At 69.8% G+C, this 48,609-nt stretch carries 39 protein-coding genes and 2 tRNA genes; 26 read left to right on the top strand and 15 right to left on the bottom strand.

Translation table 11 applies throughout. From position 1 onward, the window contains the following. Positions 1 to 36: 36 nt before the first annotated feature. Complete coding sequence (locus tag P3G67_RS17355; RefSeq protein ID WP_276094277.1) at positions 37 to 2,727, bottom strand: transglycosylase domain-containing protein; 2,691 nt, start codon at positions 2,725 to 2,727, stop codon at positions 37 to 39. A gap of 403 nt (positions 2,728 to 3,130) precedes the next feature. Between P3G67_RS17355 and P3G67_RS17350 the strand changes: the two genes are divergently transcribed. The 3 genes from P3G67_RS17350 to P3G67_RS17340 all read left to right on the top strand — a co-directional run bounded on the left by P3G67_RS17350 (position 3,131) and on the right by P3G67_RS17340 (position 6,333). Then, complete coding sequence (locus P3G67_RS17350; protein ID WP_276094276.1) at positions 3,131 to 3,754, top strand: PadR family transcriptional regulator; 624 nt, start codon at positions 3,131 to 3,133, stop codon at positions 3,752 to 3,754. A gap of 50 nt (positions 3,755 to 3,804) precedes the next feature. Next, positions 3,805 to 4,887: an inositol-3-phosphate synthase gene (locus P3G67_RS17345; RefSeq protein WP_269855411.1), complete on the top strand. Its 1,083-nt coding sequence runs from the start codon at positions 3,805 to 3,807 to the stop codon at positions 4,885 to 4,887. Between the two features lie 174 nt (positions 4,888 to 5,061). Further along, positions 5,062 to 6,333: an MFS transporter gene (locus P3G67_RS17340; RefSeq protein ID WP_276094275.1), complete on the top strand. Its 1,272-nt coding sequence runs from the start codon at positions 5,062 to 5,064 to the stop codon at positions 6,331 to 6,333. A gap of 129 nt (positions 6,334 to 6,462) precedes the next feature. On the opposite strand, the gene P3G67_RS17335 is transcribed toward P3G67_RS17340, so the two are convergent. Next, positions 6,463 to 7,941, bottom strand: a complete 1,479-nt coding sequence (locus tag P3G67_RS17335; RefSeq protein ID WP_276094274.1) for a CCA tRNA nucleotidyltransferase — start codon at positions 7,939 to 7,941, stop codon at positions 6,463 to 6,465. A 156-nt stretch (positions 7,942 to 8,097) separates the two neighbouring features. On the opposite strand from P3G67_RS17335, the gene P3G67_RS17330 reads away from it, so the two are divergent. The 7 genes from P3G67_RS17330 (at position 8,098) to trxA (ending at position 17,627) form a co-directional block, all read left to right on the top strand. Beyond that, positions 8,098 to 10,422, top strand: coding sequence for a DUF6049 family protein (locus P3G67_RS17330; RefSeq protein ID WP_276094273.1), 2,325 nt, complete (start codon positions 8,098 to 8,100; stop codon positions 10,420 to 10,422). A gap of 43 nt (positions 10,423 to 10,465) precedes the next feature. Beyond that, positions 10,466 to 12,646 carry a murein biosynthesis integral membrane protein MurJ gene (gene murJ / locus P3G67_RS17325; protein ID WP_276094272.1) on the top strand — a complete coding sequence of 727 codons (2,181 nt, stop codon included), beginning with the start codon at positions 10,466 to 10,468 and terminating at the stop codon, positions 12,644 to 12,646. A gap of 148 nt (positions 12,647 to 12,794) precedes the next feature. Further along, positions 12,795 to 14,519, top strand: coding sequence for a protein kinase family protein (locus P3G67_RS17320; RefSeq protein WP_276094271.1), 1,725 nt, complete (start codon positions 12,795 to 12,797; stop codon positions 14,517 to 14,519). Between the two features lie 8 nt (positions 14,520 to 14,527). Further along, entirely contained in the window at positions 14,528 to 15,223 is a 696-nt protein-coding gene (gene sigM / locus P3G67_RS17315) for an RNA polymerase sigma factor SigM (RefSeq protein ID WP_276094270.1), read from the top strand. Continuing rightward, positions 15,220 to 16,104 (top strand): anti-sigma factor family protein, encoded by an 885-nt coding sequence (locus tag P3G67_RS17310; RefSeq protein ID WP_276094269.1) that lies wholly within the window; start codon positions 15,220 to 15,222, stop codon positions 16,102 to 16,104. The genes sigM and P3G67_RS17310 overlap by 4 nt, the downstream gene beginning before the upstream one ends. Before the next feature lie 171 nt (positions 16,105 to 16,275). Then, positions 16,276 to 17,253, top strand: coding sequence for a thioredoxin-disulfide reductase (gene trxB, locus P3G67_RS17305; RefSeq protein WP_276094268.1), 978 nt, complete (start codon positions 16,276 to 16,278; stop codon positions 17,251 to 17,253). A 50-nt stretch (positions 17,254 to 17,303) separates the two neighbouring features. Further along, positions 17,304 to 17,627 carry a thioredoxin gene (gene trxA / locus P3G67_RS17300; protein WP_269855402.1) on the top strand — a complete coding sequence of 108 codons (324 nt, stop codon included), beginning with the start codon at positions 17,304 to 17,306 and terminating at the stop codon, positions 17,625 to 17,627. Positions 17,628 to 17,699: 72 nt separating this feature from the next. Here trxA and P3G67_RS17295 read toward each other — a convergent pair whose 3' ends face one another. From P3G67_RS17295 to rpmH, 10 genes are all read right to left on the bottom strand, one after another. Further along, entirely contained in the window at positions 17,700 to 18,317 is a 618-nt protein-coding gene (locus tag P3G67_RS17295) for a GNAT family N-acetyltransferase (protein WP_276094267.1), read from the bottom strand. A 4-nt stretch (positions 18,318 to 18,321) separates the two neighbouring features. Further along, entirely contained in the window at positions 18,322 to 18,570 is a 249-nt protein-coding gene (locus P3G67_RS17290; RefSeq protein WP_276094266.1) for a hypothetical protein, read from the bottom strand. 136 nt (positions 18,571 to 18,706) lie between these two features. Further along, entirely contained in the window at positions 18,707 to 19,834 is a 1,128-nt protein-coding gene (locus P3G67_RS17285; RefSeq protein ID WP_276094265.1) for a ParB/RepB/Spo0J family partition protein, read from the bottom strand. Then, complete coding sequence (locus P3G67_RS17280) at positions 19,831 to 20,922, bottom strand: ParA family protein (protein WP_269855398.1); 1,092 nt, start codon at positions 20,920 to 20,922, stop codon at positions 19,831 to 19,833. The genes P3G67_RS17285 and P3G67_RS17280 overlap by 4 nt, the downstream gene beginning before the upstream one ends. A 236-nt stretch (positions 20,923 to 21,158) precedes the next feature. After that, positions 21,159 to 21,890, bottom strand: coding sequence for a 16S rRNA (guanine(527)-N(7))-methyltransferase RsmG (gene rsmG / locus P3G67_RS17275; protein ID WP_269855397.1), 732 nt, complete (start codon positions 21,888 to 21,890; stop codon positions 21,159 to 21,161). 140 nt (positions 21,891 to 22,030) lie between these two features. Next, positions 22,031 to 22,540 (bottom strand): Jag family protein, encoded by a 510-nt coding sequence (locus tag P3G67_RS17270; RefSeq protein ID WP_269855396.1) that lies wholly within the window; start codon positions 22,538 to 22,540, stop codon positions 22,031 to 22,033. A 54-nt stretch (positions 22,541 to 22,594) separates the two neighbouring features. Then, complete coding sequence (yidC, locus tag P3G67_RS17265; RefSeq protein WP_269855395.1) at positions 22,595 to 23,704, bottom strand: membrane protein insertase YidC; 1,110 nt, start codon at positions 23,702 to 23,704, stop codon at positions 22,595 to 22,597. A gap of 3 nt (positions 23,705 to 23,707) precedes the next feature. Next, positions 23,708 to 24,037, bottom strand: coding sequence for a membrane protein insertion efficiency factor YidD (yidD, locus tag P3G67_RS17260; protein ID WP_276094264.1), 330 nt, complete (start codon positions 24,035 to 24,037; stop codon positions 23,708 to 23,710). Then, a complete protein-coding gene (gene rnpA / locus P3G67_RS17255) occupies positions 24,034 to 24,411 on the bottom strand; it encodes a ribonuclease P protein component (protein WP_269855393.1) in 378 nt (125 codons plus the stop codon). Before rnpA ends, yidD begins: the two co-directional genes overlap by 4 nt. A 16-nt stretch (positions 24,412 to 24,427) precedes the next feature. Further along, positions 24,428 to 24,565 carry a 50S ribosomal protein L34 gene (gene rpmH, locus P3G67_RS17250; RefSeq protein ID WP_003975051.1) on the bottom strand — a complete coding sequence of 46 codons (138 nt, stop codon included), beginning with the start codon at positions 24,563 to 24,565 and terminating at the stop codon, positions 24,428 to 24,430. 482 nt (positions 24,566 to 25,047) lie between these two features. Here rpmH and dnaA point away from each other — a divergent pair, with 482 nt between their 5' ends. The 11 genes from dnaA (at position 25,048) to P3G67_RS17195 (ending at position 39,150) form a co-directional block, all read left to right on the top strand. Beyond that, entirely contained in the window at positions 25,048 to 26,829 is a 1,782-nt protein-coding gene (gene dnaA, locus P3G67_RS17245; protein WP_276094263.1) for a chromosomal replication initiator protein DnaA, read from the top strand. 813 nt (positions 26,830 to 27,642) lie between these two features. After that, positions 27,643 to 28,773: a DNA polymerase III subunit beta gene (dnaN, locus tag P3G67_RS17240; protein ID WP_269855391.1), complete on the top strand. Its 1,131-nt coding sequence runs from the start codon at positions 27,643 to 27,645 to the stop codon at positions 28,771 to 28,773. A gap of 341 nt (positions 28,774 to 29,114) precedes the next feature. After that, complete coding sequence (gnd, locus tag P3G67_RS17235) at positions 29,115 to 30,002, top strand: phosphogluconate dehydrogenase (NAD(+)-dependent, decarboxylating) (RefSeq protein WP_269855390.1); 888 nt, start codon at positions 29,115 to 29,117, stop codon at positions 30,000 to 30,002. Between the two features lie 52 nt (positions 30,003 to 30,054). Beyond that, positions 30,055 to 31,188 (top strand): DNA replication/repair protein RecF, encoded by a 1,134-nt coding sequence (gene recF, locus P3G67_RS17230; RefSeq protein ID WP_276094262.1) that lies wholly within the window; start codon positions 30,055 to 30,057, stop codon positions 31,186 to 31,188. Then, positions 31,185 to 31,706 (top strand): DUF721 domain-containing protein, encoded by a 522-nt coding sequence (locus P3G67_RS17225; protein WP_276094261.1) that lies wholly within the window; start codon positions 31,185 to 31,187, stop codon positions 31,704 to 31,706. The genes recF and P3G67_RS17225 overlap by 4 nt, the downstream gene beginning before the upstream one ends. Positions 31,707 to 32,000: 294 nt before the next feature. Then, positions 32,001 to 34,034 (top strand): DNA topoisomerase (ATP-hydrolyzing) subunit B, encoded by a 2,034-nt coding sequence (gene gyrB / locus P3G67_RS17220; RefSeq protein WP_269855387.1) that lies wholly within the window; start codon positions 32,001 to 32,003, stop codon positions 34,032 to 34,034. A gap of 49 nt (positions 34,035 to 34,083) precedes the next feature. Further along, entirely contained in the window at positions 34,084 to 36,702 is a 2,619-nt protein-coding gene (gene gyrA / locus P3G67_RS17215) for a DNA gyrase subunit A (protein WP_269855386.1), read from the top strand. A gap of 3 nt (positions 36,703 to 36,705) precedes the next feature. Next, positions 36,706 to 37,344, top strand: a complete 639-nt coding sequence (locus tag P3G67_RS17210; protein ID WP_276094260.1) for a DUF3566 domain-containing protein — start codon at positions 36,706 to 36,708, stop codon at positions 37,342 to 37,344. 61 nt (positions 37,345 to 37,405) lie between these two features. After that, positions 37,406 to 37,482, top strand: a tRNA-Ile gene (locus P3G67_RS17205). A 156-nt stretch (positions 37,483 to 37,638) separates the two neighbouring features. Then, positions 37,639 to 37,779: a DLW-39 family protein gene (locus P3G67_RS17200; protein WP_255926153.1), complete on the top strand. Its 141-nt coding sequence runs from the start codon at positions 37,639 to 37,641 to the stop codon at positions 37,777 to 37,779. A gap of 126 nt (positions 37,780 to 37,905) precedes the next feature. After that, positions 37,906 to 39,150 (top strand): hypothetical protein, encoded by a 1,245-nt coding sequence (locus P3G67_RS17195; RefSeq protein ID WP_276094259.1) that lies wholly within the window; start codon positions 37,906 to 37,908, stop codon positions 39,148 to 39,150. A 1-nt stretch (position 39,151) separates the two neighbouring features. Here P3G67_RS17195 and P3G67_RS17190 read toward each other — a convergent pair whose 3' ends face one another. Then, positions 39,152 to 40,303 (bottom strand): serine/threonine-protein kinase, encoded by a 1,152-nt coding sequence (locus tag P3G67_RS17190; protein WP_276094258.1) that lies wholly within the window; start codon positions 40,301 to 40,303, stop codon positions 39,152 to 39,154. A gap of 30 nt (positions 40,304 to 40,333) precedes the next feature. Then, positions 40,334 to 40,885: a helix-turn-helix domain-containing protein gene (locus P3G67_RS17185; protein WP_269855382.1), complete on the bottom strand. Its 552-nt coding sequence runs from the start codon at positions 40,883 to 40,885 to the stop codon at positions 40,334 to 40,336. Between the two features lie 139 nt (positions 40,886 to 41,024). Between P3G67_RS17185 and P3G67_RS17180 the strand changes: the two genes are divergently transcribed. The 3 genes from P3G67_RS17180 (at position 41,025) to P3G67_RS17170 (ending at position 45,918) form a co-directional block, all read left to right on the top strand. Then, a tRNA-Ala gene (locus P3G67_RS17180) sits at positions 41,025 to 41,097 on the top strand. Positions 41,098 to 41,513: 416 nt separating this feature from the next. Further along, the gene (locus P3G67_RS17175; protein ID WP_276094257.1) at positions 41,514 to 42,464 is read left to right on the top strand and encodes a serine/threonine dehydratase; all 951 of its coding nucleotides are present in this window, start codon (positions 41,514 to 41,516) and stop codon (positions 42,462 to 42,464) included. A gap of 268 nt (positions 42,465 to 42,732) precedes the next feature. After that, positions 42,733 to 45,918 (top strand): BTAD domain-containing putative transcriptional regulator, encoded by a 3,186-nt coding sequence (locus tag P3G67_RS17170; protein WP_276094256.1) that lies wholly within the window; start codon positions 42,733 to 42,735, stop codon positions 45,916 to 45,918. 163 nt (positions 45,919 to 46,081) lie between these two features. On the opposite strand, the gene P3G67_RS17165 is transcribed toward P3G67_RS17170, so the two are convergent. Further along, positions 46,082 to 46,819: a DUF5324 family protein gene (locus tag P3G67_RS17165; RefSeq protein ID WP_276094255.1), complete on the bottom strand. Its 738-nt coding sequence runs from the start codon at positions 46,817 to 46,819 to the stop codon at positions 46,082 to 46,084. A gap of 196 nt (positions 46,820 to 47,015) precedes the next feature. Between P3G67_RS17165 and P3G67_RS17160 the strand changes: the two genes are divergently transcribed. Together P3G67_RS17160 and P3G67_RS17155 are read left to right on the top strand one after the other, a co-directional pair. Beyond that, positions 47,016 to 47,549 carry a peptidylprolyl isomerase gene (locus tag P3G67_RS17160; protein WP_276094254.1) on the top strand — a complete coding sequence of 178 codons (534 nt, stop codon included), beginning with the start codon at positions 47,016 to 47,018 and terminating at the stop codon, positions 47,547 to 47,549. Positions 47,550 to 47,711: 162 nt separating this feature from the next. Next, a complete protein-coding gene (locus tag P3G67_RS17155; RefSeq protein ID WP_276094289.1) occupies positions 47,712 to 48,560 on the top strand; it encodes a rhomboid family intramembrane serine protease in 849 nt (282 codons plus the stop codon). The last annotated feature ends 49 nt before the right edge of the window (positions 48,561 to 48,609 follow it).

The raw sequence follows: 48,609 nt of genomic DNA, 5'->3' as shown, positions 1-48,609 counted from the left end.
ACGGCCGTGTTGTCGGCGTACGCCGGTTAGTGGTGGCTAGCCGTTGGGCCCGCCGAACAGAGCACCGTTGCTGGTGCCCTTGCTGGTGCCCCCCGTACCGGGGCCTCCGGTACCGCCGGGACCACCTCCTGGACCACCGCCGGGGCCGCCACCGGGACCGCCTCCAGGGCCGCCACCGGGACCGCCACCGGACGTCGTACCGCCCGGCTGGCAGTTCAGCAGATCGGCACAGCTCTGGGACGGCGACGGACTGATCGACGGCGAGGGGGAGTGCGAGGGCGGTGCGGACGGCTTGGTGCTCGGCGAGCTGGACGGCGACGTCGACGGCGTCGCGCTCGGGGACGGGCTCGCGCCGTCACCGTAGACCACCGAGCCGATGGGCTGCGGGGTCTCGAAGTTCTCGTTCGGCAGCCCGGCGAGCGCCGCCTTCATGTACTCGGTCCAGATCTCGGTGGGGAAGGACGCACCGTAGATCTTCTGCAGACCGCCCACGCCGTACATCTTCAGGAACGTGGGGTTCTTGGACTGGTCGTCCATCCGGTACATGCCGATCGAGGTCGACAGCTGCGGGGTGTAGCCGGTGAACCACGCGGACTTGTTGTCGTCGGTGGTACCGGTCTTACCGGCGGCGTACCGGCCGAGCGCCTTGGCGGCGGTACCGGTGCCCTCCTGGACGACGCCCTGGAGCACGTCGGTGACGTTGTCGGCGACCGCCGGGTCGAAGGCCTTCTTGGTCTTGACCTCGTGCTGGAACTGAACGCCCTTGGAGTCCAGCACCTTGGTCACCGAGTAGGGCTCGGCCTGCAGACCGCTCTTGGCGAAGGTCGCGTACGCGTCCGCCATCCGGATCGCGCTGGGCGAGGAGGTACCGATGGAGAACGACGGGCCGTTGGTGCTGGCCAGGCTGTCCGAGGTCACACCCGCGTCCAGGGCCGCCTGCTTGACCTTGTCCAGGCCCACGTCCATGCCGAGCTGGACGTAGGTGGAGTTGACCGACTGCTCCATCGCGCTCTTGAGGTCGATGGACTTGAACGACTCGTTGTCGTCGTTCTGCTGCAGCCACTCGTTGCCGTCCTTGTCCTGCCAGACGGAACCGTCGTAGTTGAGCACCTTCCACTTGTTGACGCCGGTGTACATGCTCTTCGGCGACACCGGGGTGCGCATGGAGTCCGGCTGGTCCGGGGGGCCGCTGGGCTTGCGCACGCCGTCCCGCATCGCCGCCGCCAGCACGAACGGCTTGAAGGTCGAACCGACCTGGGCACCGGTGTAGTCGGCGTTGTCGGTGAAGTGCTTGAGGTAGTCCTCACCGCCGTAGATCGCCTTGATGGCGCCGTCGCCCGGCACCACGGAAGCACCGCCGAACTGGACGTACTTGTCGGTGTCCGGACGCAGGTCCGGCCGGATGTTCTTGTCGCGGACGTCAGCGACGGCGCGCTGCAGCGCCGTCATGTACTTCTTGTCGAAGGTCGTGTAGATCTGGTAGCCGCCCTTGGCCAGCTTGTCCTGGGTGATGCTGGTGTTGTTGAAGATGTACTTGTCCGCGAGGTCCGTCAGATAGCCGATCTGGCCCGCCTTGTCGGTGGACCGCTTGGGCTGCTGCGGCATCGGGAAGTTCTGGTACTGCTGGCGCTCCTGCTGGGACATGTCGCCGGTCTTGACCTCGCGGTCGAGCACCTCGCCCCAACGCTGCTTGGCGCGTGCGGTGTTCTGCTGCGGAGAGGCGAGATCGCCGACGCCGCCCGCCGGGTCGTACAGGTTCGGGCCGTTGAGCACGGCGGCCAGGAAGGCGGCCTGGTCCGGCTTGAGCGCGCTGGCGTTGACGCCGTAGTACGCCTGTGAGGCGGCCTGGATGCCGTAGGCGCCGCGACCGTAGTAGGCGGTGTTGAGGTAGCCGGCGAGGATGTCCGGCTTCTTCACCTTGATGCCCACCTTGATCGAGATCATCAGCTCCTTGAGCTTGCGGGTGACGGTCTGCGACTGGTCCAGGTAGGTGTTCTTCACGTACTGCTGGGTGATGGTCGAGCCACTCTGGGTCTCGCCGCCCCTGGCCATGTTCAGCATCGCGCGCAGGATGCCCTGGGGGTCCACACCGTGGTCGGTGTAGAACGAGGCGTTCTCCATCGAGATCACGGCGTTCTGCATCGACTTGGAGATCTGGTCCAGCGGGACGATCTGCCGGTTGAGGTCACCTCCGCCGGAGACCACCATGCGTGAGCCGTCGGACCAGTAGTAGACGTTCTTCTGCGTCTTGGAGGCGGCACTCGGGTCCGGCACGCCGACCATCGCGTAGGCGACTCCGATGAGGCCGACCAGCGTGCCGAGGAAGACGAAGCTGATCGCCGTGATCTGTTTGAAGGACGGCATCCAGCGGCGCCAGCCGCTCTTGCCCCAGCGCGGGTAGTCGATGAAGCGCTTCGGCCGTTCGCCTCCGGGGCCCCCGGTGCCCCGGCGCCCGCCGCCGGGTCCTCCTGTGCCGCCGCCCGCCCCTGCGGCCCGGCGGCGGCCACCGCTCTGCGCCGCCCGCCGGGCCTCCGCACGGCTGGCGTAAGGCTGCCCCGCGGGGTCGTCGGGGCGGCGTCCGGCGGCGGGTCCTCTCGCGCCCGAGGCGTCGCGTGGTGGCGTGGCCCGCCGTCCTGGGGAGGCGGGCGGGGGCGGCTGGGCCCCGCGCCGGGGCGTGGATCGCCCGCCACCGTTCGGCTGCGGCGGCTTTCGGCGGTGCTCGCTCATGGTTCCAGCTACTCCTCGGCCAGGCGGTGTCGCCTGAAGGTCGCAGTTGACTTCCGGTCCCCCCGGATCGCGGCCCCGCCGGGCCACACGGCACCCAGGACCATGACGCCTCCCGGCGCCACAAGGTTCCCGTTGGTTTGCATGGCGAACAGAGTACGCACCGTCAAAGGGCGAACTACCCCAACGTTCGCCACATAACGGACAGTTGACAGCCCGCGAACCTTCTTACGAGCACCAGATGTGATGCCGCTCACCATGCCATGTCTTGCGAGATCCACAGGGCCGTTCTATCGTCGCGATGTATCGACTCGATACATCAAAACGAGATAAAGAAGATCCCGACAGCACGGGCGACAGGTAGGGACAGGACTACCACGGCTATCCATGAGCCAGGGAGGCGAAGATGAGCAGGCGTTCCGGCGTCCTCGAATTCGCGGTCCTGGGCCTGCTCCGGGAGTCGCCGATGCACGGTTACGAGCTGCGCAAGCGGCTCAACACCTCGCTTGGAGTCTTCCGTGCCTTCAGCTACGGCACCCTCTACCCGTGCCTGAAGACACTGGTCGCTCAGGGATGGCTGGCCGAGGAGACGACCTCTGATGACCCGCTCGCCGCGCCACTTGCGGGGCGACGGGCGAAGATTGTCTATCGGCTGACCTCCGCTGGGAAGGAGCACTTCGAGGATCTGCTGGCCCAGAGCGGGCCGGACGCCTGGGAGGACGAGCAGTTCGGTGTGCGCTTCGCCTTCTTCGGCCACACCGAACGGGACGTACGGATGCGGGTCCTCGAAGGGCGCCGCAGCCGCCTGGAGGAGCGGCTGGAGAAGATGCGAGCCTCACTGGCCCGCACACGTGAGCGGCTCGACGACTACACCCTTGAGCTGCAACGGCACGGCATGGAGTCGGTGGAGCGCGAGGTCCGCTGGCTCAACGAGCTGATCGAGACAGAGCGGGCGGGCCGAGGCCGCGCCAAGGGCCGCCCCGCCGACCAAGGTCGCGACGATACGAATCCGACCGACAACACCAAATGAGGCCCCGCACACGTAGGGCCGAGTAATCGAGTACACAGGGAGCAACCGGAATGGGTTCGGTTCGCGTAGCCATTGTCGGCGTGGGCAACTGCGCCGCGTCGCTGGTGCAGGGCGTCGAGTACTACAAGGACGCCGACCCGGACAGCCGCGTGCCCGGCCTTATGCACGTGCAGTTCGGTGACTACCACGTCCGTGACGTGGAGTTCGTGGCCGCCTTCGACGTCGACGCCAAGAAGGTCGGTCTCGACCTCGCGGACGCCATCGGCGCCAGCGAGAACAACACCATCAAGATCTGCGACGTCCCGCAGACCGGTGTCACGGTCCAGCGCGGCCACACCCTCGACGGTCTCGGCAAGTACTACCGGCAGACCATCGAGGAGTCGCCGGAGGCCCCGGTCGACGTGGTGCAGGTCCTCAAGGACAAGCAGGTCGACGTTCTGGTCTGCTACCTGCCGGTCGGCTCCGAGGACGCCGCCAAGTTCTACGCCCAGTGCGCCATCGACGCCAAGGTCGCGTTCGTCAACGCGCTGCCGGTCTTCATCGCCGGTACGAAGGAGTGGGCGGACAAGTTCACCGAGGCGGGTGTGCCGATCGTCGGCGACGACATCAAGTCGCAGGTGGGCGCCACCATCACGCACCGCGTGATGGCGAAGCTGTTCGAGGACCGCGGCGTCATCCTGGACCGCACGATGCAGCTCAACGTCGGCGGCAACATGGACTTCAAGAACATGCTCGAGCGTGAGCGCCTGGAGTCCAAGAAGATCTCCAAGACCCAGGCCGTCACCTCCCAGATCCCGGATCGCGACCTGGGCGAGAAGAACGTCCACATCGGCCCGTCCGACTACGTGGCCTGGCTGGATGACCGCAAGTGGGCGTACGTCCGTCTCGAAGGCCGTGCCTTCGGCGACGTCCCGCTGAACCTGGAGTACAAGCTGGAGGTCTGGGACTCCCCGAACTCCGCGGGTGTCATCATCGACGCGCTGCGCGCCGCGAAGATCGCCAAGGACCGCGGCATCGGCGGCCCCATCCTCTCCGCGTCCTCGTACTTCATGAAGTCCCCGCCGGTTCAGTACTTCGACGACGAGGCCCGCAACAACGTCGAGAAGTTCATCAAGGGCGAGGTCGAGCGCTAGCGAGACACAGCGCCGTGCGCTAGCGAGAACAGCGCCGCGCGCTAGCGAGAACAGCGCCGCGCGCTGCGGATGTGGCGCCGTGTGCTAAAGCGCCGGCAACGCATCGGCAACGTCTTGATCGCGGGCCCCCGGAGAATCCGTCCGGGGGCCTCGCGCTTGTGTGAGGCTGTCGGCATGGCCGTCGTACGGGATCTTCGCGTGCTGCTGCGGTTTCTCGATTTCCGGCGGCTGCTGGTGGTACGGCTGCTCTCGCAGCTGTCCGACGGCGTGTACCAGGTCGCGCTCGCCGCCTACGTGGTGTTCACCCCGGAAAGGCAGGCGTCGCCCGCGGCCATCGCCGCGGCGATGGCGGTGCTGCTGCTGCCGTACTCCCTGCTCGGGCCGTTCACCGGCGTCCTGCTCGACCGCTGGCGCAGGCGGCAGGTACTGCTCTACGGCAACCTGCTGCGCGCCGTGCTCGCGGCGGGCACGGCGGCGCTGATCGTCACCCATGTGCCGGACTGGGTCTTCTACCTTTCCGCGCTGTCCGTCACCGCCGTCAACCGCTTCGTCCTGGCTGGGCTGTCGGCGGCCCTGCCACGGGTGGTGGACCACGAACGGCTGGTAGTGGCCAACTCGGTCTCCCCTACGGCGGGAACGATCGCCGCCACCGCGGGCGGCGGGGCCGCCTTCGTCGTGCACCTGTGGATGGCGGCGGGCATCGGGGCTGATGCCGTGGTCGTGGTTCTGGCGGCGCTGCTCTACTTGTGCGCCGGGCTGTCCGCCCGCACGATGGGCGCCGACCGACTCGGGCCCGACCCTCATCTGCTCCAGCCACGGATAGCCGCCGCCGTGACCAGCACGGTGCGCGGCCTGATCGAGGGGCTACGGCACCTGGCGAAGCGCCGCCAGGCGGCCTACGCGATGGGGGCCATGGCTGTGCTGCGCTTCTGCTACGGGGCGCTGACCGTGACCCTGCTGATGCTCTGCCGGTACTCCTGGACGGCCCCCTCGGACACTTCCGGGGGACTGGCGCTGCTCGGGCTCGCGGTCGGAGTCTCCGGTGCCGGCTTCTTCGTGGCGGCGGTCGTCACGCCCTGGGGCACCGGGCGGTTCGGCCTCGCCGGCTGGATCACGGTCTGCGCCGCTGCCGCCACGGTGTTGGAGCCCGCGCTCGGTCTGCCGTTCAGCCCGGCGCCGATGCTGGTCGCGGCGTTCCTGTTGGGGATCACCACGCAGGGCGCGAAGATCGCCACCGACACCGTCGTGCAGTCCTCCGTGGATGACGCCTACCGCGGCCGTGTCTTCTCGCTCTACGACGTCTTCTTCAACGTCGCCTTCGTCGGCTCGGCCGCGATCGCCGCGCTGATGCTCCCGCCTGATGGCCGCTCACCACTGCTGCTGATCCTGATCGCCATGCTCTACGGCGCCACCGCCGCCGGAACAGCCCTGCTACGCCACCGGTGAGGCGTTCGGCGATGTTTCACGTGAAACACGACGGCGGTCCGGCGCGGCGTTTCACGTGAAACATGGCGTCGCGGGACACCGCGTTTCACGTGAAACATCGCACCGGACCGCCGAGGGCCCGTGTCGTGGCTACTGCTGCCCGGCCCACCACTCCTTGAGTGCCGCCACCGCGTCGTCATAGGCCATCGGCCCGTTCTCCAACCGCAGTTCGAGCAGGTGCTTGTACGCCTTGCCGACCACCGGGCCCGCCGGAACCCCCAGGATCTCCATGATCTGGTTGCCGTTGAGGTCCGGCCGGATGGAGTCGAGCTCCTCCTGCTCCTTCAGCTGGGCGATGCGCTCCTCCAGGGAGTCGTACGTCCGCGCCAGCGCCGCGGCCTTCTTCTTGTTTCGGGTCGTGCAGTCCGAACGAGTCAGCTTGTGCAGCCGGTCCAGCAGCGGCCCGCCGTCCCGGACGTACCGCCGCACCGCCGAGTCAGTCCACTCGCCACTGCCGTAGCCGTGGAACCGCAGGTGCAGCTCGACCAGCCTCGCGATGTCCTTGACGACGTCATTCGGGTATTTCAGCTTGGTCAGCCGGGATTTGACCATCTTCGCCCCCACCACCTCGTGGTGGTGGAAGGAGACCCGACCGTCCGGCTCGAACCGCCGCGTCTTGGGCTTGCCGATGTCGTGCAGCAGCGCCGCAAGCCGCAGCACGAGGTCGGGGCCGTCCGTCTCCAGGGCCATCGCCTGCTCCAGCACCGTCAGGCTGTGCTCGTAGACGTCCTTGTGCCGGAAGTGCTCGTCGCGCTCCAGCCGCAGCGCGGGCAGCTCGGGAATCACCCGCTGTGCCAGACCGGTCTCCACCAACAGCCGAAGGCCCTCGCGGGGGTGATCACTGAGGATGAGCTTGTTCAGCTCGTCACGTACCCGCTCCGCCGACACGATCTCGATGCGGTCGGCCATCTCCTTCATCGCGGTGACCACCTCTGGCGCCACGGTGAAGTCCAGCTGCGCGGCAAAGCGCGCGGCGCGCATCATCCGCAGCGGATCGTCCGAGAAGGACTCCTCCGGAGTGCCCGGCGTCCGCAGGACCCGCTGGGCCAGGTCCTCAAGACCGTTGTACGGGTCGACGAACTCGATGCCCGGCAGCGCGACCGCCATCGCGTTCACCGTGAAGTCCCGTCGCACCAGGTCCTGCTCGATGGTGTGGCCGTACGAGACCTCGGGCTTGCGCGAGTCCCGGTCGTAGGCCTCGGACCGGTACGTCGTCACCTCGATCTGGAAGACATTGCCTTCGGCGTCCGTCTTGCGGCACCCCACGGTGCCGAAGGCGATGCCGACCTCCCAAACCGCGTCCGCCCAGCCGCGCACGATCTTCAGCACCTGCTCGGGCCGAGCGTCGGTGGTGAAGTCCAGGTCGTTGCCGAGCCGACCCAGCAGAGCGTCCCGGACCGAACCGCCGACCAGGGCGAGCTTGAACCCCGCCTCCTGGAAACGCCGCCCGAGGTCGTCGGCGACCGGCGATACCCGCAGCAGTTCAGCCACGGCGCGACGTTGCGCCTGACTCAGCGCACTGGCTTCCGCGGACGTCGGGGATTGAGAGACATTGTTGGCGTTCGGCACAACAGAACAGAATACGTGGCCGCGGAGGGCGCGGTCTCCAGGATTATCGGCCCTCCCGGTGATCTTGGAGAGCACTCCACGGCACTTACCCTCAGCGGCCATCGTTACCATGCCAGGACGCAATCCGATGGCGACGAGAGACGGACGGACGACCGCGTGGGCGAGGCGGCACGGCACCCCGGAACCACCCCTGCTCGTTCCTGGCTGCGACGCGCCGCGACGCTCGTCGGTGTCGCCCTGCTGACCGGGCTCGTCCAGGTCCCCACCGCGACCAGCGCGCACGCCGACACGGGCAGCGGCTCCAGCACCGCGGAAGTGGACGTGGACTCGCTCACCCCCACCGCGCCGGCCAAGAACGACACGCTCACCATCAGCGGCACGGTCACCAACGACGGCGACGACACCATCTCCAACGCCCACGTCGGCCTACGCCTCGCCGGTGGCGGCCCGCTGACCAGCCGCAGCGCCATAAGCAACACCGCGGCCAACGGCGGCTTCTCCACCGTGGACGGCAACGAGATCCCCGGCCATACCGCCAACCTGCCGGACATCCCGCCGCATATCAGCCTCCCCTTCACCCTCGATGTACCGGTCAGCGCGCTGGGTCTGGGCAACGACGGGGTCTACCAACTCGGGGTGACCGCGTCCGGCACCACCAAGGACGCCGCTTACCAGCATGTCCTCGGGATCAAGCGGACGTTCCTGCCCTGGTACTCCCAAAGCGGCGGGGAGAAGACCAGGACCACCTTCCTGTGGCCGCTGATCGACCGCCCGCACATGGACATCCGAACCTCGGGCGACGACCAGCAGTCGCCGCTGTTCCGCGACGACGACCTCACAGCGGAGCTCGCCCCGGGCGGCCGACTCGAACAGATGGTGTCGCTCGCCAAGGGCCTGCCGGTGACCTGGGTGATCGATCCGGACCTGCTGGCCACCGTGGACGCCATGACCAAGCCGTACAAGGTCCTCGGCCCGGACGGAGACCCAAAGCAGGCCACGCCGGGCGCCGGCACCGAGTACGCCAAGCAGTGGCTCAACGAGCTCCAGCAGGCGATCCAGGGCGACGAGGTGGTCGCCCTGCCGTTCGGCGACCCGGACATCGCCTCCATCGCCCACCACGGCAAGGACGTGTCCGGGACCCTCGGCCATCTGAAGGACGCCACCGACCTGGCCGCCGTGACCGTGCAGACGGTCCTCGGAGTCACTCCGCGCACCGACTTCGCCTGGCCCGCGGACGGCGCCATCGACCCGTCCATCGTCGGCGTGGCCACGGCGGGCGGCGCCGACAAGATCATCGCCCGCAGCGACAGCCTGCGGGAGACCGGAGCGCTGAGCTACACCCCGTCCGCCGCCCGGCCCATCGGCGGCGGCACCACGGCGGTCGTCGCGGACAGCTCGCTGTCCAAGGCGTTCATGGGCGATCTGACACGGGCCGACGCCGAGACACTGGCCGTACAGAAATTCCTGGCCCAGTCCCTGATGATCAACGAGCAGGCGCCGGGACAGCAACGGAACATCGTGGTCGCGCCGCAGCGGATGCCCACCACCAGCCAGGCGCAGGCCATGGCCGCCGCGATCGCCGCCGCCCGCTCAGGCGGCTGGACCGATCCGGCCACCCTCAGTGCCGCCGCCAAGGCCACCCCCGACCCGGGAGCCAACGAGTCGGTGCCCAGCGCCGACGCCTATCCGGCCTCGCTGCGGCGGCAGGAGCTGACCACCGACGCCTTCCAGGAGATCCAGTCCGTCCAGGACTCGCTCGACAGCTTCCTGGTGATCCTCTCCCGCAAGGACCGTGTCACCACCCCGTTCGGAACCGCCGTCCTGCGCTCGATGTCCACCCAGTGGCGCGGTGACACGGACAACGCGGCGCACTTCCGGGGCGACGTCGCCGCGTATCTGAGCGGCCTCACCCAGGACGTACACATCATCGACAAGAAGTCGATCACTCTTTCCGGGCGCAGCGCGACGATCCCGGTGACCGTGCAGAACAGCCTCGCCCAGCAGATCACCGGGTTGCAGCTGCGGCTGACCTCCAGCCAGAACAACCGCCTCGACGTGGGCCAACCGCAGGCCGTGACCGTCGACGGGGGTCACAACCGCTCGCTGAAGTTCCGGACCACCGCCAGCGCCAACGGCAAGACCTGGGTGGCCGCCCAGTTGTTCACCGCGGACGGCACGCCCTATGGCCAGCCCATGGTCTTCCAGGTGAACGTCACCTCCATCACCGACACCGTGATGCTGGTGATCGCCGGTGGACTGCTGCTGCTCGTCCTGGCCGGAATCCGCATGTACCGGCAGCGCAAGCGCCGGGCACTGCTGGCGGCCGACAACACGGCCGACGAGCCGCAGGAACCGGATGAGGGCCACGGGCAGGCCGCCGAAGGCGGCGACAGGGTCCCTGAGCAGCCGGGTGACCCGGCCGCTGACACCGCGGCGGAAAGCCCGGGGGACCGGGCAGCGGGTGAGAAGGTGGACCGATAGCCAGGGGCAGGGCCTGGGCCGCAAACCTTAAGGTGGGGCAGTGATGAACGCGCCGTACGACGAGGAGCGTGACCGGGCGTCGTCGTACGACGACGCGACGGCCGCGAGCCCGCCGCCTCCGCCCGAGCACCGCTCCGGTTCCAGCCCTTACCCACCGGAGTCGTACGCCCACAACCCGTACGCCCAGCAGGCACCGGCACCCGAGGCCCGCTACGACCGGCCCGCGCCGCCCCCGGCGCCGTCCGTTGCACAGCCGTACCCGCCGCAGGGCTACCAGCAGCCCGCCGCCGACCCCCGGCAGTGGGCGCCGCAGCCTCCCCGCCAGCCGGAGGCCCCCGCGCCGTACGGCGACGGCCAGCCGAACCCGTACGCGGGCGCGAACCCGTACGCCGCCCCCAGTGGCGCGGTGCAGCAGCAGCCGGACCAGGACCCGTACGCGCACTTCTTCCGTGACCAGCAGCCCGCCGCCACCCAACAGCAGCCGGTGTTCACCGGCGTCCCCGCCGAACCGGCGCCGGAAGCCGCCGTGGCCACGGATCCGCAGCCCGAGGCCACCGCGGAGCCCGCCGAGGCCGCCCGCTCCGGGGGCCGGGCGAGCAGCCTGCTCAAGTCCAGCGCGGTGATGGCCGCGGGAACGCTGGTCTCCCGGGTCACGGGCTTCCTGCGCACCCTGGTCATCGGTGGCGCCATCGGCGTATCGACGCTGAACGACAGCTACCAGGTCGCCAACACCCTGCCGACGATGATCTACATCCTGGTCGGCGGCGGCGCACTCAACGCGGTGTTCATTCCGCAGTTGGTGCGGGCGATGAAGAACGACGAGGACGGTGGCGAGGCCTACGCCAACCGGCTGCTGACCCTCGTAGTGGTGGGCCTGGCGGCCGTCACCACGGTCATGGTGCTCGGCGCGCCCGTGCTGGTGCGGCTGATGTCGGACAAGATCGCTTCCGACCCGGTGACGATGAGCGTCGCCGTGTCCTTCACCCGCTACTGCCTGCCGACCATGTTCTTCATGGGCGTGCACGTCGTCCTCGGACAGATCCTCAACGCCCGCGGCCGTTTCGGCGCGATGATGTGGACCCCCGTCCTGAACAACATCGTCGTCATCGCCACCTTCGGCGCCTTCATCTGGGTCTACGGCACCGCCCGCACCTCCGGCGTGGATGCCGCCTCGATCTCCCCCGAGGGCGTGCGGTTGCTGGGCATCGGCACCCTGCTGGGTCTCATGGTCCAGGCACTGGCCATGATCCCGTACCTGCGCGAGTCCGGCCTGCGCATCCGGCCGCGCTTCGACTGGCGTGGGCACGGCCTGGGCCACGCCGCCAAGCTCGCCAAGTGGACCTTCCTGTTCGTGCTGGCCAACCAGGCGGGCATGGTGGTCGTCACCCAGCTCGCCACCTGGGCGGGCGCGGTCGCCGACAAGCAGGGACACCCCGGTACCGGTATCACGGCCTACAACTACGCGCTGCTGCTGTGGCAGATGCCGCAGGCGATCATCACGGTCTCGGTGATGACCGCGGTGCTGCCGCGCATCTCCCGCGCCGCGGCCGACGGTGACGCTTCCGCGGTGCGCGACGACCTGTCGTACGGACTGCGGACCTCGGCCGTCGCGATCGTCCCGTGCGCCTTCGCCTTCCTGGCGCTCGGCGTTCCGATGGCCACCATGATGTACTCCAGCTCCGGCGAGGCCGGCGCCCGCAACATCGGCTACGTCCTGATGGCGTTCGGCCTCGGACTGATCCCGTACTCGGTGCAGTACGTCGTGCTGCGCGGCTTCTACGCCTACGAGGACACCCGAACCCCCTTCTACAACACGGTGATCGTCGCGACGGTCAACGCGGCGGCCTCCGGGCTCTGCTTCCTCACGCTGCCCGCCCGCTGGGCCGTCGTCGGCATGGCCGCCTCCTACGGCCTCGCCTACGTGGTCGGCGTGGGTGTCGCCGTGAAGCGGCTGGGCAAGCGTCTTGGCGGTGACCTGGACGGAGCGCACGTCGTCCGTACCTACGCCCGGCTGATCGGCGCCAGCCTGCCGGCGGCGCTGCTCGGTGGGGCCGCGGCCTACTGGATCAGCAAGTTGCTCGGCAGCGGTTTCCTCGGTTCGCTCGCCGCACTGGTGGGCGGCGGCATCATTCTGCTAGGGGTCTTCTATGGAGCAGCACGCCGGATGCGCATCGAGGAATTGACAGCGATGGTGGGTATGGTGCGCGGTCGTCTGGGTCGTTGACGTGACGCCAGCGGGCAACCATCGCCCGCCACCGTGTGTCGTGCATAGCGGCGGACTGCGGGCACAATTGTCCTTGGCTTTGATACGGACGGCTTCGGTATAGACGCTGTGCACGACGCGTCCAACGGATGGGGAGGCAGGAACGACGGTGGCGGAGCGGAGCACGGCTGCCGTCGACGTGGCCAACGAGAGCGGCCAAGCGCCGCTCGCCGCCGGCGCGGGCGGGGTCACGGGCGACGGGGCGACGGCCCAGAGCGAAACGCAGGACGCTGAGCGGAAGACTTCGGAGGAGACCGCGCCGACCCCACCGCACCCCGAACCACCGGAGTTGCACAGCGGTCACAGACTCGCCCGGCGCTACCGCCTGGAAGAGTGCGTCACCCGCGTTGACGGCTTCAGCAGTTGGCGTGCCGTCGACGAGAAGCTCCGCCGCGCGGTGGGCGTCCACCTGCTGCCCGCCGATCACCCCCGTGCCCGTACCGTGCTGTCAGCCGCCCGCTCCGCCGCGCTACTGGGGGACCCGCGCTTCGTTCAGGTCCTTGACGCCGTCGAGGAGAACGAACTCGTCTACGTCGTCCACGAATGGCTGCCTGACGCAACGGAGTTGGGCCCGCTCCTCGCCTCCGGTCCGCTGGAGCCGTACGAGGCGTACCAACTCGTCAGCCAGGTCTCCCAGGCCATGGCGGCGGCCCACCGCGAAGGCCTTTCCCATCTTCGCCTCAACCCCGGCTCAGTGCTGCGCTCCGAGTCCGGGCAGTACCGCATCCGGGGACTGGCGGTTGACGCGGCGCTGCGCGGAATCGAGTCGGAGCGCCCCAAGCGCACCGACACCGAGGCGATCGGCGCCCTGCTGTACTCGGCGCTGACCGGCCGCTGGCCGTACCCGGAGGACGCCCACGGGCTCAAGGGCCTGCCCAAGGACCTCGGCCTGGCCTCCCCCGACCAGGTACGGGCGGGTGTGCACCGCGGTCTGTCCGGGCTGGCCATGCGCGCCCTGATCAACGACGGTGCCCATCCGTCACGCCACGAGCAGCCGCTCACCACCCCGGAGGAGCTCGCCAAGGCCGTCGCCGCGCTGCCCAGGATCCGGCCGCCGGAGCCGCAGGCACCAACGTTCCCGCAGACCGCCTACCGTCAGCCCCCGGCGCGTCCCGGCCAGCCGGGCCCCACTCGTCAGGTCCCGGTGCCCCCGCCGCCTCCGGCGCTGTCCGGCCGTGCGGGCAAGGCGTTCAAGTGGAGCGTCGCCGCACTGCTCATCGCCGCGCTGGGCCTTGGCAGTTGGCAGGTGGCGGACACCTTGATGAACCAGGGCGGTCAGTCGGGGTCCACCCAGCAGCAGCAACAACAGCAGAAGGGGAGCACGAGCACCGGCACGCAACACGGCACGCCCAAGCCGCTGGCCATCCAGAACGCCAAGGAGTACGCGCCGGACGGGAGCCCGCAGCACCCTGATCAGGTCAACGACACCTACGGCAAGGGCGGGTCAAAGTACTGGATCACCAAAACCTTCGACGAGGGCCCCGTGCTGGCCCCCTACAAGCAGGGCGTCGGAATCGTCTACGACCTCGGTTCGGCGCAGAAGGTCAGCGGCGGCACCATCACGTTCCGCTACAGCGGTTCTTACACGGCGGTCTCGCTGTACGCGGCGGACTCGCTCTCGCCGTCGACGCAGCCCTCGGGCATGCACCAGCTCGCCTCGACGCAGACCGACAGCAGCACGGCCCAACTCTCCGTCAAGAACCCAGCGTCGACACGGTATGTCCTCGTCTGGATCACCGCGGTGCCGAAATCCCCTGAGGACCCTGCCACTTACAGTCAAGCGGGCTACAAGCAGGCCATAACGAACGTGTCGTTCACCGGCTTGTCGTCGTAGGAGGAGGCATGGCGTTGGGCCAGGGATCGCAGGGAGAGGCCACTGACCTGGATCTCCTCTCCCGCCATGTCGCGGGCGATCCCGACGCCTTCGCCGAGTTGGTGCGGCGCCACCGCGACCGTCTGTGGGCGGTCGCGGTGCGTACCCTGGGCGACCCCGAGGAGGCCGCGGACGCGGTGCAGGACGCCCTGGTGTCGGCCTTCCGTTCGGCGCACACGTTCCGCGGGCAGTCGGCCGTCACCACCTGGCTGCACCGCATCACCGTGAACGCCTGCCTCGACCGGGCCCGCAAGGCCGCCTCCCGGCGCACCGCGCCGCTCGCTGACACCGAGCAGTTGGAGACACTGGTCGAGCCCCACGAGTCCGCCGAGGTTCCGGCCGAGCGCGGGGAACTCCATCGCGAACTGATCCATGCCCTCGCCACACTCCCGCCGGACCAGCGCGCCGCCCTGGTCCTGGTGGACATGCAGGGTTATCCGGTCGCCGAGGCGGCGAAGGTTCTCGACGTACCGCCCGGCACGGTCAAAAGCAGATGTGCCCGGGGCCGTGCCCGCCTGCTTCCACTGCTCACCCACCTGCGTACGACGCACGGGAGTAGCGCGAGTTCCGGCAGGGGAAGGAACCGGACGGAGGCGACATCCGTCCCAGAGACGTCAGTGAAAGATCCGAAGGACGCCGTGAAGGGCGGAGGTGGTCAGCAGTGACATCCACGGCCAGCACGGACGAACATCCCGAGGTCTCCGAGATCTCCGCATTCGCCGAGGGCATCCTTCCGCCCGAGCGCACGGCCGCCCTCCGCGGCCACCTCGCGGACTGCGTCGTCTGCACCGATGTACGGGACTCCCTGGACGAGATCCGCAACCTGCTCGGCAGCCTTCCCGGGCCGTCCCGAATGCCGGCCGATGTCGCGGAGCGCATCGACGCCGCACTCGCCGCTGAGGCGCTGATCAACGCAACCGCGCCCGATTCGACGTCCACCGACGTGTCCAAGCCGGCACGGGCGGCCTCGGCTGCGAATTCGACCCGTGTTTCACGTGAAACAGCGCCCTCGATCCAACGCCCCGCTGCGCATGCGCACGCTGCCACCGGACCGGGCCGGGCCCGGCCGCGCCGGCGCCGGGGCCGCACGCTGCTGGCCGCCGCGAGCGCTGCCGCTGTACTCGCCCTCGGTGGGCTCCTCGTAAGCTCACTCGGGTCGTCCCACAGCGGCCAATCCACGGGACCGGCCACCACCGGCGCCCAGCAGCCGGGCATGTTCTCCGGCGCGGCGCTGCCCACGAAGGTCCATGAGCTGCTCAACCACGCCGGTGCCGCCTCGCCGAAGTCCGGCGGTCATGCGGAGGAGACGCCGTTCGCCACCCAGGCCGCGCCCGCACCGTCCTGCGTGCTGAGGGGCACCGGCCGGGCCGGGACACCGCTGGCCCTCTCCCGTGGGACGTATGACGGACACGCCGCGTATCTGATCGTGCTGCCGCATCCGGCCGACCCCGCCCGGGTAGACGCCTTTGTCGTCGACGCGTCGTGTGACAGCACGGGTTCCGCCACGCCGGGCCACGTCCTGACTCAGCAGACGTACAACCGCTGAGCCGCCGGAAGCGTCCCGCGCGCCTTCAGCGTGTGAACCGTCACCGTGTGAACTGACGGAGAGCGGCGACGGTCGGGCTCCCCGGGAATGCCCGCATCGTAGGATCCGTTAGGCGGGGTGAAGCCTCCGCAAGGGTTCCCACAGCAGTCGGCAGAGACGAGGAAGACAGCCGTGAGCGATGTCCGCAACGTGATCATCATCGGGTCCGGGCCGGCGGGCTACACCGCGGCCCTCTACACTGCCCGGGCCTCCTTGAAGCCACTGGTCTTCGAGGGCTCCGTCACCGCTGGCGGCGCGCTGATGAACACCACCGACGTGGAGAACTTCCCCGGCTTCCCCCAGGGCATCATGGGCCCGGACCTGATGGACAACATGCGGGCCCAGGCCGAGCGCTTCGGCGCCGAGCTGGTAGCGGACGACGTGACGGCGGTGGACCTCACTGGCGAGATCAAGACCGTCACCGACTCGGCGGGCAACGTACACCGCGCCAGGGCGGTCATCGTGAGCACGGGTTCGCAGCACCGCAAGCTGAACCTGCCCTCCGAGGACGAGCTGTCCGGCCGTGGCGTGTCGTGGTGTGCCACATGTGACGGCTTCTTCTTCAAGGACCAGGACATCGCCGTGATCGGTGGCGGTGACACCGCGATGGAGGAGGCGACCTTCCTCTCCCGGTTCGCCAAGTCCGTCACCGTCGTGCACCGTCGTGACACCCTGCGGGCCTCCAAGGCGATGCAGGAGCGGGCGTTCGCCGACCCGAAGGTCTCGTTCGTCTGGGACAGCGAGGTCGCCGAACTCCACGGCGACGGCAAGCTCTCCGGTCTCACCCTGCGCAACGTGAGGACCGGTGAGACTTCCGAGCTGCCGGTGACCGGCCTGTTCATCGCGATCGGCCATGACCCGCGTACCGAACTGTTCAAGGGGCAGTTGGAGCTGGACGGCGAGGGCTACCTCAAGGTCGACTCGCCCAGCACCCGCACCAACCTCACTGGTGTGTTCGCGGCCGGTGACGTGGTCGACCACACCTACCGTCAGGCGATCACCGCGGCCGGTACCGGTTGTGCCGCCGCACTGGACGCCGAGCGGTACCTGGCCGCCTTGAATGACGCCGAGAAGTCCGCAGAGCCGGAGAAGTCGGCTGCTGCCATCTGATCCGCTTCACTTGACCCACCCCGCACACAGCAACACTGAGGAGAAAAGCCGTGGCTCTCAAGTCCGTAACCGACGCCTCTTTCGACGAGGACGTCATCAAGAGCGACAAGCCCGTACTGGTCGACTTCTGGGCTGAGTGGTGCGGTCCGTGCCGCCAGGTCGCTCCCTCGCTGGAGGCGATCGCCGCGGAGCACGGCGACAAGCTGGAAATCGTCAAGCTCAACATCGACGAGAACCCCGCCACCGCCGCCAAGTACGGCGTGATGTCGATCCCGACGATGAACGTCTACAAGGGCGGTGAGGTCGTCAAGACGATCGTCGGCGCCAAGCCGAAGGCCGCGCTCGAGCGCGACCTGGACGCGTTCATCGGCTGATCTCGGCCCAGCGTATGGATGAGGGGGCGCCCATCGGGCGCCCCCTCATCCATGTTTCACGTGAAACCGCGCTTACAACGGCCGGAGGGCTGGTTCCTTCTGGACGGCGCCGAGCAGCCGGTCGATGGCCATCTCGACATCTTCCTTCCAGGAGATGGTGGTCCGTAGGTCCAGGCGCAGCCGCGGGTACCGCGGATGGGGCCGGACCGTCTTGAAACCCACCGCCGTGAGATGGTCCGCGGGCAGCATGCAGCACGGCTCCTCCCACTTCGCGTCACCGAAGGCCTCGATCGCCTTGAACCCGCGCCGCACCAGGTCCTTGGCCACCGTCTGTACCAGCACCCTGCCGAGCCCCTGTCCCTGGTACCCGGGCAGCACCCGCGAGGTCATCAACTGCACGGCGTCAGGGGAGACCGGACTGGTGGGAAACGCCAGGGACCGCGGCACATAGGCGGGCGGGGCATAGAGCACGAACCCTGCCGGCACTTCGTCCACGTAGGCGACCCTGCCGCAGGAGCCCCACTCCAGCAGCACGGCCGAGATCCACGCTTCCTTCTCCAACTCCGGCTTGCCCGCCTGCGCCGCCGCCTCACCGCTCACCGGGTCGAGTTCCCAGAACACACAGGAGCGGCAACGCTTGGGCAGATCCGGAAGGTTGTCCAACGTAAGCGGTACGAGCCGACGCCCCATGGCCTCAGGCCCTCATCTCTAGCGGACGGTCGGTCGGCCCCGCCGTTGTGAGGAGCCGCGCCCCTGTCCGGCGGCTGGACAGAGCGTCCTCGACGGGGTGGAGGGCGGCTGCCGCAAGCGCCGCGTCCAGCGCCTCGCGTTCCTTGAGCAGGCTGCCGACGAAGCCGCCGACCGCCCCCAGACCCAACCCAGTGGCCACCAGCGCGGCCTTGCGCCAGCCGTGTCCCAGCAGAGTGCGGCTCACCGATCGCATGGGCTTCCCTTCACCGTGGAGCGCCATACCCACCCGCATCGTAACCGGGTCGCGACCTGCCCGATACCGAGGGCCCATAAAGGGCGGGTCGCGTTCCACGAACGCGACCCGCCCTGTCAGTCCCGGAATGCTCAGCTCACTCCGAGTCGTCCTGCTCGGACTCGGCGGCCAGGCCCTGCTCAAGCACCCGGCCCTCGCCCGGGGCGATCTCCCCGAGGATGCGCTCCAGATCCTCTATCGAGGCGAACTCAACGACGATCTTTCCCTTGCGCTGTCCCAGGTCGACCTTCACCCGGGTCTCGAAGCGGTCCGACAGCCGGGACGCGAGATCGGTGAGGGCGGGGGACAGCCGCCTACCGGCCCGAGGCCCCTTGGGCTTCTTGGCGGAGCTGGACTCGGCGCCCATCAGGGCCACGATCTCCTCGACCGAGCGTACCGACAGCCCCTCGGCAACGATCCGCTGAGCCAGCCGGTCCTGCTCCTGGACGTCGTCCAGCGCGAGCAGCGCACGTGCGTGTCCTGCCGACAGAACTCCCGCCGCTACTCGTCGTTGGACAGGCGGGGACAGCTTCAGCAGCCTCAGGGTGTTGGAGACTTGGGACCGGGAGCGCCCGATGCGGTCGGCCAGTTCCTCATGGGTGCAGCTGAAGTCCTGAAGCAACTGGTCGTAGGCGGCGGCCTCTTCCAGTGGATTGAGCTGTGCCCGGTGCAGGTTCTCCAGCAGGGCGTCCAGTAGCAGCTTCTCGTCCTCGGTGGCGCGGACGATGGCGGGGATGCGCTCAAGGCCCGCCTCACGGCAGGCCCGCCAACGGCGCTCACCCATGATCAGCTCATGGTGCCCAGGGCTGGTCTGGCGCACCACGACCGGCTGGAGCAGGCCGACTTCCTTGATGGAGGTGACCAGTTCGGCCAGTGCGTCCTCGTCGAAGACCTCACGGGGCTGCCGCGGGTTCGGGGAGATCGAGTCGATGGGCAGCTCGGCGAAGTGCGCTCCGGCCACCTCGGCGGGTGCGGCCTCGGTGGCAGCGGCCTCGGTTTCACGTGAAACGGGAAGGTCGGTCACCGGTGACGCTTCGCGCGTACCCCGGTCCACCAGCCCGGCGACCTTGGCCGCCGCGACCCCGCGCTCCGGCGTGAGCACGGGCACCGCGGACGGTGAGGTGACCGCCGTTCCCACGGCGGGACCGGACTTGTCGGACCCCGTTGGCGCAGCAGGAATCAGCGCACCGAGCCCCCGCCCCAACCCTCTGCGTCGCTCGCTCACTTGATCCCCTCCGACATGCTGTGCTGGTCGTACTCATTGTCCTGGCGCGCCATGTGCGCGTGCTGTCCGTCATACTCGGCGCCTCTGCCGACACCGCGGAGCGCCATTTCCCGGGCGGCCTCAAGGTAGGAGAGCGCCCCGCTGGAGCCCGGGTCGTAGGTGAGGACCGTCTGTCCGTAGCTGGGTGCCTCGGAGATGCGCACCGAACGCGGAATGCTGGTACGCAGCACCTCCTTGCCGAAGTGGCTGCGTACCTCCTCGGCGACCTGCGCGGCGAGTCTGGTGCGTCCGTCGTACATGGTCAACAGGATGGTCGACACATGCAGCTTGGGATTGAGATGGCCGCGGACCAGGTCCACGTTCCGCAGCAACTGCCCAAGGCCCTCCAGGGCGTAGTACTCGCACTGGATGGGGATCAGCACCTCGGCGCCGGCGACCAAGGCGTTGACCGTCAGGAGACCCAGCGAGGGCGGACAGTCGATGAGGATGTAGTCCAACGGCTGCTCATAGGACTCGATGGCGCGCTGGAGACGGCTCTCCCGGGCCACGAGCGAGACCAGTTCGATCTCGGCACCGGCCAGGTCGATGGTGGCGGGCGCACAGAACAGCCCCTCGACATCCGGGACCGGCTGCACCACCTCGGCGAGCGGCCGGCCTTCCACCAGAACGTCGTAGATCGAGGGGACTTCGGCGTGGTGGTCGATGCCCAGCGCTGTGGAGGCATTGCCCTGCGGGTCCAGGTCGACGACCAGAACCCGTCCGCCGTGCAGGGCGAGTGACGCGGCGAGGTTGACCGTTGTCGTGGTTTTGCCGACCCCGCCCTTCTGGTTGGCGACCACGATCACTCTGGTCTGTTCCGGCCGGGGAAGCCCCTCACCAGCCCTTCCCAGTGCCTCTACCGCCAGTTGGGCGGCCCGGCCGATCGGGGTGTCGTCCATGGGAGGCAGCGTTTCACGTGAAACACCCTCCCCTGTCGGTTCACTACGGGGGCCGGGGACCGGGTCGGTCATCGGTCCCGCGGTATTGGCGTCGGACCGCAAGGATTCACTCTCCTCGGCTGCAGGCTCGCGATGCACAGAGCCTGCCATGCTTTCCGGGTCGTGAACCAGTGAGGCCCGTTCTCCTGTGGATGAATCTGTGGATGAGTCCACCGCAGGGTGGGGCTTCCGTGTGCGCGCCTCGGCCGCCGCGCGGCCACGGCTGAGGATTCCTGGCAGCAGTGAGCGACGTTTCACGTGAAACACGATGCACAGAAGGATGTCCGTTTAGTTCACGACACTCCGATATATGTAGTTTTGGCCGTTTGTATGGAGCACAGAGGCCGTCAGCGACGCCGCCGACCGCCATTCCCCGGGCGGTTCGCCCGAGCCGCCTTGGCCCGACGAGTCGCGGCGCGCACTCCACCCGGACTCTCGCCGACCAGCACCCGGACCACGGTGGACGGCGGATCCATCAATCCCACACCCGCCTGGACCACGGACGTCTCCACCGCGCCGAGTTTGCTGAGCGCCGCACGCGCGGCCTTCAGCTCCTCCTCCGCGGTGTCGCCCTTGATCGCGAGCATCTCGCCGTGCGGCCGCAGCAGCGGAATCCCCCAGCCCGCGAGCCGGTCCAGCGGTGCCACCGCTCGAGCGGTGACCACGTCCACCGGCGGAAGGTGGCCGATCATCTCCTCGGCCCGGCCACGTACCACCGAGACGTTGTCCAGCCCCAGCAGCATCACGACCTCCTCCAGGAAGGTCGTCCGCCGCAGCAGGGGCTCCAGCAGCGTGATCCGCAGGTCCGGCCGCGCCAGCGCCAGCGGAATGCCAGGCAGCCCGGCGCCCGAGCCCACGTCGCACACCGAGACCCCCTGCGGGACCACGTCGGAGAGCACAGCGCAGTTCAGCAGATGCCGCTCCCACAGCCGAGGAACCTCACGCGGGCCGATCAGACCTCGGCGCACCCCGGCGTCGGCGAGCAGTTCTGCGTACCGCACGGCATCAGCGAACCGGTCGCCGAAAATCGTGTGCGCTTGCTGGGGCGCGGGGGGAAGCTCGGCGGCTGCCTCCGTCACGGGGCCGTCCCTTCAGTTCCACGGTGCCCGTACCGCGGCGCGGTCAGGGCCCGACTAGCAGACTGACAAGTGTCGGCCCCGCCTGCGCCCGGGCGCCCCCGGGCCCCCAGGCGGGGCCGTCCAACATGGTGCGTACAGCGTCAGGCCGGGAGGACGACCACTCGACGCTGGGGCTCCTCACCCTCAGACTCACTGCGCAGCCCCGCCGCCGCCACCGCGTCGTGCACGACCTTGCGCTCGAACGGCGTCATCGGCCGCAGCTTGACCGGCTCACCGGTGCCCTTGGCCTCCTCCGCCGCCTTGGCGCCCAGCTCGGTCAGCTCGGCGCGCCTGCGGGCCCGGAAGCCACCGATGTCCAGCATCAGGCGGCTGCGGTCACCGGTCTCCCGGTGCACCGCCAGACGGGTCAGCTCCTGCAGCGCCTCCAGCACCTCGCCGTCCCGGCCGACCAGCTTCTGCAGGTCACGGCTGGCCGAGTCGCCGACGATCGAGACGGCGGCCCGGTCGCCCTCGACATCCATGTCGATGTCGCCGTCGAGATCGGCGATGTCCAGCAGGCCCTCGAGGTAATCGGCGGCGATCTCCCCTTCCTGCTCAAGGCGGGTCAGGGCGTCCTCGCCCTCGACGACGGGGGTGTTGCCTTCCGTCACGGATGGACTCCTATCCATTTGCGCTGCGCTCGCTGGGCGCGGATTCTTCCGGCGCTACTTCTTCGAAGGGTGCTTGGACCGCTGCTGGCCCTTGCGCTGCCCGCCCTTGGGCTGTCCCTTGGGCTGCCCCGCTGAGCCAGCGGACGGCTTGGCGTCCTCCGGCTCCTTGTCCAGCTTGGGCGCGGCATCGGACCCCGTGTCGTCCTTCGCCGAGCCGACGGCCGCGGCCTGGCCGGAGCCGGACTGCCGCTGGGCCTTGGTCTGCCGCTTGGGCTGCTGGCGCTTGACCGGCTGACCGCCCTCGGTGGTCCGGGCGGCGGCCTTCGGCTCCTCGACGAGCTTGCCCTTGGCCCGCAGACGCTCCTGGCGCTCCTTGAAGGCGAGGCTGCCCGGAGTCGGGTTGCGGCGGATGACGAACATCTGCTGACCCATGGTCCACACGTTGGTGGTCAGCCAGTAGACCAGGACACCGACGGGGAAGTTGATGCCGAAGACGGCGAACATCACCGGGAAGACGTACATCAGCATCTTCTGCTGCTGCATGAACGGCGTCTTGGCCGTCATGTCGACGTTCTTCGTCATCAGCTGGCGCTGCGTGTAGAACTGCGACGCCGACATCAGGACGATCATGACGATCGTGACGATCCGCACATCGGTCGGGGAGGCGCCCAGGGAGATGACCTTGCTGGCGCTGTCGGTGAACTTCACCGACAGCGGCGCGCCGAAGATGTGCGCGTGCCGGGCGCTGTTCAGCAGCTCCGCGTGGATGACGCCGACCTGGTGGCCACTGGCGATGTTGTGCAGCACGCCGTACAGCGCCATGAAGAACGGCGACTGAGCGATGATGGGCAAGCAGCTGGAGAGCGGGTTGGTGCCCGACTCCTTGTACAGCTTCATCATCTCTTCGGACTGACGCTGCTTGTCGTGCTTGTAGCGCTCCTGGATCGCCTTCATCTTCGGCTGGAGCACCTGCATGTTCCGCGTCGCCTTGATCTGCTTGACGAACAGCGGGATCAGGCAGATCCGGATCAGGACCACCAGCGAGACGATGGACAGGCCCCACGCCCAACCGCTGTCAGGGTTGAAGATCAGGCTGTAGAACGAGTGGAACTGAACGATGATCCACGAAACAGCGGTATAGAGGGGACTCAGGATCGTTCCCACAGATCAGGCTCCTTGGGCAGTGGGCTGGGTCTCGGTCGCCCTGTTGGCTTCAACGGCGGGGTGCCCGCCGGCGGATTTCCGTAGCGCCTCGCGCAGTCGAGCGTGCCACGGTGGTCGCTTGCGCGGCGGAACATGGTCCACACCGCCCAGGGACCACGGGTTGCAGCGCAGGACGCGCCACGCGGTCAGGGCCGTGCCCTTGACCGCGCCGTGCACGGCAATGGCCTCGTACCCGTAGTGGGAACAGGAGGGGTAGTACTTGCAGACCGGCCCTAGCAGCGGGCTGATCGTCCACTGGTACAGCTTGATGAGCCACATCAACGGATATTTCATCGCGCGCCCCTCCCCCCCAGTAGCCGCCGCAATGCGGCGTCCAGGTCGCGGGCCAGGAGAGAGTGATCCGCGGCGCCGGCGCCGGGCAATGCCCGTACAACCACCAGGCTACCTGGGGGCAGCTCGGACAACCGTTCGCGAACCAGGTGCCGCAGTCGGCGCTTCACCCGGTTCCGCTCGACGGCTCCGCCCACGGCCTTGCTCACGACGAAACCCGCACGCGCCGGGGGAGCACTCCCCCCCGTAGCGTGCGGGTCCGTGATGTCACTGTCTCGCAGGTGCACGACGAGTAGTGGGCGTCCGGCTCGGCGCCCTCGCCGTACCGCTGTCGCGAAGTCCTGGCGCCGCCTCAGCCGGTTTTCGGTGGGCAGCACGGCATGACCCGTGCGATCAGGCGGACAGGCGCGCGCGGCCCTTGCTGCGGCGCGTCGCGAGGATGGCGCGCCCGGCACGGGTGCGCATGCGCAGCCGGAAGCCGTGGGTCTTCGCGCGACGACGGTTGTTCGGCTGGAAGGTGCGCTTGCTCACTCGGGGACTCCAGGAATGCTTGGTGTCTCGTCCGCTTCGTCCGAGACGTGTGTGGGGCGTCGCTTGGCTGTCACCGTGCGCCCACGAAGCTCTCGCGATACGCCTTTAGGTGTACCGCTTACCAGTCACCTGAAGTGATCTGTGCCCTTCGTAAGGCAGGCGGCAGCAGCCATCGACAACTCGACCTGGTTACGGTACGCGCGGCTGAGCCATCCGGTCAAACCGGCTGCCCCCGGGACGACGCGCCGACCCCGACCCACTGAAGCAGGCCCCGCTGACGCATGGCACATTTGTACACACCCTGTGGACAACGACTTGAACCACAGACGGGGCGCTGACTACCGTGGCTGGACTCAGGAACCTCCGCCGAACCAACCCGACATACTTCCCGCACTTCCCGAGAACCACACCTTCGTGGGACACGTCGGCGCCCTCTCAATTCCACCGAGCGAGCCCACCCACCGAGCGAGAGAGCGTGCACTGTGGCTGATGTAACTGCCGATCTAGCCGCAGTATGGCCCCGGGTGCTCGAACAGCTCCTCGCCGAGGGCCAAGGCGTCGAGGCCAAGGACCAGCGGTGGCTCAAGGTGTGCCAGGCGCTGGCGCTGGTGGCCGACACCGCGCTGCTGGCCGCGCCCAACGAGTACGCCAAGGGCGTGCTGGAGGGCCGCCTGCTGCCGTTGATCACCGAGGGCCTCAGCCGCGAGTTCGGCCGCCCGATCCGCATCGCCATCACCGTGGACGCCAGCACCGACTCGGCGGCCCCGCAGACCCCGCCCGCCCCGGCACCGCCCCTTCCGCAGGCACCCGCCGCCCCGTACGGCGAGCAGCGCGGGCAGTGGGACGAGTACGGCCGCCCGGGCGGCGACGGCCCGGTCATCCGCCGCGCCTACCCCGACTACCCCACCGGCCGCGACACCACCGGCGGCTGGCCGCGCCCCGCCGCCCCGAGCGCCCCGGACGCGTACGGCCACGCCCAGAACCACGCGCGGCCCCAGGACGACGGCCACTCCGGCGCCGAGAGCTGGCAGCGGCACGGCGGCTTCGCCGAGCGCGACCCGTACCCCCCGGTCCCGCAGCGAGACTACGGACAGCAGCAGCCCGGCTACCAGCAGCGCCAGCCCACCGAGCGGCACGGCGGCGGCCGCCCGCAGGATCCGCTGCCGGCGCCGCCCAGCGGTGCCCCCGGACCGCTGGCCGCCCAGCCCGCGCCCGCGACCGGCCCCGGTGAGCCGACGGCCCGGCTGAACCCGAAGTATCTCTTCGACACCTTCGTCATCGGCGCCTCCAACCGCTTCGCGCACGCCGCGGCGGTCGCGGTCGCCGAGGCCCCGGCGAAGGCGTACAACCCGCTGTTCATCTACGGCGAGTCCGGCCTGGGCAAGACCCACCTGCTGCACGCGATCGGGCACTACGCCCGCAGCCTCTACCCGGGCACCCGGGTGCGGTACGTCAGCTCGGAGGAGTTCACCAACGAGTTCATCAACTCCATCCGGGACGGCAAGGGCGACGCGTTCCGCAAGCGCTATCGCGAGATGGACATCCTGCTGGTCGACGACATCCAGTTCCTGGCGAGCAAGGAGTCGACGCAGGAGGAGTTCTTCCACACCTTCAACACGCTGCACAACGCCAACAAGCAGATCGTGCTGTCCTCGGACCGGCCGCCCAAGCAGCTGGTGACCCTGGAGGACCGGCTGCGCAACCGCTTCGAGTGGGGACTGATCACCGACGTCCAGCCACCCGAGCTGGAGACGCGCATCGCGATCCTGCGCAAGAAGGCGGTTCAGGAGCAACTCAACGCCCCGCCGGAGGTCCTGGAGTTCATCGCCTCCCGGATCTCGCGCAACATCCGCGAGTTGGAGGGCGCGCTGATCCGGGTGACGGCGTTCGCCAGTCTCAACCGGCAGCCGGTGGACCTCCAGTTGACCGAGATCGTCCTCAAGGACCTGATCCCGGGCGGGGAGGACGTGGTTCCGGAGATCACCGGGAACGCCATCATGGCGGAGACGGCCGCCTACTTCGGGCTGACCGTCGAGGACCTGTGCGGCTCGTCCCGCAGCCGGGTCCTGGTCACCGCGCGGCAGATCGCCATGTACCTGTGCAGGGAGCTGACCGACCTGTCGCTGCCGAAGATCGGCGCGCTGTTCGGCGGTCGCGACCACACGACGGTGATGCACGCGGACCGCAAGATCCGGGCGCTGATGGCCGAGCGGCGGTCCATTTTCAACCAGGTGACGGAGCTGACCAACCGCATCAAGTCCTGAGTACGCAGCGCGGATTCACCGTCGGCGCCCTGGAAGTTCACTTCCAGGGCGCTTCTTGTTGTTCGAATCCTTGGCTCGGTGTGGCAGTACTCCACAGGTTCCGCCGGATTTGGCTGTCCACAGGCTGGGGAGTACGAAGTTGTCCCAACTGCCTCCACAGGCAAGCCCGTCGAAGCGCCATCCTCCCAGGTCAGCGGCGTGTGGAATTGTGGCTAACCGCCTTCCACAGGTTGTGGACAACGCCCTCTTCCACAACGGCCGTTGGCGGTTGTCCACTGCTCGCCCACAGGCTGTGGCCAGTTATGAACAGCTTCCACCGGCTTCTCCACACCTCTGTCCACTGTTCGGCAAGGAAACGGGGACAGTCGCCGGATGGAGTGAAAGGCGTCACACCAAGTCCACTGGTTGGGCTGGGGAGAACGTGGGTATTCCTGGGGACGAGACTGGGGAGAACCAGGGCCTGTCTGTGCATCGCGTGTGCACAACTTCCGGCCGTCCACAGAGACGGCTGGTTGTCCACCGGCTCCGTCCCCAGCCCCGGTGGACAAAAAATCCGCCCTGACCTGCGCTGGAACCGGTTATCCACGGTATCCACACCCCCTATTACTACGACCACGTAGAGATACCGGGGAAGCAAGATCGAAGCGGGGCCTGTGCACAACTTCGCCGAGGAGCGCTCGACACCGGGAAGCTCGGCTTGACCCCAAGCCGCACCTGTTGTCGGTGGCGTGCGTCAGACTGTTCTCCGGCAGATGGCCATGAGACGAGAGACGGCCAGGCACAGACGGCCAGCAACAGCAGGAGGCGGTTCCGGTGAAGTTCCGGGTGGAACGCGACGTACTCGCGGAGGCAGTGGCCTGGGCGGCCCGCAGTCTCCCGGCCCGCCCACCGGCGCCCGTGCTCGCCGGTCTGCTGCTGAAGGCCGAGGACGGGCAGCTGAGCCTGTCGGCCTTCGACTACGAAGTCTCGGCGCGGGTCTCGGTCGAGGCGGAGATCGACGAGGAGGGCACCGTCCTGGTGTCCGGTCGGCTGCTCGCCGACATCTCGCGCGCACTTCCCAACAGGCCTGTGGAAATCTCCACCGACGGGGTGCGGGTGACCGTCGTGTGCGGCAGCTCGCGATTCACACTCCACACCCTGCCTGTGGAGGAGTACCCGGCACTGCCCGCGATGCCGTCCGCCTCCGGCACCGTGCCCGGCGAGGTCTTCGCCGCCGCCGTCTCCCAGGTCGCCATCGCGGCCGGACGCGATGACACGCTGCCGGTGCTGACCGGTGTGCGGATCGAGATCGAGGGGGACACGGTCACCCTCGCCGCCACCGACCGCTACCGCTTCGCGGTCCGCGAGTTCCTGTGGAAGCCGGAGACCCCGGACCTGTCCGCGGTCGCCCTGGTCCCCGCCAAGACCCTGCTGGACACCGCGAAGGCGCTGACCAGCGGCGACACCGTGGCGCTGGCGCTGGCCGGCTCCGGTGCCGGGGAGGGCCTGATCGGCTTCGAGGGCGCTGGACGGCGCACCACCACCCGGCTGCTGGAAGGCGACCTGCCCAAGTACCGCACGCTGTTCCCGACCGAGTTCGCGTCGGTAGCGGTCATCGAGACCGCCCCGTTCGTCGAGGCGGTCAAGCGCGTCGCGCTGGTGGCCGAGCGGAACACGCCGATCCGGCTGAGCTTCACCGACAGCGTGCTGACGCTGGAGGCGGGCTCAAGCGACGACGCACAGGCTGTGGAGCGGGTGGACGCGCAGCTGGAGGGCGAGGACATCTCGATCGCCTTCAACCCGACCTTCCTGCTGGACGGCCTGAGCGCGATCGACTCCCCGGTCGCCCAGCTGTCGTTCACCACGTCCACCAAGCCCGCCCTGCTCAGCGGCAAGCCCGCGGTCGACGCGGAAGCGGTGGAGTCGTACAAGTACCTGATCATGCCGGTGCGTCTGTCGGGCTGAGCCCACGGGCGCGTTTGCGGCCAAGTGTCGGTGGCGCGCGTCCGGGCCGGCTGGGCATCGGATGCGTGCCACCCAGCAGACCGACGGCCCCCGCCATCGTGTTCGCTCGCCGTCGCGGCGGACTCCTCGTCGCTGTCACCACGGCGGCGAGCCGCCCGACGGCGCTCCTACCGAGCCAACCGCCCACAGGCCGTCTCAAAGCTCCCACTCTGGGAAGCAGCAGAAGTGGCGAACGCCACAACCCGGCCGCACCGCCGGAACCGCCCACCGCCCCGGGTCGGGTGCCCGGCCCGGGGCTAGGCTCGGGACTAGGTCAGGCACGTCTGAACGAAGGATCTGTGATGGAGCTCGGTCTCATCGGTCTCGGCAAGATGGGCGGAAACATGCGCGAGCGCATCCGCCGCGCCGGCCACACCGTCATCGGCTACGACCGCAACCCGGACCTCGCCGACGTCCCCAGCCTGAAGGCTCTGGTGGACAAGTTGCAGGGCCCTCGCGTCGTGTGGGTGATGGTCCCGGCCGGGGAGGCCACCCAGGCGACGATCGACGAGCTGGCTGGTCTGCTCTCCCCCGGCGACGTGATCGTCGACGGCGGCAACTCGCGCTGGACGGATGACGAGAAGCACGCGAAGGAACTGGCCGAGCGCGGCATCGGCTTCGTGGACTGCGGTGTCTCCGGCGGTGTGTGGGGCCTGGAGTACGGCTACGCGCTGATGTACGGCGGCGACCCGGAGAACGTCGCGAAGGTCCAGCCGATCTTCGACGCGCTCAAGCCGGAGGGCGAGCACGGCGCGGTGCACGCGGGCAAGGTCGGCGCGGGCCACTTCGCCAAGATGGTGCACAACGGCATCGAGTACGCCATGATGCAGGCCTACGCCGAGGGCTGGGAGCTGCTGGAGGCGGTGGAGTCGGTCACCGACGTCCGCGAGGTCTTCCGCTCCTGGCAGGAGGGCACGGTGATCCGCTCCTGGCTGCTCGACCTGGCCGTCAACGCGCTGGACTCGGACGAGCACCTGGAGAAGCTGCGCGGCTTCGCCCAGGACTCCGGCGAGGGCCGGTGGACCGTGGAGGCCGCCATCGACCACGCGGTGCCGCTGCCCGCGATCACCGCGTCGCTGTTCGCCCGCTTCTCCTCGCGCCAGGACGACTCCCCGCAGATGAAGATGATCGCCGCGCTGCGCAACCAGTTCGGCGGCCACGCGGTCGAGTCGGCCGACGCGGACAAGTAGCCACCAAGCAGGAAAAGGGGAGGTCGGCGCGGCCCCGCGCCACAGCAACGCGATGCACGTAGCGCACCTGTCGCTCGCCGACTTCCGCTCCTATGCCCGGGTCGAGGTCCCGCTCGACCCGGGCGTCACCGCGTTCGTGGGCCCCAACGGCCAGGGCAAGACCAATCTCGTTGAGGCGGTCGGCTACCTGGCCACCCTGGGCAGCCACCGGGTCGCCTCGGACGCCCCGCTGGTCCGGCTCGGCGCGGAGCGGGCCGTGGTCCGGGCCAGCGTCGTCCACGGCGACCGCCAGCAGCTGGTCGAGCTGGAGATCAACCCGGGCAGGGCCAACCGGGCCCGGATCAACCGCTCCTCGCAGGTCAGGCCGCGCGATGTGCTGGGCATCGTGCGCACCGTGCTGTTCGCCCCCGAGGACCTGGCCCTGGTCAAGGGCGACCCGGGCGAACGCCGCCGCTTCCTGGACGAGTTGATCACCGCCCGCGCGCCGCGGATGGCGGGCGTGCGGCAGGACTACGACCGGGTGCTCAGGCAGCGCAACACCCTGCTGAAGTCCGCCGCGCTGGCCCGGCGGCACGGCGGCCGCTCCATGGATATGTCAACGCTGGACGTGTGGGACCAGCACCTGGCGCGCTCCGGCGCCGAACTGCTCGCCCAGCGGCTGGACCTGATCGCCGCCCTGCTGCCGCTCGCCGACAAGGCGTACGAGCAACTGGCCCCCGGCGGTGGCCCGATCGGCTTCGAGTACCGCAACTCGGCGGGCGAAACGGAAGCCACCACCCGCGACGAGCTGTACGAGGCGCTGCTGGCCGCCCTCGCGGGGGTGCGCGGCCAGGAGATCGAGCGCGGCGTCACCCTCGTCGGACCGCACCGCGACGACCTGCTGCTGAACCTGGGGCGGCTGCCCGCGAAGGGCTACGCCAGCCATGGCGAGTCCTGGTCGTACGCGCTGGCGCTGCGGCTGGCCTCGTACGACCTGCTGCGCGCGGAGGGCGGGCCGGGCGGCGAGCCGGTGCTGGTCCTGGACGACGTCTTCGCCGAGCTGGACGCCAGACGCCGCGACAGGCTCGCGGAACTGGTCGCCCCCGGCGAGCAGGTGCTGGTCACCGCCGCGGTGGACGACGATGTGCCCGGTGTGCTGGCCGGCGCCCGCTTCACGGTGGCCGAGGGCACGGTGGAGCGGCGATGACCGAGCAGCCCCCGGAGCCTCAGCTGTCCGGTGTCGACCTGGCCCGCGTCGCGCTGCGCGCCGCAAAGGAGCAGGCGCGCGCCCGGGGCGCCGCCGCGCAGCAGAAGAAGCAGGCCAGGCGCGGCGGGCTGCGCAGCGGCGCCCGCGCGGACGGGCGCGATCCGCTGCCGCTGGGCGCCGCGATCAGCCGGCTGATCACCGAACGTGGCTGGGAGGCCCCGGCCGCGGTCGGCGGGGTGATGGGCCGCTGGCCGCAGATCGTCGGCGAGGATCTGGCCAGGCACTGCGAGCCGCAGCGCTACGACGAGGAGGAGAAGGTCCTCACCGTACGTTGCGACTCCACCGCGTGGGCGACCCAACTGCGGCTGCTGGCACCTCAGTTGGTGGCCAGGCTCAATGCGGACCTGGGCCACGGCACCGTAAAGTTGATCAAGGTCCTGGGACCGTCGGGCCCCGCCCGCTCTTACGGGCGGCTGCGCGCTCCAGGGAGCACCGGTCCCGGGGACACCTACGGGTGACGTGCGTCTCATCGGGCGCCCGGCGCGGAACCGGGGCTCGGCGCAGGTGCTCAAAGTAACCGCCCCGAAGCCCTGAGCGCCGTTGTGAGCGTCTCAGAGGCCAGGTCCGCGTATGGGGAGTCGGCGCAAGGCCTCTTCGGGCGGCACATGCGAACTCAGGTACCGCCAAACCCCCATCTATGTCACAGCTACCGGTAGACTGGGGGACAACCGCCCACCCCCAGCCTTCGGCAGGGGAACCCCAGCGGAACATGTCGAACGACGCAGCCGCTCCTGCACGCCCGGAGTCGGCTCGTGCTGTGCCAGAAAGGGCGCTTCGTGGCCGATTCCGGCAACCACAACGAGATCCATACATCCACAACGGGCACCGACGCGGCGCCGGGAGGCGCGTCGTACGACGCCAGCGCGATCACCGTCCTGGAAGGCCTCGACGCGGTCCGCAAGCGCCCCGGTATGTACATCGGCTCCACCGGCGAGCGTGGTCTGCATCACCTCGTCCAGGAGGTGGTCGACAACTCCGTCGACGAGGCGATGGCCGGGCATGCCGACACCATCGACGTGACGCTCCTGGCCGACGGCGGGGTCCGCGTGGTGGACAACGGCCGCGGTATCCCGGTGGACATCGTGCCGTCCGAGGGCAAGCCCGCCGTCGAGGTGGTGCTCACCGTGCTGCACGCGGGCGGCAAGTTCGGCGGTGGCGGGTACTCCGTCTCCGGCGGTCTGCACGGCGTCGGCGTCTCCGTGGTGAACGCGCTGTCCACCAAGGTCACCGTCGAGGTCAAGCGGGATGGCTACCGCTGGACCCAGGACTACAAGCTCGGCGTGCCCACCGCCCCGCTGCAGAAGAACGAGGCGACGGACGAGACCGGTACCTCGGTGACGTTCTGGGCGGACCCGGACATCTTCGAGACCACCGAGTACTCCTTCGAGACGCTGTCCCGGCGCTTCCAGGAGATGGCGTTCCTCAACAAGGGGCTGACCATCGCGCTCACGGACGAGCGCCCCGAGCACGTCGACGAGAGCGGCAACCCGCTGTCGGTGCGGTACCACTACGAGGGCGGCATCGTCGACTTCGTGAAGTACCTCAACTCCCGCAAGGGCGAGGTGGTCCACCCCTCGGTGATCAGCATCGAGGCCGAGGACAAGGAGCGGATGCTCTCCCTCGAGGTCGCGATGCAGTGGAACACCCAGTACACCGAGGGTGTCTACTCCTTCGCGAACACCATCCACACCCACGAGGGCGGTACCCACGAGGAGGGCTTCCGCGCAGCGCTGACCGGGCTCGTCAACCGCTACGCCCGGGACAAGAAGCTGCTGCGCGAGAAGGACGACAACCTCAGCGGTGAGGACATCCGCGAGGGTCTGACCGCGATCATCTCGGTCAAGCTGGGCGAGCCGCAGTTCGAGGGCCAGACCAAGACGAAGCTGGGCAACACCGAGGCCAAGACCTTCGTACAGAAGGTGGTGCACGAGCACCTCACCGACTGGCTGGACCGCAACCCCAGCGAGGCCGCGGACATCGTGCGCAAGTCGATCCAGGCCGCCACGGCCCGCGTCGCCGCCCGCAAGGCCCGTGACCTGACCCGGCGCAAGGGCCTGCTGGAGACCGCGTCCCTGCCCGGCAAGCTCAGCGACTGCCAGTCCAACGACCCGGCCAAGTGCGAGATCTTCATCGTCGAGGGTGACTCCGCGGGTGGCTCGGCCAAGTCCGGCCGCAACCCCGAGTACCAGGCGATCCTGCCGATCCGCGGCAAGATCCTCAACGTGGAGAAGGCCAGGATCGACAAGATCCTGCAGAACCAGGAGATCCAGGCGCTGATCTCGGCCTTCGGCACGGGTGTGCACGAGGACTTCGACATCTCCAAGCTCCGGTACCACAAGATCATCTTGATGGCGGACGCCGATGTCGACGGCCAGCACATCAACACCCTGCTGCTGACCTTCCTGTTCCGCTTCATGCGCCCGCTGGTCGAGGCCGGGCACGTGTACCTGTCGCGTCCGCCGCTCTACAAGATCAAGTGGGGCAAGGACGACTTCGAGTACGCCTACTCCGACCGCGAGCGCGACGCGTTGATCGAACTCGGGCGGCAGCGGGGCAAGCGCACCAAGGACGACTCCGTACAGCGCTTCAAGGGCCTCGGTGAGATGAACGCCGAGGAACTGCGGGTCACCACCATGGACGTGGACCACCGGGTGCTCGGCCAGGTCTCCCTGGACGACGCGGCCCAGGCGGACGACCTGTTCTCGGTGCTGATGGGCGAGGACGTCGAGGCACGGCGCTCGTTCATCCAGCGCAACGCCAAGGACGTCCGCTTCCTCGACATCTGAGTCGAGTCGGCCCCCGAACTGCCCGTAGCGCGAAAGGATTTGACCAGCAATGGCCGACGAGACCCCCATCACTCCTGAGGGCTCCCCGACTCCCGTCACGCCCGAGGGCGGACCCGCCGCCGTCGAGGGCGTCGGGCTCCGCGTCGAGCCCGTGGGGCTCGAGACGGAGATGCAGCGCAGCTACCTCGACTACGCGATGAGCGTGATCGTCAGCCGCGCGCTGCCCGATGTCCGCGACGGCCTCAAGCCGGTGCACCGCCGTGTGCTGTACGCGATGTACGACGGCGGCTACCGGCCGGAGAAGGGCTTCTACAAGTGCGCCCGTGTCGTCGGTGACGTCATGGGTACCTACCACCCGCACGGTGACGCCTCGATCTACGACGCGCTGGTCCGCCTCGCGCAGCCGTGGGCGATGCGGATGCCGCTGGTCGACTCCAACGGCAACTTCGGCTCGCCGGGCAACGACCCGGCGGCGGCCATGCGCTACACCGAGTGCAAGATGGCCCCGCTGTCGATGGAGATGGTCCGGGACATCGACGAGGACACCGTCGACTTCCAGGACAACTACGACGGGCGCAACCAGGAGCCGACGGTCCTGCCGTCCCGGTTCCCGAACCTGCTGATCAACGGCTCGGCCGGTATCGCGGTCGGAATGGCCACCAACATCCCGCCGCACAACCTGCGCGAGGTGGCCGACGGCGCCCAGTGGTACCTGGCCAACCCGAACGCCTCCAACGAGGAGTTGCTGGAAGCCCTCCTGGAGCGGATCAAGGGGCCGGACTTCCCGACCGGCGCCCTGGTCGTCGGCCGCCGCGGCATCGAGGAGGCGTACCGCACCGGGCGCGGCTCGATCACCATGCGCGCGGTGGTCGAGGTCGAGGAGATCCAGAACCGCCAGTGCCTGGTGGTCACCGAACTGCCGTACCAGGTCAACCCGGACAACCTGGCGCAGAAGATCGCCGACCTGGTGAAGGACGGCAAGATCGGCGGCATCGCCGACGTCCGCGACGAGACCTCCTCGCGCACCGGCCAGCGCCTGGTCATCGTGCTCAAGCGGGACGCGGTCGCCAAGGTCGTGCTCAACAACCTCTACAAGCACACCGATCTGCAGACCAACTTCGGCGCCAACATGCTGGCACTGGTCGACGGGGTGCCGCGCACCCTCTCGCTGGACGCGTTCATCCGGCACTGGGTGACGCACCAGATCGAGGTCATCGTCCGGCGCACCAAGTTCCGGCTGCGCAAGGCCGAGGAGCGCGCCCACATCCTGCGCGGTCTGCTCAAGGCGCTGGACGCCATCGACGAGGTCATCGCGCTGATCCGGCGCAGCGACACCGTCGAGGTGGCGCGTGAGGGCCTGATGGGCCTGCTGGAGATCGACGAGATCCAGGCCAACGCGATCCTGGAGATGCAGCTGCGCCGCCTGGCCGCCCTGGAGCGCCAGAAGATCGTCGCCGAGCACGACGACCTCCAGGCGAAGATCAACGAGTACAACGCGATCCTGGTCTCCCCCGAGCGGCAGCGCGGCATCATCAGCGAGGAACTCACCGCGCTGGTGGAGAAGTTCGGCGACGACCGGCGCAGCCAACTGGTGCCGTTCGACGGCGACATGTCCATCGAGGACCTGATCGCCGAGGAGGACATCGTCGTCACCATCACCCGTGGCGGCTACGTCAAGCGCACCAAGACCGAGCACTACCGCTCCCAGAAGCGCGGCGGCAAGGGCGTACGCGGTACGCAACTGAAGCAGGACGACATCGTCGACCACTTCTTCGTCACCACCACCCACCACTGGCTGCTGTTCTTCACCAACAAGGGCCGCGTCTACCGGGCCAAGGCGTACGAGCTGCCGGACGCCGGACGGGACGCCCGCGGCCAGCACGTGGCAAACCTGCTGGCGTTCCAGCCGGACGAGCACATCGCCCAGGTCATGGCCATCCGCAACTACGAGGCGGCGCCCTACCTGGTGCTGGCCACCAAGTCCGGCCTGGTGAAGAAGACCCCGCTGAAGGACTACGACTCCCCGCGCTCCGGCGGCGTCATCGCGATCAACCTGCGCGAGATGGAGGACGGCCGCGAGGACGAGCTGATCGGTGCCGAGCTGGTCTCCCCGGAGGACGACCTGCTGCTGGTGAGCCGTAAGGCGCAGTCCATCCGGTTCACCGCGACGGATGAGGCGCTGCGGCCGATGGGCCGGGCGACATCCGGTGTGAAGGGTATGAGTTTCCGCGAAGGCGACGAACTGCTCTCGATGAATGTGGTGCGGGCGGGTACGTTCGTCTTCACCGCCACCGACGGTGGCTACGCCAAGCGCACTCCGGTGGACGAGTACCGGGTCCAGGGCCGCGGCGGCCTCGGCATCAAGGCCGCCAAGATCGTGGAGGACCGGGGTTCGTTGGTCGGCGCGCTGGTGGTCGAGGAGGGCGACGAGATCCTCGCCATCACCCTCGGCGGCGGTGTGATCCGTACGCGGGTCAACGGGGTCAGGGAGACGGGCCGTGACACCATGGGCGTCCAACTGATCAACCTGGGCAAGCGGGACGCCGTGGTCGGCATCGCCCGCAACGCCGAGGCGGGCGAGGAAGTCGAAGAGATCGACGAGGCCGACGCCCAGGCAGCCGAGAGTGCCGTGGGCACACCGTCCGCGGCCGATGAGCCGGAGGAGTAAACCGTGAGTGGAGCCACGGGCGCTGCCGCGGGCGGCGCGGGGGCGGACGGACGGCCGGGAGCGGCCACCGAGGCCGCCCCGGTGGGTAGTGCCCGTGGCTCCGCCACCGAGGGCGGGGCGGCCCGGCGTACCGCCGCCGAGAGCGGCGCGAGCGTCCCCGCCCAGCCGCACCGCCCGCCGCAGGCCTACCAGCCGCCTCAGGGCGTCGCTGGGCTGCCGGTACAGGGCGGGGTGCGCAAGCCGCGCCCCGCCGCCGCCCGTACGGCGCCGCGTACCCGCAGCGCCCGGCTGCGGATCGCCAAGGCCGATCCGTGGTCGGTGATGAAGGTCAGCTTCCTGTTCTCCATCGCGCTCGGGGTGTGCACGATCGTCGCGGTCTCCGTGCTGTGGATGGTGCTGGACGCGCTGGGCGTCTTCTCCACGGTCGGCAACACCATCACCGAGGCGACCGGATCCGGCCAGCAGACCGGCTTCGACCTGCAGTCCTTCCTGTCGCTCTCCCATGTCGTGGAGTTCACCTCGGTCATCGCGGTGATCGACGTGGTGCTGCTGACCGCGCTGGCCACGCTGGGCTCGTTCCTCTACAACCTGACCTCGGGCTTCGTGGGCGGCGTCGAGCTGACCCTCGCCGAGGACGAGTGACCGTCGCTGGCTATCGATTTTGGGACAGCGCCACCTGTGCGCTAATCTTTCGGTGCAGCGCGGGGCTATAGCTCAGACGGTTAGAGCGCTTCCCTGATAAGGAAGAGGCCACAGGTTCAAGTCCTGTTAGCCCCACCAGCGCGAGGGGCCGGGTACTCGATCGAGTACCCGGCCCTTCTGCTTTCCGCTCGCGGGAGTTGACCGAGTCGAGCCTAGGTCACCGTTCTATATCGACCGGTGTGTATCATCGGGCGCATCGGAGGACTCCCAACGTAAGAAGGACGAGGTCGCGCGGTGAAGAAGTTTCTCCTGGTCGCACTGGCCGCCATCGGCGGGCTCCTCGTGTACCGCCAGATCCAGGCGGACCGCGCCGAGCAGGACCTGTGGACGGAGGCGACCGACTCCGTACCGGCAGGTTCCGGCACGAGCGCCTGAGCCCCGTATCCGCAGTCTCAGTCGGGCCCCGACCGCCTCGCGGTCGGGGCTTCGCCATTGGACTCGCTATTGAATTCGCATACGCACATCAATATCTTCGCGTAAGCAAAGATCGAGGGGTGGGGCGTGGCAAGGGACCGGAAAGGCATCCTGGCGGCGCTCGCGACGCTGGTGGCCCTTGCGCTGCCCGGCGCGAGCGCGGAGGCGGACACCGCCCCACAGGGCTGGGTGCCGCACGGTGAGCGGATATCCGGCACGGCCAGGAGCGATACCGCGCCCCGGCTGACGGCCGGACACACCTACCGCGACACCCTCGCCAAGGGCGGCACCAAGTACTACGTGGTACGGCTGGACGCCCGGTCCTCCGCCTATCTGTCCGTCTTCGCCGTTCCACCGCGCGGCAGCAGGGTCGGCTTCCTCGACGGCGTCAGCCTGAAGTTATCCGGCCGGGACGGCACCCCGTGCGACGCGTACGACGCGCGGTTCGGCGCGGACGGCGCCGTCGAACCGGTGGGCGGTGCCGTGGTGCGCACCGTCAAGCCCACCGGCAGCTGCCAGCAGGCGGGTGACTACCTGCTGTCGGTACAGCGGGTCAACGCGGCGGCGTCCAGCGCCGAGGACTGGCCGCTGGACATCCGCTATATGTCCGAACCCCCGGTCACCGCAGTGGGTTCCGGACCGGTGCAGAGCTATACGACGGCAACGCCCCCGGCCGTTGACGGCTCGCCCACGCCGGTCACCGGTGACCCCGACATGGACGGCGGCCCCGCCCGGCTGCCCGGTACCGGGGTCTACCAGGACCATCTGGCGCCCGGCGAGACGCACTTCTACCGGGTCCCGGTCGACTGGGGCCAACGGCTCACCGCCACCGCCGAGTTCGCCAACGCCGACACCACCGGCAGCGGCGGCTTCTCCACCAGCGGTGTGCGCCTGGTGCTGTACAACCCGGCGCGTGGCCTGGTGAGCGACGCGACCGCCCCGTACAGCGGCGCACAGGCGGCCGTCACCGCCCAGACGCCCACCGTGGACTATCTCAACCGCGAGTCCGCGGACGTACGGGTCAACTCGGCGCCGGTGTCCGGTTGGTACTACGTGCAGCTCAGCGTGCATCCCGACGTGGCGAAGTACACCACCGGCGGTGTGGACGTCACCCTGCGGCTCGCCGTCACCGGCACCCGGCAGCCCGGCCCGCGCTACGCCGGTGACGCCGGTGCAGCCGGATTCGGCGTCACCGCGGCCCCCTCATCCGCCGACGGCGGCGGCGCCACCCCGAACCGCATGCTGCTGGCCGTCGGCTACGGCGGCCTCGGCGCCGGGACCCTGCTGGTGGCCGGCCTCGCCGTGTGGGCGGTACGGTCCCGCAGACGGTGAGCTATGCCACGGTGAGCGCCCAGATGCCCACCGCGAAGCAGAGCACGGCCACCACCAGCACCGGCACCACCACCTTGGCCCGTGGCCCGGGCGCCTTGCGCGCCGCCGCCGGTCTGTCCGCCACCGGCACCGAGGTGTACCGCCTGGTCGCCCCGGCCAGCGGCGCGGTCGGCGAGGCGGGCACCGCGAGGCGCACCCCGGAGCCCGGCACGGGCGCCCCCAGGCCGCCGGTTCCGGTGTACGCCTCGGCGGTGCCCCCCGGTGCGGTGAGCCGGACCGGGCCGTCCGGGCCGAACCCCTCCGGCAGCGGGCCGAGTTGGTCGAAGACCTCGATGGGCTCCTCGTCGATGTCCGGTTCCGGCAGCAGCTCCATGGCCGCGGCCAGCGCCTTGCGCGCCCCGGTGGGCGTACGGAACCTGGCTTCCGGGTTGGGGTTCAGCAAGGTGGCGATGACCTGCCACAGCGGTTCCGGCACGCCCTGCGGGGCGTTCGGCACGCCGTACTCAAGGAACCGCTCGACCAGCGCCTGGGAGTCCGGTCTGCGGCCGGTGAGCAGGAAGAGGGCCACCAGGCCCACCGCGTACAGGTCAGCGGGGAAGTCCGGTTCCGCGCCCGCCAGTTGCTCGGGCGCGAAGTAACCCGGCGTCCCCACCACGTAGTTGGTGTCGGTCAGCCGGGGCTCGCCCTTGCGCATCGCGATGCCGAAGTCGGACAGCCGCACATGCGGGCGGCCCGTTCCGGTCGCCTCCAGCAGCACGTTGGCGGGCTTGATGTCCCGGTGCACCACGCCCTCCGCGTGCACCGCGGTCAGCCCGGCCAGCAACTGGTCGAGCAGCACGCACACATACCGCGGCGGCAGCGGCCCGTAGTCCCCGACCAGGTGTGCCAGCGAACCGCCGCGCACCAGGTCCATGGTGAACAGCACCTTCTCGTCGTCCGCCGCCCAGCTCGCCGGGGCCAGCACATGCGGATGGTCGATGCGCAGCGCCTGCTCCCGTACGAAGCGCAGCAGCGAGTGCGCGTCGCCCTGCAGGAGCACCTTGGCCGCCACGTATCTGCGCCGCCGCAGGTCCCAGGCGCGCCAGACCGCTCCCACTCCGCCGCGCCCGATCGGGTCGACCAGTTCGTAGCGGCCCGCGAAGACCTCACCCATGCCGCGCGCCCCTCAGACGTAGTGTTCGGTTCAGTCCTGATGCGCCTCGAAGTGCGCCACGGCGTCATCTGTGCGCCCGGCGCCGTACACACGGAGGAACTCTGCCAGTTGCGGATGGCTGTCGGCGAGGGCGCCTGCCGCGCTGAGCAGCTCGTCGGCGGAGCCCAGCGAACGCAGCAGCGACTGGATCTCGCGCACCACCCGGCGCGGCGACGGCACCGCCCGCCCGCCGGTGGACTGCGTGGCGCTGCCCAGCAGCGCGGACCCGGCCGCCTCCCGGATCTCCTCCATCCGCGCGGCCGCCTCCACGGCCGTCACCGCCCCCTCCGCCACCTGTGCGGACAGCTCCCGCAGCAGTTGCAGCCGCTGCACCACCGCCGGGTTACCGATCTTGGCCCGCTGTCCGCTCATCAACTGCGACAGCATCGGCGCGGACAGTCCGAGCACGGAGGCGAGCCGCGCCTGGTTCAGCCCGAGGTCCCCGATCAGCCGCCGGAACAGGTCCCCCAGCGGCTCCCCGTACCAGCTCCGCTGCTGCTCCCGCGCACGCACGGCGGCGTCCTGCGGCGACGAGGTGTCCATCCCAGCTCCTGTTTGCGGCTGCGAATACAGCGAAACCATCCTACGAACCCCGCCCCACCTCCGCTCCAGCCAAAACCGTGTACAAGATTCCCCCGAGTACCCGGTACCCTGGTCTGCGGCGTGGCTCACCCCATGCCGAGGGGCCTTAGCTCAGTTGGTAGAGCGCTGTCTTTGCATGGCAGATGTCAGGGGTTCGACTCCCCTAGGCTCCACACCTTCGGATGCCCTCTGACCAGCGGAGACGCTGGGCCGGGGGCATTTCCTGCGCACGGGTGGCCGAGGCCGCCTGCGGGCCGGGCTTGACCCTCATATATGTGTGAGGGTTCGAGCATGCGGACATGTCCGACGACACCGCACACCGGCTCACCCGAAAGCCCAACCCGACCACTGTGGAAGCGGGTTCGCCCAAGCTCCCCACGGCCGCGCTGCTGGCGCTGGCCACGGCCGTCTTCGTCACCAGCCTCACCAGGCTTGGGCGCTGCTCGCGGGATACGCCCGGCGCCTGGCACCCGCCCCCCTCCAGGGCAGGGCGATACCGTCGCGCTCTCGGTCGCCGGACTCCTCGCACCGTGCCTGGAGGTCTACTGGGTGAAGATAGCCGGACCCGTTCACTGGAGGCTCGTCGAACATGTCCCAACTCGAGTACCGCGATGTGAAGTCAGCCGTGGACCGTATCGCCGGGCTGGTCCGGCCGGTGACCGTCGCGGCCGTCGGGCCGGGGGCCTGCGGCGCCGACGGGGTCTGGTTCGCCTGTGAGTTCATGCAGTGCACGGGGACGTTCAAGGCCCGTGGCGCGGCGAACTTCGCCGCCTCGCACCAGGAGGCGGGCACCATGCCGCCGTCCGGCGTGGTCATCGCCTCCGGCGGCAACGCGGGCCTGGCCTGCGCCTGGGCCGCCGCCCGGATCGGGATCCGGGCGGCCGTGTTCACCCCCACCACCGCCCCCGCGGTGAAGGTCGCCGGACTGCGCGCGCTGGGCGCGGACGTGCACCAGGTGGGCACCGAGTACAGCGAGGCGCTTGAGGCCTCCCGCCACTACGCGGCCGAGACCGGTGCGCTGGAGTCACACGCCTACGACCATCCGCTGATCGCCGCCGGAGCGGGCACCCTTTTCGAGGAGATCCACGCGGCGCTGCCCGACGTCGACACGGTCGTGGTGGCCGTCGGCGGCGGAGGCCTGTTCGCGGGCACCGCCGCCGCGGCCGACCACCACGGGGTGCGCGTCGTCGCCGTGGAGCCGCGCGACTGCCGCGCCCTGAACGCCGCGATCGCCGCCGGTCAGCCGGTCGACGTCACCGTGGACTCGGTGGCCGCCGACGCCCTGGGCGCCCGCCGCGCCTCGCAGACCGCCCTGGACTGGGCCCTTCGCGCCGACGTACGGTCCGTCCTCGTCCCCGACGAGGAGATCATCGCCGCCCGCCGACACCTCTGGGACAGCCACCGCCTGGCCGTGGAGCCCGCCGCCGCCACGGCCCACGCCGCCCTCCTGTCCGGCGCCTACACCCCGGCTCCGGGCGAGAAGGTCTGCGTCGTCCTGTGCGGCGCGAACACGGATCCCGCGGACCTGGTGCGGCGGTAGCGGTAGCGGTAGCGGCCTGGGCCGTGGGGCGCCTGGCGCCGCTCGCGGGGCCGGTCCTCGTTCTCCCGGTGGTTCCCCGGCCGCGCCGGACGGCGTCGTCCCGCACGGCGGCGGGCGCCGCGCTCGACGGCGTCGCGGCGGACTCGCCTTGACCTTGCCGATGCCGGGCGCGGGGAAGGGCCGGTCCTCGGCCGATTTCCGGTCGTTCGAACCGGTCGGCGTGCTGCTCGATGATCCTCGGCCCCCGCCCCCGGGGGACAATCACCCCGTGCGATTCGGGATTCTGGGGGAGACGCGGGCGCTGCGGAGGGACGGTGCGGCCGTCGCGTTGGGCGGGGCGGTACGGCGGGCGGTGTTCGCGTCGCTGCTGCTTGACGCGGGCCGGGTCGTGCCGGTGGAGCGGCTGGTCGACGGGCTGTACGGGGCGGAGCCTCCGGCGGGAGTGGTCAACGCCGTACAGGCGCAGGTGTCCCGGCTGCGTGCCGTGCTGGACGAGCGCATTGAGCGGCATCCCGGTGGATACCGGTTCGCCATCGACCCGGACGAGGTGGACGTGTACCGCTTCGAACGGCTGGCCGGGCTGGGGCGGGCCGCGCTCGGCGCTGGGGACGCGGTGCGGGCGGCCGGGCTGCTGCGGGAGGCGCTGGCGCTCTGGCGGGGCCCGGCGCTCGCCGATGTCGGCGCGGCGCCGTTCGTCGCCGGTCAGGCCGCCCGGCTTGAGGAGTCGCGGCTGGCGGCCCTGGAGGACCGTATCGCCGCCGAGTTGGCGCTCGGCGCGCACCGCGAACTCACCCCCGAACTACGCCACCTGGTGGCGGCCCACCCACTGCGGGAGCGGTTGCGCGCCCAGCTGATGCACGCGCTGCACGGCACCGGACAGGGCGGCGAGGCGCTGGCGGTGTACGAGGAGGCGCGGCGCACGCTGGCCGAGGACCTCGGCGCCGACCCCGGACCGGAGCTGAACCGGGCGCATCTCGCGGTGCTGCGCACGGAACCGGTACCCGCCAAGCCCGCCCGCCGCGCGCTCCCGGCCCAACTGGGCAGCTTCGTCGGACGGGTTGACGAACTCGCCGCCATCGGAAGGCGGTTGACCGACGCACGGCTGGTCACGCTGATCGGCCCAGGGGGCGCGGGCAAGACCCGGCTGTCGGTGGAGGCGGCCGGACGGCATCCCGGCGGGGTGTGCTTCGTCGGGCTGTCCGGGCTCAGTGGCGGCGCCGAGCTGCCGCAGTACCTGCTCGGCGCCCTCGGGGTGCGGGACGCCGGCCGGATGACCGGCGCCCGTGCCGCGCAGGACCCGGTGGCGCAGTTGACGGCGGTGCTCGGCGACCGCCCCACCCTGCTGGTCCTCGACAACTGCGAGCACCTCATTGAGGCCGTCGCGCCGCTCGTCGCCCGGCTGCTCGCCGACTGCCCGGCGCTGCGGGTGCTGGCCACCACCCGGGAGGCGCTCGGCATCACCGGCGAAGTCCTCTGCGCCGTACCGCCGTTGCCGCTCCCGCCGCCGGGGACCGACGCCCAGGGGGCGCGGGACTACCCGGCGGTGCGGTTGTTCCTGGAGCGTGCCGCCGCGGTCCGTCCGGACGCCGTACGGGACGGCGATCTGGCGGCGGTGCTGCGCGTCTGCGAGGCGCTCGACGGGCTGCCGCTCGCCATCGAGCTGGCCGCGGCCCGGCTGCGTTCGCTCTCCGCGGCCGACATCGCGGCCCGGCTCGGCGCGCTGCGGCCTGCCCGCGAACCGTCCGACGCGCCTCGTGACGAGCGGTTCCGGCTGCTGTCCCGGGGCAGCCGCACCGCCCAGCCGCGCCAGCGGACACTGCGCGCGGTGGTCGACTGGAGCTGGCAGCTGCTGTCCGATGCGGAGCGTGCCGTACTGCGCCGGGCCGCCGTGTTCGCCGGGGGCTGGACGCTGGCCGCCGCCGAGGTGGTGTGCGCGGACCAGGCCGCTGGCGCGGTGGCGGGCATCGAGGCGGCCGATGTGCTCGACCTGACCGAGTCGCTGGTGGACAAGTCGCTGGTGGTGGCCGACCGGTCGGACGGTTCGGACAGCGTCCGCTACCGCATGCTGGAGACCATCCGCGCGTACTGCGCGGAGCGGCTCGAAGCGGCCGGCGAGACCGATGCCGTACGCCGCGCCCACATCGGGTGCTTCAGCCGGCTGGCCACCACCGCCGAACCGTATCTGCGCGGTGCGGAGCAGCTCGACTGGCTGGCGCGGATCCAGGCCGAGCACGACAACCTGCACATCGCGCTGTGGCGCGCCGTCGCGTACGGCGACACCGCCACCGCGCTGCGGTTCTTCGGCGGACTGTCCACGTACTGGGCGCTGCGCGGGGTGCGGTACGAGGGCGCCGGCCCGGCACGGCACGTGCTGGCCGCGCTCGGCCCCAACCCGCCCGCCGGACTGGCGGAGGAGTACGCGCTGTGCGTACTGGCGGCGGCGTCCGGCACCTCGGATGTCGAGGAACTCGCGCCGCATCTGGCCGCGGCCAGGAAGGTCGCCGGGCACGGCGAGTCGCTGCCGCTGCGGTATCCGGTGCTGATGATGCTGTGGGGGACGTATGCGGGGGTGCCGGTGCGGCCGGTGCTGCCGGACTCGGCGCTGCCCGACGTGTGGTCCAGGGCGCTGATACGGCTGGGCACCGGTATCCAGCTCTGGATGACGCACGCCGAACTGGCCGACAGCGCCGCCGAGCTGGACCAGGCGCTCGCCGACTTCCGTTCGCTCGGGGACCGTTGGGGGATGGCGATGGCGCTGTCGTGGCGCGCCGACCTCGCCGCGTTCCAGGGTGAACCGCGGCACGCCATCGAGCTGTTCGACCAGGCCCTGGCGCTCTCCACCGAGTTGGACGCCGGTCAGGAGATGGTGGAGGAGCTGTCGCTGCGTTCGGTGAGCCTGGCGCGGGTCGGGGAGTACGAGGCGGCGGACGCGGGCTTCCGCCGGGCGGCGGAACTGGCGTGCGGCATGGGAGCGTTCGACGCGCTGGCCGCGGCGCACCTCGGCCTGGGCGAGAGCGCATGGCTGCGCGGCGAGTACGGGGAGGCCCGCCGACTGTGCGAACTGGCGTTGCGTGAGTGCCCCGCCGGGGTGTTCGCCGGTGATCTGGTGCGGGCGAACGCGCTGGTCGTACTGGCCAGGACGGCGGTGGCGGAAGGCGACGCGGCGCGGGCCCGGGCGCACCTCGCCGAGGTGGGCGGTTCCGCGCTGCGCCTCCTGTCGGTGGTGGTACGGGTGGCGGAGGCACGGGTGGATCTCGCGTTGCTGGACGGTGCGGCCGAGCGGGCGGCGGAACTGCTGGGAGGGGTCGAGGTGTTGTGCGGGGTCGCCCGCGAGCCGGGCCTGGTGGGCGCGGCCCGCGCCGCCCTGGGCGACCTCCGCTTCGAGGCGGCCTACGCCCGGGGGACGTCCCTGGACCGGGCGGCGGCGTTGGGAATGCTGGCGGGAACCGCGTAGCGGGCCGTGGCCGACTCAACACCGTCGGCCCGGCCCCCATCGCCTCCACCGCGACACGAGCACCCCTCAGGGTGAAAGGCCGACGGTGCCGAGACGGCCGCGCCCGCACCGCTCAGGTGACCTGTCCGAGGGGCTCCGGGGCCGCACCAAAGCCCCTGCCCCCTTACTTGCCGTGCGGCTTCTTACCGTCCTTCGCGGCGTCAGCCGCGTCCTGCTTGGCGCGTACCTCCGGGTCCAGGGAGTCGACCGAGCCGTCCACGGAGTGCAGCGGGGCGCGGCTGGCGTCCGGGACCTCGGTCGCGGACGGCGGCTCCACCAGCCACTCCGGATTGGTCTGCCGCTTCCACCACCGCACCGCGGCGAACGTACCGCCACCCAGCACGCCCACCACCACCATCATCTTGGCGATCCGGCCCATCCGGCACCGGCGGTTGTGCCTTCTGGCCAGCTTCTCGATGTCGGCGGCCGAAACCCCGCCGCGCAGCGCGGCCATGGCCGCCGCGGCACGTGTGGCGGCCTCCTCGCGCACCGGCTCGGCCGCCGCGCGGGCCGCCTGGGCGGCCTGGCCGACCCGGGGCGCCGCGTAGTCCGCGGCCTGCCGGGCCGCTTTGCGGGTCTGCTTGGTGGCCTTGGCCGCCTTGTCGGCCACCCCCGGCGGAACCGCGTCCACCGCCTGGGCGATGCGCGGCTGCAGATGGGTGTCGTACTGGGCGCGTGCCTGGAGCGCGGCGTAGTTCGCGGCGGACGACACCTTGGGCGCCAGCGCCTGGCGCGCCTCCTGCGCGTACTGCACGGCGGTGTCGCGCGCCGTGCCCGCGTACGGCGCCACCACCTCCGCCGCGTGGCGCACGCTGTCCCTGGTCACCACGGCCGCGTTGCGCACGCTGTCCTTGCGGGTCACGAGAACCTCCTTCTCGGTGGCGGTCGGCACATTTCGCCTTTCCACCCGGATAGAGATCATGCCCGCTCGCGCGCCCTACGGCATGTGCGTTCGGGCATCCGGGGCACAACCGGCCCGTCGTGCGGTCGGGCTACTCCTGCGAACTTCGCCCGTGCGAGGATTCGTGGTTGTCAGTGAAGTCTATGGAAGGTACGTCGTGGCCGAGCAGCTCTACGCCACCCTCAAGACCAATCAGGGAGACATCGCCGTCCGGCTCCTGCCGAACCACGCTCCCAAGACCGTGAAGAACTTCGTGGAGCTCGCCGAGGGCCAGCGCGAGTGGACGCACCCGGCGACCGGCAAGAAGACCACCGACAAGCTCTACGACGGCACTGTCTTCCACCGGGTCATCTCCGGCTTCATGATCCAGGGCGGCGACCCGCTGGGCAACGGCACCGGCGGGCCCGGTTACACGTTCGCCGACGAGTTCCACCCCGACGTGGCCTTCACCAAGCCGTACCTGCTGGCCATGGCCAACGCCGGTCCGGGCACCAACGGCTCGCAGTTCTTCATCACGGTGGCGCCGACCGCGTGGCTGACCGGCAAGCACACCATCTTCGGCGAGGTCGTCGACGAGGCGAGCAAGAAGGTCGTGGACGCCATCGCCACCGCGCAGACCAACCCGCGCACCGACCGCCCGCTCAACGACGTGGTCATCGAGACCGTCGTCGTGGAGAAGCGCGAGGGCTGACCGCGCCACCCGGCCTGCCGGGAACCCAGACGCCCCGCCCGTCCGTATTCATTCGTATGGACGGGCGGGGCGCCGGGTTCGGCGGCCCGACGCGGGCGGCGTGACACGCGTCGGCCGAGGAAGTCCCATGTCGGTGGAGTCGGTAGAGGGAAGAAGATGACCATGGACCAGGCGGTCTGCTGCTACCGGCATCCCGACCGCGAGACTGGCGTGCGATGCGCCCGCTGTGACCGTCCGATCTGCCCGGAGTGCATGGTCAGCGCCGCGGTCGGGTTCCAGTGCCCGGAGTGCATAAGCGCCAGCCACCAGTCGGCACCCCGGCCGCGCACCGTCGCGGGCGGCACGTTGGTGGCCAATCCGCGGCTGATCACCACGATCCTGATCGGGATCAACATCGCGGTCTTCCTCGCCGTGCAGGCGCAGGGCAGTCGGCTGGTGGAGGACCTGGCGCTGGTGGGCGCCTGGCCCCCGCCGCCGTTCCACGCCACGATCGGTGTCGCCGAGGGCCAGTACTACCGGCTGCTGACCGCGGTCTTCCTGCACCAGCAGCTCATCCACATCGGCTTCAACATGCTGTCGCTGTGGTGGATCGGACCCGGGCTTGAGGTCGCCCTGGGCCGGGTGCGCTATCTGACGCTGTACCTGCTGTCCGGACTGGGCGGCAGCGCCCTGTCGTTCCTGGTCGCCGGCGCCGGTGCGGAGTCGCTGGGCGCGTCCGGGGCGATCTTCGGGTTGCTCGGCGCGACGTTCGTGCTGATGCGGCGGCTCAACTACGACCTGCGGCCGATCGTCGCGATCATCGTGCTGAACCTGCTGTTCACCTTCGCCCAGTCGCAGACCATCGACTGGCGGGCCCATGTCGGCGGTCTGGTGACGGGCACGGTGATCGCCTACGGAATGGTGCACGCGCCGCGCGAGCGGCGGGCCCTGGTGCAGTGGGGCACGTGTGCCGCGATGGGCCTGGTGATCGTGGGCGTGGTGGTCGCCGGAGTGATCCGGATCAACGGCTGAGCACGACGTTCATCGCACTTATCCACAGAGCGTGCGAGGGCCTGTGCAT

The organism is Streptomyces silvisoli (genome assembly GCF_029269905.1).
GTDB classification, from domain to species: Bacteria; Actinomycetota; Actinomycetes; order Streptomycetales; family Streptomycetaceae; genus Streptantibioticus_A; species Streptantibioticus_A silvisoli_A.
The sequence above is the reverse complement of the archived record's forward strand: the minus strand, read 5'-3'. Positions and strand labels throughout refer to the sequence as shown.

Coding starts and splice junctions, on each gene's coding strand:
- P3G67_RS17355 (WP_276094277.1), bottom strand. CDS start 2,727: ATGAGCGAGCACCGCCGAAAGCCGCCGCAGCCGAACGGTGGCGGGCGA.
- P3G67_RS17350 (WP_276094276.1), top strand. CDS start 3,131: ATGAGCAGGCGTTCCGGCGTCCTCGAATTCGCGGTCCTGGGCCTGCTC.
- P3G67_RS17345 (WP_269855411.1), top strand. CDS start 3,805: ATGGGTTCGGTTCGCGTAGCCATTGTCGGCGTGGGCAACTGCGCCGCG.
- P3G67_RS17340 (WP_276094275.1), top strand. CDS start 5,062: ATGGCCGTCGTACGGGATCTTCGCGTGCTGCTGCGGTTTCTCGATTTC.
- murJ (WP_276094272.1), top strand. CDS start 10,466: ATGAACGCGCCGTACGACGAGGAGCGTGACCGGGCGTCGTCGTACGAC.
- sigM (WP_276094270.1), top strand. CDS start 14,528: ATGGCGTTGGGCCAGGGATCGCAGGGAGAGGCCACTGACCTGGATCTC.
- P3G67_RS17295 (WP_276094267.1), bottom strand. CDS start 18,317: ATGGGGCGTCGGCTCGTACCGCTTACGTTGGACAACCTTCCGGATCTG.
- P3G67_RS17290 (WP_276094266.1), bottom strand. CDS start 18,570: ATGCGATCGGTGAGCCGCACTCTGCTGGGACACGGCTGGCGCAAGGCC.
- P3G67_RS17280 (WP_269855398.1), bottom strand. CDS start 20,922: ATGGCAGGCTCTGTGCATCGCGAGCCTGCAGCCGAGGAGAGTGAATCC.
- yidD (WP_276094264.1), bottom strand. CDS start 24,037: ATGAAATATCCGTTGATGTGGCTCATCAAGCTGTACCAGTGGACGATC.
- gnd (WP_269855390.1), top strand. CDS start 29,115: ATGGAGCTCGGTCTCATCGGTCTCGGCAAGATGGGCGGAAACATGCGC.
- recF (WP_276094262.1), top strand. CDS start 30,055: ATGCACGTAGCGCACCTGTCGCTCGCCGACTTCCGCTCCTATGCCCGG.
- P3G67_RS17225 (WP_276094261.1), top strand. CDS start 31,185: ATGACCGAGCAGCCCCCGGAGCCTCAGCTGTCCGGTGTCGACCTGGCC.
- gyrA (WP_269855386.1), top strand. CDS start 34,084: ATGGCCGACGAGACCCCCATCACTCCTGAGGGCTCCCCGACTCCCGTC.
- P3G67_RS17190 (WP_276094258.1), bottom strand. CDS start 40,303: ATGGGTGAGGTCTTCGCGGGCCGCTACGAACTGGTCGACCCGATCGGG.
- P3G67_RS17185 (WP_269855382.1), bottom strand. CDS start 40,885: ATGGACACCTCGTCGCCGCAGGACGCCGCCGTGCGTGCGCGGGAGCAG.
- P3G67_RS17175 (WP_276094257.1), top strand. CDS start 41,514: ATGTCCCAACTCGAGTACCGCGATGTGAAGTCAGCCGTGGACCGTATC.
- P3G67_RS17155 (WP_276094289.1), top strand. CDS start 47,712: ATGGACCAGGCGGTCTGCTGCTACCGGCATCCCGACCGCGAGACTGGC.